We start from the raw sequence: 57,671 nt of genomic DNA, 5'->3' as shown, positions 1-57,671 counted from the left end.
GACACGTTCTCACGCTGTAAGACAGGATCATCCAAAACGACCAGTTACATAATCTTCTGTTCTTTGGTCACTTGGCATGGAAAAGATTTTGCTTGTTTCATCAAATTCGATAATCTCACCGTTTAAGAAGAAGGCTGTTTTATCCGATACCCGTGCCGCCTGTTGCATGTTGTGCGTTACAATGACAATCGTATAGTCCTTTTTCATTGCCGCGATCAATTCTTCAATCTTCAAAGTTGAAATCGGATCTAACGCGGAGGTTGGTTCATCCATTAAAATCACATCCGGCTTCATCGCGATTGCCCGGGCAATACAAACTCTTTGTTGCTGACCACCCGAAAGTCCAAGAGCGGAAGATTTTAACCGATCCTGTACCTCATCCCAAATCGCTGCACCACGAAGACTGTTTTCAACTATTTCATTTAAAATAGCCTTATTTTTAATCCCTTGCATTCGTGGACCATACGCGACATTATCATAAATACTCATTGGAAACAGATTCGGCTTTTGAAAGACCATACCAACCTTCGTGCGCAATTTAATAACATCATTGGATTCATATATGTTTTCATCATCAATAATAATTTTGCCGCTAATTTTTACTCCTTCAATCAAGTCATTCATCCGGTTTAACGTTCGCAAAAACGTTGACTTCCCGCATCCGGATGGACCGATTAATGCCGTTACTTCTTTTTCTTTAATATCAATTGATACATCAAAAAGAGCCTGTTTTTCACCATAAAATAAATTCAAATTCTCTACATGAATTTTTGTTTTCGTTTCAGGTGTTTCTGTTACGGTTGACTTTTCATCTTTTACCATTTTTGGTTCCAGTATTGTTGTATACATACCCCAGTCTCCTTTTTTAATAATCGGCTTTATTCAATTTTTTTGAGATCCATGTGGCGGAAAAATTAAGTATTAAAATAATCGCAATAAGAATAATGCCAATTGCTGCTGCGAGCTCAATATCTCCGGCTTCTTGTGTGACTAAATATGAATGGACAGTAAGCGTCCGTGCTGATGAAAAAATACTTTCCGGCATGGCAGCTACCGTTCCAGCTGTTAAAAAGATGGCGGCAGATTCACCGATTATCCGTCCCATGGAAAGAATAATTCCAGATAAAATTCCCGGCATGGCACTCGGCAAAATTACTTTATATAAAGTTTGCAGTTTTGTTGTTCCTAAAGCCAACGAACCTTCCCGATAGCTTTGCGGCACCGTCTTTAACGATTCTTCTGTCGTTCGGATAATGACCGGTAAAATAATTATGGTTAATGTCAGGGACGCTGCAATAATGGACATTCCTAATTTTAAAGTCGTTACAAAAAACACCGCCCCAAACAAACCATATATAATTGATGGAATTCCAGTTAAGCTCTCGGTCGCAAAACGAATGATTCTGACCATTCTTCCTTGTTTGGCATATTCTTGCAAATAAACAGCTGCGAGTATGCCAATCGGGGTCGCGATAAGTAAGGAAATGACAATTGTGTATATCGTTGTCACCACCATTGGCCAAATTCCACCCCCGCCTGATGGGGAATAATCACCAAAAATAAAATCAAAGCTGATAAGTCCAATTCCTTTGTAAAAAATAAAGCCAACAATGGTTACGAGTACTGCAACTGTAAGGAAAGCGGCAAACCATAATAGCCCCAGTAAAATAAGATCCTTAAGCTTTCTCAAACTTAATTACCACCTTTCGAACTGATTCTTGCCAGCACAAAATTTAATAATAAAATAAAGGAGAATAAGACGATCCCGGTGGCAAACAACATTTCTTGATGGGTCCCAAAGGCATAACCCATTTCTAATGCGATATTCGTTGTTAAAGGCCGGATACTGTCAGTCAAGCTGGTTGGGATAATCAAACTGTTTCCAGCCACTAAAATTACTGCCATTGTCTCACCAATTGCTCTTCCCATTCCTAAAACAACGGCCGTCATAATACCTGATTTTGCTGATGGTACAACAACTTTAAAAATTGTCCCAATCTGGGAAGCACCTAAAGCCAATGAACCTTCCCGGTATGATTTTGGAACAGCCCGGATAGCTGTTTCCGCAACAGTAACAACGGTCGGCAACATCATGATGGCTAAAACGAGAATAACGGCGATTAAACTCTGTCCTTTTATTAAACCGAGCTGATTTTGCAAAAAAGGAACGATAACGGCCAGCCCAAAAACGCCGTATAAAACAGATGGAATACCCGCCAACAGTTGTACTGCCGGCGAAATTATTTTTGCGATACTTTTCGGAGCAATCTCTGCCAAAAAAATCGCGGTAAATAAACCGACCGGAACCCCAATGATAAGGGCACCAATTGTAGCGTAAATGGAAGCAACGATCATAGGAAAAATGCCAAATTGATTTTCACTTGGAACCCAATCGTTGCCGAACAAAAAATCAACGATACTATATCCTTCCCCAATAAACGGCTTGGACCCTTTAAAAAACACAAATCCAATAATAAGTAAAAGGCTAATAACAGAAAGAAGTGCACAAAACAGGAAAACTTTCCCTGATAGTTTCTCCATAAAATACTTTCTTTTATTTGATTTTTCTCTTTTTACAGGTAAGGTTGACATTGTTTACTCCTCCGTGGTTGCTAGTACGAATGTTGCTTTATCTTTTGGTTACATTTTTACAGGGATCGCTCCTGTTTCCCTAACAATTTTTTGACCTTCCGAGCTTAATATAAAATCGATAAATTTTTTCCCTTCATCGGAAAGATTTTCCTCTTTATGAACAAATAAAAATGGACGGGACAGACTGTATTTTTGCCGGAGAACATTTTCTGCTGTTGCCTCGACACCATTAATACTTACTGTGTTTATCGATTCATCAATATATTCAAACGAAATAAATCCAACTGCATGTTTGTTTGTTGCAACGGTTGTTTTAATATTTCCGTTTCCGCTGGCAATAATGGAATTTCTGACCAATTCTCCGGATGAATAACCGACAATTTCTTGGAAAGCGTCACGGGAGCCTGAGCCATCTTCACGGGAAACAACAACAATTTCCAGATCATCTCCTCCAACCTCTTTCCAGTTGGTAATTTTTCCTGTAAAAATATCCTTTACTTGTGTTATTGTTAAATTTTTAACATGATTACTTGGATGGGTGACAACAACAATTCCGTCATAAGCAATCACCGTTTCCTGTAAACTCGCCTTCTCTTCCTCCTTTAAATCGCGGGAAGACATACCGATTTCCGAAACACCATTTACGGCATTGGTAATTCCTGCAGATGAGCCAATCTGGTTAATTTCTATATTTACATTGTTCTTCTCTTTATATTTTTCAGCTAATTTCTCTGCTAGTGGTCCGACTGAAGTAGAACCGGAAATGGAAATTGTAGCAGCATTTCCATTTGTTGTTCCTGATTTTTCTTCATTTTTTCCACAAGCGAATAATATAATTGTTAAAACTAGGGTAATAAGAACCATTCCTTTTCTTTTATCTATCATTTGAAAACCCCCAAGATGCACAAATTGCACAATGCTCATTTATATTCTCTCTAATTTAGAGAATAATTATGTTTTGTAAATGAGCTATTAAGTGAATGTAAAGGTTTTGTAAATTTTATTAATAGATTTGTTTGGAGTGAACAGCTATCGGCAATAATATCCCCGGAACTGTCCGGATCGATAAAGTATTTTAAATTATGTCTTGATGATTAGTTACCCAAGAAAATCCCCTGATAATATCACACAAGATTTGGAAGAACAGAATGTCTAACAAAACAGCTCTATGGAACATTTCGAGTGGAAAAATATGTAAAAATGTCCCATAGAACGGCTCTATGGAACAAAATTAGAAGAAATACAAATCGAAATGTCCCATAGGATTGACCGAATCACATTCTATGGGACAAAATCGTCGGAAATTGGGGCTGAACTGTCTCATAGAACGGCTCTATGGAACAAATTTGCTATTCAAATTAGATGATTTTGGTATGTACTGATTATTTTTAATTCAGGTCGTTAAACTATCCTTATAAGTCAATCATTTATGTTCTTTATAACTTTTAAAGAAAAATTGAAAACAGTCATATAAAGTTTCACCTATATAATCAGGTAATCCGGCTGTATAGGAATTCATATAAATTGCTTGGTTTTCTATCCCTTTTTGTTCCGGATTCGGAATTGTTAAACTGCGAATATCGTCCAATATCGCCACACTGGCCCAATATTTTTCCGGATTGGCCTTCCGCATATAAGCAAACCGACCACACTCGGCACTAAGTCCGCTATCTTCCGGAATAGTAAAATGACTTAACATAAATTGGCATTGTTCTAGTTGCTGATTATCACCGTCTGCAATCATCGCATTCGTAATTAAATGATTTGCATCTTTTTTGTTAATCTCATCATTATGTTGCGGCAAATAATAATCTAAGTGAACCGCTTCACACAAATCCGCCAGCAATTCTAATCCTAGTCGGCCAAAATCATTAAACATCTGACCGCTGCCAAGATACACCTTTGCTTCATGGTGGAAATCAAAATCGTTAACTAAATCTTTAATACGGTGCTTTTCCATAAATTGAGAGAGCATTTGTTGAAAATGATTGAGTTGAATCGACTTTGTCTTCATGGAACTTCTCCTTTTCTTCCTACATTATGTAAAAATCAAAAGTCAATAAATATAGTAACACAATCATCTAGGAAAAAAGTAAATTTTATTTTATTATTCCTTTTTGTCTTTTTTATTTTCAAATGCTTCTTCAATAATAAAGAATACAATCACAACAACAATTTCAGTCATTAGTGGAATGGTTATCGATTCCATTACATCATCTACTGTATGGAGAGCAATCCAGGAAAAGAGACAGTCCAAAATCATCCGGGTAACAAATAAATTAAATTTGTTTGTTATATATGTTGATAGTAAACCAAAAAGCAGAATCGATAGGAAATCTAGAATAAGAGCGACTATAAAATATACAACTGCAAAAAGAATTAGTGACTGAATCGATTCATAATGAACGCCAAAGATGTGAAATAGTCCGGCAAAGCCAAAAAAGAAAATTCCAATTATAAAGGAAAGTGCCAAGACTACAAGAAGGATCAATGATACAATAACTAAAATCTTTTCAAAAGGCTTCAAATCAGAAAAAGAGTCGTTTTCTTTATGTTTATTCATTTATACTATCCCTTCTGTTGTCGTATTATCGTTCTTCACATTGTTCTTCCAAATCGTCTGATCGTTCGTTTAAAACTCGGTCCGCACAATATAATATAACCTTATTAGTTGATATTTTTTAAGGAAAAATACGGTTCATCGGAAGCTAACTAATTTAAAAGTTTTAAATAATTTTATCCTCTCCCTTTATAAAAGTCATTGTTTATGTATATATAACGAAAATACGGATTAAATGTAAGTTGGTTTCACTTTTCCCATAAATTTGTTTAACCGTTAAGGTAGAATAAAAACTTTAAATAACAGTAGAAGGTGTGAATTGCTTGATTATCGGGCGATTTCATATTAGTCAGGCAAGTGTTCGTTTTCATTGGGAACATAAGCCAGAGAGGGACAAATAATTTCTCTAAAATTTGCTTTGATTGAGTTTTCATTTATATGCAAATTCACCTTCCTTTAAAAAGTAATGCATTTCCCTTACAATTGAACTGGAAAGATTTTTCAAAAATGCAAGATGGGGGAAAAATATATGGACAAGCATGAATATATGGCTTTGGACGGGATTGGTCTTGCCCAATTGGTGAAACGAAAGGAAGTATCACCTAAAGAATTAGTTGAAGCCGCCTTTAAACGGTTAGAGGAAGTTAATCCAACGCTAAACGCGGTCATTCGTACACGGAAAGAAAAAGTATTTCAAGAAATAGCTGAACTCCGGATTGGCGAGCAAGAATTTGCCGGGGTTCCGATTGTGTTAAAAGATATATCTCAAGCTGTTAAAGGTGAGCCGTTAACATCCGGTTCCAAACTGTTTCTTGATAATATCGCCAAACGCGACTCCAATTTTGTTGCACGGCTCCGGAAAGCCGGGTTCCTTTTTATCGGTCATACAAACACGCCGGAATTTGGTTTAAAAAATATTACCGAACCGGAAGTCCACGGTCCAACACGGAATCCATGGAATACCGAATATTCTCCAGGAGGATCGAGTGGTGGTTCGGCTGCCAGTATCGCTTCAGGGATTGTTCCGATTGCCGGCGCAAGTGATGGCGGCGGTTCAATTCGGATTCCCGCTTCCTTTACAGGACTATTCGGTTTAAAACCGACAAGGGGAAGAACTCCGGTTGGACCCGGTGTCGGCCGGCAATGGCAAGGGGCCTCGATTGATTTTGCCTTAACAAAATCTGTTCGAGATAGTGCTGCCCTTCTAGATCTTTTGCAAACAGTACAACCGGAAGCAGCCTACCAAACACCGTTATTCCCCGGCAAGTTTAAGGACGTTGTTGAAAAGCCGGAAAAGAGAAAATTCCGGATTGCGTTCACAACGGAGTCACCTGTTGGAACCCCTGTCAGTGAGGAGGCACGTCTAGCCGTGAATAAAACTATCAAATGGCTGGAAGAACAAGGTTATGAAGTAGAAGAAAAAGCAAATAATGTTGATGGAATCCGCTTAATAAAAAATTATTACATCATGAATTGTGGTGAAATGGCCGGAATGGTAGCGTCAATCGAGGAGGCACTCGGAAGGCCAATTACTGTGGGGGATATGGAAATTGTTGCCTGGGTTTTGACCGTCGCAGGAAAATCGGTGACTGCAGCTGATTATACTAGAAGCCTTGATGAATGGGATGTGGCCGCAGCACAAATGGCTGAGTTTCATCGTACATATGATCTTTATTTAACCCCTGCCACAGCAAGCGCAGCACCGAAAGTAGGCGAACTCACCCAGACAGAAAAAGAAATTGCCGAACTAATGAAAGTTGGTGAGCTGACTAAGGTCGAACAGCAAAAACTTGTCTATGATATGTTCGAAGCCAGTCTTACTTACACCCCGTTCACTCAACTGGCGAATCTAACCGGTCAACCGGCAATGAGTGTTCCGGTTCATTTAACTGCTGGCGGACTTCCCCTCGGTGTCCAGTTCATGGCGCCAAAAGGAAAAGAAGACTGGCTCCTACAACTTGCCGCACAAATAGAACAGTCTGAACTATGGATAGGGATGAAAGGGAATCCGTTGCTTTGAAACACCCCGGGGAGGGTCTCTACTTCAAATTTGGATGACAGACCCTCCAAATCTTTTAGTTAAGTGAACTAGCTTTTATCAACCTTATATTTTCCACAAATAAATACATGATTACACACGGACATTTTTCAACTTCAAGCCTATCGCCCATCTCCCCCCAAAAATGAGGGCCACCGCCAAGACAATCATATATAAATATTTTCCAAACGGAAGATATAAGCTTAAATAATGCAAACCAAAGAACGGTAAAATGAGGAGCATGAGGCCAAAAATATACCAAGAATCACTTTCTTTCGCTGCCTCAAATGGTTCAGAAAACGGCATGGTAATTTTTCTGAACAAAAAGCAAATTAAGGTGTACAGACACGATGTTAAAAAGACAATGACCAAATCCGGTATAATACGAACGCCAAATATAGCGGCAAAAATCACGCTTAACAGGACATAGATAGGAACGTACAACCTGACCAGAAACGCCTTTAATGTCCCGCTAATGATCATTTCCATATTTTGGACTGGAATCACTTGAAAAATCCAGGCTCCTTTATATTTGCCGGAAAAACTTAGCATTAGTACAACAGACGGAATGACAATCATTGCAAAATAGATGGAAAGATACAAGTTGCTTGCAGCTGTTTCGGCAAAAGGTTGCGAGGCGATTTGGTTAAAAAATAGGATAAATGGAATAACAATTGAAAACCCAAGCGATGGGTAGACTCTTAACTTAAAATCGCGTTCCGTTTTCATCATGATGCCGGCAAAGCAAAAAGACGCGCGTTCCGTTTGGTCTCGGCAAATCAGTTTCAGCAAACTTTCTCCAATTTTTCCTCGTTTCTTTTCTTTTTGCGCTTGAAGTGCTGACAGTTTTTCCAAGCTTTTTTCAAATGAAGGTATCAACCGAAGATAAAGGAGAAAGGAAGCAATTGGGATCAGTACAGCAAAAACACTGAGAACAACCATTGTCGGACTGAACACGTGATTTAAAAACATTTCATAAGGTGCTGCAAACCAGATTGGCGGAATAAAAAGATGCCACCATTTTGGAATAAAAACAATATCAAGATTAACAAGCTCAAATGAACGCACAACAACTTGATAGCCAACCATAATCGAGAGCGAAAGTATTATTTGTACATAGTTAATTATATCCTTTAGTTTCTCACCGTCGAAAAACTTTAAAATTGCCATATAGATCAGCGCCGTGATGACAACAATAAACATATTTAGTAAAATTAATTCAATTACAGTAATAAGGAAAAAGATCGCGCCGTGCCGAAATAAACCGGCCAGCACCGGAATCCCGACAAGTGCAGCAGTTAATAACAGCAAATAAAACATAACATGAACATTTTTCGCCATATTAATTGTTTTTCGGTCAATTGGTCTTGTGTATAAAATATTTTTATCGCGAATATCCAAAAGCACCGTTGAAAAATCCGATACCATCGTCGTCATCACCATAAACATGATGATCCCGAAAATCAAACTCATTTGAAATAAATAATTCCCGCCTAAAAAAATAAACGGCAGCAAAAATAAACTCATCAATAAGTAGACCCATAACGATTTGATGAATCCATTGCTTTCTTTTTTCACGGTCCCGTCTTTTTTCTTATTTTGGTTGAAGATCGTTGGGACTCTACGCTCATCCATAATCATCTTCACTTGTAAAATTTTCCTCATTACCGAATAATTAACACCCATGCGGTCAAAAAACCATTGCAACTTGTCCAACACTTTTAATCTTTTAAAATCTCTCGTCTCCATTATTACACCTCTTGAACGAGCGAAACGAATCTTCTTCCAATTTCTTCATGGTTATGAAACCCGGTTAATTGATTGAAAATTTCTTCCAGTGTTCCGCCCTGTTTCTTTTGTAACTCGGCAAAAGATCCATCTGCAACAATCTGTCCGTCATTCAGCAAAACAATACGACTGCTGATTTTTTCAACGACATCCATAATATGAGATGAATAAAAAATCGTTTTTCCCTGTGCAGCCAGTTCAGCCAATATTTCCTTAAAGACCATAACACTATTCGCATCTAACCCGTTAATCGGTTCATCCAAAAAAAGCAGCTCCGGATTATGAAGAAGGCTTGAAATAATCAGCAGCTTTTGCCTCATCCCTTTTGAGTAGGAAGCAATTCTCGTATGAAAAACCTCGCCAATGCCAAACAGATCCATTAATCCTTTGGCCTTATATTCGACTAAGTCATGGTTTAGCCCATATAGCTCGCCAACAAATGTTAAATACTCATAACCTGTTAAATTATCATAAACATCGGCCATCTCGGGTACATACCCAATTTTTTTCTTATAGCTAATATCACCATTAGAAATATCACGGCCAAATATTTTTATTTCCCCGGAATAATCCCCTTCCAAACCGAGCAAAATCTTGACCGTCGTACTCTTCCCCGCACCGTTTGGACCGATATATCCGATAATTTGCCCACGGTAAACGTGCAGATCCACCCCTTTCAAAACTTCCTTCTCTCCAAAATTTTTACGCAAATTACGAATTGATAAGACTTCCTCACTCATGAATATCACCTGCTTTTCTTAACTTTATAATTATTTTCGGGATAAGGAAAATAGGCCTTGTCCGTTTATTTTTCATATTATTTGTCGATTTCCTCCGATTAACATATAATTTTGGAAAGCCCTCCTTGTGGCAAAGGAAGCGGAATTTGAAAATTTACATGGCCTCCCTATAATTGGAAACCTCATGAGTTTGAAATCTCCTTACTTATTTCCTGTATAAAACATATCCTTTAGTTTATTTTGGATTAGTACTCTAATCATAACATTGGATTAGTACTCTAATCATAACAAATAATCAGTGTTTATGCGGCTTTTTTATTGCTATTTTTATTTTTAACCACAAATATTTTTAGGTACGAAACTAAGAGTATATTATAATAAATATATCTAGTTTTTTATGAGGAGATTTATTATGAAAAAGAAAATTAAAGTAGTTGCAGGCGTTATAGAAAATGACCAAGGTGAGATTCTTTGTGCATTAAGGTCACCGAAAATGTCAATTTCAAATCATTGGGAATTTCCCGGTGGCAAGGTCGAAGCGGATGAGGATGTTTTTACGGCACTAAAGCGAGAAATAGAAGAAGAATTTAAATGTAAAATTGAGACTTTTGATATTCATAATGAAAACATTCATGAATACGAAACTTTTATTATTCATTTAATTGCAATAAAGGCAAAAATTATTGAAGGAAATCCTGTACCAGTTGAACATTCAAAATTCATTTGGCTAAAAAAGGAAAATCTAAATTCACTTGTTTGGGCACCCGCAGATATCCCAGCAGTAAAATTATTAATGAATGAAAAGTAGTCTTCTCAAATACGAGAAGACTATACCATTTGTGTAAATTCAGTATATAGATTGGCAGGAATTTCATGCTCCAGTTCAAGTTTTACTGTAATTGGCTTTTCTCCTTCATAATGAACCGTATTCCCCTTACCAATGTAAATATACGGTTCTGTTTTTCCATCTATTTCCCGATATTTCCGAGCAAATAAATGAAGATGGATACCCCGCACTTGATTGAAAATAATACTTTGCCCTCTTTCAGAAGATTGTGCCGTGCTATTTGGGGTTTGCCATTGAAAATACCGCCTATCAATAAATTTATCTTTGTAATTAATACTTTCTTTAATATTAGCTTCTTTATGCAAATCAATAAAAAGAAAATATTCATTTCCATTTGTTAAGAGACCGGATCCTCTAAACGAACTGTGTACTTTGCGATAATTTGATAAAAGGGCGACATCCATCATTTGATATTGTTCATATAATTTGAAATGAGGTACACCATAATAATCCCGTTTGAATTCCTTCTCATATCTAAATATGCCATAATGAATGACATCTTTTATATATTTACGATATTGGTCATGTTGAAGGACAAGATAAAACATTTCTGTTCTTGACACTTTACCATTTTTAATTTCAAGAAGTTTGGCACCCCGATTAATTTGTCCTCTATCACAATAATCCTGGTTCAACACTTCAAAAGCATGGCGAATACTATCGTCATCAACCTTTTCAACGTGTTTTAAAATCTCGCTTTTTGCCTCTTTCATCGTAATTTCATGTTGCTCAAGCAAAATTTTAAGAATAACCAACTCATAGATTCGCTTTAAAGGTAGTCTTGCTGACAAATCTTTTAAAGTTCTTTCAAAGGCATCATTCAGTAATAATTTTTTGATTCCTTCTTTCTTCTCAGTTTTTGCAAGGAAGTGTAAATAGGTCTTTTCTCGATTAATAAATTTTACTGGATCGGGTGCGCCATCATATTTTAAATAATCCATTAAAAGATAAGGAATTTTCCTTTGATTCATTTTTTTAAATTCAAAATACTCCTCACGTAAATATTTTAATGAATTAAAATTTTCCCGATCAATTTGTTCGAGAATGCGTTCTTTCGATATTTCATCCATTTGAATATGAGTTGCACCCGGCATATTGGCAAATCCTGTAGACACTGCCACTTTTAAGCTTTCTTTATCGTAATAACGACTTCCATTCAAAGCTATTGCAATTAAGAAAACCTTTGAGTGATTGCCAATAAAATCAAGAACCGTCAAAAATGACTTACTTTCATGCTTTCTTAATCCCCTACCTAACTGCTGAATAAAAACAATAGGAGAACTTGTCGGCCGTAACATGAGGACGGTATTAATTGAGGGAATGTCCACTCCTTCGTTAAAAATATCTACAGAAAAAATAACTTGAAGTTCATCCTTATCATCTTCTAATCGATTAATAAAATAAGTTCTTTCATCAGGGGAATGTTCACCATGTAAATAGACACTAGGATAACCTCGCTTAGTAAACTCATCAGCCATATACTTTGCATGTTCGATACTTGCGCAAAACCCTAAACATTTTCGTTTGTCCCCATCATGACTATAAAAATTCATTCTTTCAATAATGAAATCTACCCGTTTATTTACATTTAACCGCTTTGTTATTTCGGCAATATCGTCAATATCCACATCACTTAAATCTATCCCCTCAATATCTGTAATTCCAAAATAATGGAAAGGGATAATTAAATTTTCTTCTAAAGCCTCATGTAATCGAACTTCAATAGCCACATTATTATTAAATAGTTCAAACACATTCATATTGTCACTACGTTCAGGTGTTGCGGTCATCCCTAGCATAAATTTTGGGATGAAATAATTCATAACAATTTGATAACTGGGACTTGTTGTGTGATGAGCCTCATCGTAAATAATATATTCGAACTCTTCTTTTCCAAATTCGTGATAACATCTAGAAAGAGTTTGAATCGTTGAAAAAATATAATCAGCATTCTTGTCTTTTGTATTTCCTGTTAACAATCCAAAAGTAATATTTTCATTGGGTAATAAAAATTTGAATGTCTCCAGCGCTTTCTTTAAAATTTCTTCCCTATGAACGACAAATAGTAGTTTTTTAGGCTTATAATTTTTCACATCAAAAGCTGACATATATGTTTTTCCTGTTCCAGTCGCAGCAATAACCAACGCTTTCGATTCTCCATAATTTCTCAATCGCTCAAGGCTTTCAATCGCCCTTTTTTGCATTCGATTGGGAACAATATAATTTCTTTCAAATGTTAATTGAGACATTGGCCTTGACTTGTTTATTGTCTTTAGGAAGTTTTGATATTCGTTTAAAAATTCATCAGTTGCTTCTTCACTTATTTTCCACAAATAGTTATATTCTTTTAAAACTTCTTTTATAAAATTCGATTCATTTTTGGAGACAATTTCAACATTCCACTCAATATTACTTTTTAATGCACTTTGCGTAATATTTGCGGATCCAATGATTATTTTAAATGTATCTTGATATTCAAAAATGTAAACTTTTGTATGAAACCCTTTTTCATCAAAATTATGAAATACCTTTAAGTCTATATTATTAAAGGTACGAATTTTCTCTAGCGCCTTGACCTCGGTGAAATTTAAATATGTAGAAGTAATTATTTTTCCTTTTATCTCTCTATACTCCGCTTCTTTTAAGGAATCTAAAAGTAACTGAAGACCACTGAAATTAATAAAGGCCACACTAAAATAGAAAGATTCACACTCATTTAATGATTTGATTAATTCATTTAGTAAATTGCCATTATTAGAATTTACAATTAACCGTTTATCTGTTTCCATTTTAAAACCCCTACAAAGTTATTCAATTATTTTTATTTGATCATCATTTACATTTCCCAATAAATCACAATAAACAATTGTTATATATAATATTAGTGTAATCACTTTCTTGTTGTCGTTCCATACTTTTTTCCAAACATCTGTTACTTCCATTATAATTGAATTTGGCAAATACTAAAGCCATATTTCATTATTCATTTATGAAAACTTAAGCAAAATTTCATAATTTATATATATTTTGACTCACAGATGCAATATTTTGTTCAAATGAAACAGATTAAAATTATATTTAAGAAGCTATGGTGTAAATATTTACATAAACAGAAATTAATTGAAACATTTGTTTGGTTATGATATAATATTTTTGAAAATTCGAATCACGATTATGTTAATATTATACTCTGTAGCGTTTATGTAAAGTTGCCAAAAGAAAAAGAAAGACGGATTAACGATTTAAAAATGCTGTTTGAAGGAATTATCATTGGAGGCGATTCAATATCGCGGGGAAATTTTAAGTCTATTAAAATCATTTACTGATGAAGATTTCATGAAAGCACATGAAGATGCAGACGGAAATCTATTTACTATACATCAATATGTTAACGATTTTATTTGGCATGATCAACATCATATTGGACAGATGAAAAATTTTATAAGCAATTAGTATACGACGGTGCCTGACTGGAGCAGGCAAAGGATTAAGGTGATTAGTAAATTTTACATAGTGGGAATCTCAATATCGAAGGGGAATCAAATTGCATAAAAAACAAATGTTTATGAACCGTTTTACTCATCACCCGCGATTCACTTATTTGATTGCTGTGGTGATTACCATCTTATTAGGACTAGCATCGAGGAAGTACAGTCAGATGCTCCCATTATTTATTGCAGAAAATGCCGGGGATACAATTTGGGCTGGGATGGTGTATTTCGGTTTTCGGTTCCTATTCGTGGGAAGGAGCCGGTTAACAGCTATTATTCTTAGTTTTTTGTTTAGCTATACTATCGAATTTAGTCAACTGTATCAAGCAGTTTGGGTTAATCAGATTCGGGGGACTGTACTGGGCTCATTAATTTTAGGGAAAGGATTTCTTGTTGTGGATTTGTTTCGATATACGGTAGGGATCATTACTGCAGCTCTTGTAGATAGGGTCTGTCTCAACTGTTTCATGTAAGAAGTGGCTAAGGAACTTTGATGAGCGCAGGAGTTATAAGTGCGGTCTTCCTCAACTATTTACATGTACGAAGGGACAGACACCTTTAGCCGGGTCTAGCTTGTACCGTGGGTCAGACCCGTTCCCAAAATCGCCTCTCTGCAATGACAGTAATAAATTCATCTTTAAAGTTCGGATTATTTTTAGCAAATACAACGCCCAATAAATTATTTTCTCCCGATACCGGAAGATATTTCTCAGCATTCGTTGCAACTCCGATTGGTTTATAATGTTTATATACTTCCATGGAAAAATTCATCATCTCTTGGTTGAATTTCTTTTCTCGTTTCGAACTTCCTCCAACAACATAAAGTGCATCATATAAATTCGGGTTTGTTGTTAAAAAAGTTTGGCTGACAGTGATTTTTGTTCCGTCAACTCCAGTTATTGTTCCCAGCTTTTCACTAATAAAATCTATAAAGATGCCGTGTTTCTTGAGTGCATGAATGATATCCCCTACTTCTTCATCGTCAAAATTATGACCTATCAAAATGCCAACTCTTAACGTTATTGGATATTTCGTCGCATTTGCTATACTTAAGGATGGGAAATAAGATGTGACTGAAACTTGGTTACCTCCGCTTGGTGGCTCGACTCCTACATAATCAGCTATCATGGTGGCCATTCCTGCATCCACATGGCTAAGCATTTGTATAGCTTTCTCACGAATTGAGTGACTTTGAACTTTACTGAGTTGAAAACAAAGTGCTTGAATCAAATGCTGTTTTTCAATAAACGATAAACTATTCCAGAAAATTTTTGGCTGAGAAAAGTAATCTTTAAATGAATCAGGGACAGCTTTAACTTTATAGCCCTCGACCTTCTCCGGATAATGCGTATAGCCGCCTTCGCTTGGATGAGATGGAACTGGAAAATTATTGGCCAGAGAATTTTTCTGGTAATTTACTCTGTCAACAGAAATGAATTGCTTCATATATCCCCCTTGCATATAATTATGAACCGGGCAAACCGAACGATTAATCGGGATTTCATTAAAGTTTGGGCTACCCAGTCGATGCATTTGTGTGTCCCTATAGGCAAATAATCTTCCTTGTAAAATCGGATCATCTGAAAAATCTATTCCCGGAATGACATTGGCCGGATTAAATGCCACTTGTTCTACTTCTGAATAATAATTATCTACATTCCGATTTAAAGTCATTTTACCAATAACGCCTACAGGGACAACCTCTTCCGGCCATAGCTTTGTCGGATCTAAAATATCGAAATCAAATTCAGCCGATTCCCCTTCTTCAAGTATCTGCACACCTAGTTCATATTCAGGGAATGCGCCGTATTCAATCGCATCCCACAAATCCCTGCGATGATAGTCGGGATCAATACCGGCAATGATTTGTGCTTCATCTAACAATAAAGAATGGACACCAAGGACAGGTTTCCATTGAAATCTGACATATGTTGATTTCCCACTTTCATTTACAAAACGAAATGTATTTATACTAAACCCCTGCATCATTCGCCAACTTCTTGGAGCCGTTCGATCTGACATTGCCCACATAACGAAATGAGTTGATTCCGGATTGTTCACAACAAAATCCCAAAAATTATCATGTGCAGAGGATGCTTGCGGGATATCATTATGGGGCTCTGGGTTCAGTGCATGAATCGCATCCGCAAACTTATAGGCATCGTGGAGTATGAAGACCGGTACCGAAAACATTAGTAAATCATAATTCCCATCTTCCGTATAAAACTTAGTTGAAAACCCACGTGGCCCTAGTGTTGTATCACTCGACCCTTTATTTCCTTGCAAATTTGAAAACCGGACAAAAACAGGCGTCTTTGCCCCACGTTCTTGAAGAAAACAAGCTTTTGTATATTGCTGCATTGATTTATAACATTCAAACTCGCCATGCGCCCCAAACCCTCTTGCCTGTACAACTCGCTCAGGTATCCTTTCATGGTCGAAATGCATTTGTTTTTCAAAGAAATGGATATCCTCCATTAAATTTGGACCACGAACTCCTGCTTTTAATGTATATTCATTGTTGGAGATCTTTACCCCTTCATTAGACGTTAGCCTCTTTCCTTTATTGGTAACACGGAACTGATTGAGTTGATCTGTTTTACGATTCCCACTCAACTTCTTGAAGTTCTTTGAATCACCCATGGAATCCCCCTCATATTAGTAAATTTCCATTCTCTAAGTATACGTATGCCAATAGGGAAGTCCAATATTCACTTCAGTCCCTCCATTACCACTCCGCAGTTCTCACTTATCAGCCCTTCAAAGATCGCTTCGATAAATGCAACTACCGGGGCAAACAAACATATAAAGACCCGACTTCACAAAACAGAAGCCGGGATAAAACAGGTACATATCAGAGAGAGCAAATCCGATAGTATTTTTCTCAATGTTGTTCTCAAAAGATAATAACCAATAACCCTTCCATCCTTATCACACGAATACCTGACGTTGTTCTCAAAAGATATTTAACTATAAACCAATAACGCTACCCTAGCTTGGGTTGTCCTTTATCGGTCGCATCCACCCTACATATCAAACAAACTCAACTGTTCTGTTTGACCGAGTCGCTCGATGACGACCGGGTCATGGTCTTGGAAGTATGCCCGGTGTAACCATTGCTCCTTCGTCATCACTTGTTTGTTATTATCGTTCGATTCCCTTAACCGGCAGCTGTAGATAATCGGGAAGTAATCTTGTAAAAATTTCCCTTCTGCATGGGCGGTCAACGTAATGATTTGGAAACCTAATTGTTCGGCAACAAAAAAGACCGGACTTAATACGTGATCGCTTGAAGCTTTACCAAACGGGTTGTCCAATATAACGGCCCGATGAAGTTTTGTGTTGGGGCGATTTTGTTTTTTCTTTTCCGCTACATAATTTAAAATCCCTAAAAATAATGTCATATTTTTACTCCATTTTTCCCCGCCGGACCAGACATTACTTTGTTCCCATGAATACGATCTTGTCGTTACCTTGTTTTCATTCGTTACTTTTCGGCAGCTTACTTTCATTGCTTCATTCTTCATAACGTTTTGCAAGAGTTGCTTCGATTGTAACCACATTTCAATATCTTTTCTTATTTTCATATCATCTTGACTGCCATCCGGTTTGACATAGCGTTCTGATTCTAATTGAGTTAGGATCCATTCGATATAATCTCTGATTCGTTTTTTTCCTTCCTCTTCTTCCCATTCCGGAATCGAGAACGAATAAATGGTTTTCCAGTCATCCCCTACTTTGACCTTTGTTTTTCTTGGAATTTCCCGCAGTTCTTCTACAATGGTTGTTAAATGCGTATGAATTTGGTTGATAAATGCCTGAAGAGCGGCATCTTCTTTGCGAATACTTTCGTTGGCATAATTTATTGCTATTTCAATTCGCTTGACCATGTTTCGCTGAAATTCGAGTAATTCGTCATACGTATCTTTAAAATCGACGCCGTTTTCCGCCATTTTTCGCATCTTAAAGTCGGAAATGGTTTGGCAAAACTGTCTGAACGTTTGTTTCCCGTTTCCGACATTTTTATTTTCCCCGTCAACATTTTCTCGGGCCGACTCCAGTTCACGGATTATCGATTGAACAGACGGTTTTCGGTGATAGGTAAACGCCATTCTCTCATCGGCATTTAAAGGAGTCGCTTCAATATTAGGTGCGTCAAAATGATGTTTTTCAATAAAACGGTCCATTTCCCGTTCAGCTTCATTAATCGATTGTATTTCTTTTTGAATACGGCTCAGTTGCGTGTCAATAAATTGTTTCTTTTCGTCCAAATCCCGTTTTTCTTGTGCTAACCGGTCTTTTTCTTCATCGAGAGTGGCTTCAGTAAACTCGACTATTTCCACATCCGGATAATTCCGTTGAAACTGGTCAATCGTCAATTGCCATTTTCCTTTTTGCCCTTCTTTTGCCGCCAATTTTTCTGTTTTCATCTTGTCTAAACGTTTAACTTCTTTGGCTAATTGAACCATTAGCCGGCGTGTGTTTTCCATTAATTGTTCGCCATCACTCGGAAAAACTTGCTCTTCATTGAGTTGTGATTGCTCTTTCCGAAGTTCGTCCATATCTAATTGGACTCGGTTGATATTTTGAATGGCATTCTCCCGTCTTGCTTTCCATTCTCCGTAACTTTTACTGATTTTCTGCAATTTTAATTGAATCGTGTTCATTTTTTCTTGAATGGCCAGTTTACTTTCTCCGGTAAAAATCGGACTATAGGAACGCACAGCTCGATATTCATCAAGATTTTCATAGAATCTTAAACTAGACTCGAGATCCCTTTTTCGTTCTACCAGTGATTTTTCCTGCATTTGATAATCAGTCAACTGCCGGTTCCAACGGGTCATCTTTCTTTGAATATTTTCCAATTCATCAAGTAGTTGTTTTTCCTTTTTCTTCGCCTCTTCTATTTCACGGACGTATTGGAAGTATTCCATCGCCCTTTCCAAATTTCGTTCCAATCCCTGCATTTCTTCTTTGTATTCAGAAATCGTTTCAGTAATTTGTTTTCCTTTTTCTTGGCAGATCGCACTCTTTTCCTCTTCATTCTTGATTTTTCTTGACATTTCATCAATTTTACCAGTATGTTCGGAACGGGATTCATCTAATAGTTGGACTTTTTCAAACGGGTACATGGTAATAAATTGTTGGAAATCTCTTAAGCCTGTCTCCCATTTTTTCAGTTCTTGTTCTTTTGCTTCCCGAGTATCGGTTGCCACTTTTGCCCGCTCCTTGATTTCTGTTTTCCAATGGTCAAAAGCCTCTTCGTTCATTCCTTTTTGCCAATGAAGCGGAATCACCCATGTATGAACGTCATCCGTCATGATATCAACTGTAGCTGCTTCTTCCAACGTCATTACTTGGATTGGAAAATGCAATTGTTCAGCTGACATCTGCAATTTTTCTTGTAAGGCCGGTTTCGATTTATTCGTTGTGATGAGTGTAAGTGACCATAGTGGATAGGAACACTTTTTCTCGTATTCATGTTCATCAAGGGTTTGTAAGTACTCGACACCGGTAAGAAGATAGTCAAATTGGTTTTTCCACGATTTTATGTGAGAATCAATATAGGAATCGCTGAAAAACAGTTGCTGTTTGCCGTAATCGTCTACCAATCGGTATGCAATCCGTTCTTTATATAGCAACTCTTTTTTCTCTTTTGATAAAATATCAATCGACTCCTCAAGTCGAGAGAAAATTGATTTTTCCAGATCATAAATTGACTCAAGAGACGACCACCCGGGGCGGAGCAGACTTAATTTTTCAATAAGTATTCGCTGTTCATAATCAATTCTTTCCCTGTCATTCTCAATAAGGTTTAAAGAATTTTGCACTTGTTCCCGTTCTGTTTTCAGTTCATCAATTATTTTGCTGATTTCTTTTTGCTCATGTTCCAATTGTTTTAATTCTCCGGTTAATCGGATGACTTCTTCGTCTAAAAATTGATAACGGTCTTGCCAAAGTTTATATTCACTTTCCACCTTTTGTTGTTTCGGATTAGCAAGGAGCAATTGTTCCAGTTTTGCTAAATCCGTTTGACGTGTACGAATCTGATTTTCAATCGCAGCTGTTTCTTTTTGTTTTTCCGATTCGAGTTTCCCGGCTTCATCCAATTGTTTTTGAATCACTTCGATTTGTTCCTGAATCGGGTTCAACTCGTATTGAACTTGAGAAATTTCTTTTTTAATCTCGTCCATTGTTTCAACAAAGTAGCCGAGCAATGACCGTTTTGCTTCCTCCAGCTGGATTTCAAGGTCCTCCAATTCTTCTGTTTGGTCCAGCTTTTCGATTTCTTTTTCAATCATGGTTAATTCGTCTTGATAGTTCTTTAACTCCAATTTTAGTTTGGCGAGTTTTAAAGAATAATAGTCCCTGTTAACATTGGCCAACTCCTCTTCCCTTTGGCTAAAATTGGCATAAACTTCTTCATATTCTTTTTCCAGCGCCGTAAATTTCGATTTTTCTATGGCGATTTGGTAGGAAGCTTTTTTAACTTGGTAATGATCATAAGCTGATTGCCACTCTGCTAATGTTTGCATCATTCCATGGTGTTCTTCATTCATATTGCTTTTTTGCATCTGGATTTCTTCCCAAATGCCTTTTGCTCGCTGCTTTGTCTTGTCGTATGCAAGTTTTGCTATATGAAGCTTTTCAAAGGTTGCCACATACTTTTCCAACTCAGCTTGAATGCGTTTATTTTCTTCAATCGTTTCCTTTAATTTTTTATATTGTTTTAAGCTTTCATGTCGCTTTTCAAACATATCGGCAAACATTTTCGGATCATGACCGGCAATCGAGTTTTCCACTGTTGGGATTAACAGCCGGTCGAATAATTGATTCGTACTTTTACAATCATCAAAGAAAGCTTCTACACCGCCTTCTGAGCTATTGATTTTAACAATGCTATCCCATTCTTCGGCAATAATATGGTACTGTTCTTCAATGAATTTTCGATATTCTTTAATTGTGGAGAAGGTTCTTGCTAAAAAATTTCTGTCCCGCATGCCGCTATAGTAATCTTGCATTTCTCCTTTTTCCGCCGGACGTTTTCCATTTTTCCCTTCCCTGACAAACGGCATTTCCTCTATACTGTGAGCGTCACCCGCTCCGTACTCATACACATAGCGCAATGAATCCAGTCCGTCTTTTGTTGTAAACAGGGTAACCGCGGTAACGACGTAGCGTCTCGGTCTTTCATTAATTAACCATTCAATCGCAATATGGGCCGGTGCGTTTTCAAGAACTAATGTGTTTTTTATTTTTCTTTCAGCCAAGTCAGTATGGGGAATGATCGCCTGTAGGACCGTTTGAATAAAAACCGTTTTCCCGCCGCCGTTTTCAAGTAGAATTGCACCATTGTACCCATCAAAGAAAAACAGTTCATCATTATAGCGTTTCTTTCCCTCTTCATACACTACATTTGTTAGTCGGATTTTACTGATAGCCGGCATCTTCATTCTCCTTTTCAAAACCGTAAATAAATTCAAAAATCCCTTTGTTGAATTCGACTTCCATAAAGAACCGCTGAATAATGGTCATCGCCTTTTCAGTCAAAGTCACTTCATTATTACCGATATCTTGGATTAAATCTTGGTCTTTTAAAAATCTTCGTACCGTGTCGATAAAGCTTAATCGACTGATCGTATTTCCGGACTGTCGTTTGGCGGTTTCCTTAATATCATCCATATCATCCCATTTCTCGATGATTACCGTCCAATTATAAGAAAACTCTTTTTCTAGTTCTTTTAGCTCATCGATATCATGAGACTTCAGTTGGTCGATGCGGTCCTGGATAGAATGAACCCAGTCTTCCAATGACAGAAATTGTCTTGTCGGCTCATGGCTTTGATAGGAGTCATAAAAGCTGCCAAATAAGATTAATGTACAAAAATAGAGCAAATAAATGTCTCCGTTCGTTGCGCCAGACCGTAAATAATTTTTCTTAATCCAATCATTGGATACGTGGAATGGAGAAAGCCTTGTTTTTGGTACGAAGAAAAGTTGTTCACTTGTTTTAATGATGACACAATCGACTTCGTAACTAAATAGGTCTAGTAATGCGCGGATATCGTCATCGGCATTGTATAGTTGGACACTATCAACACCAAGTACACCGTCTCGCGCCAATTTTGTATACAGTTGAAAGGCTTGGATTACTTTACTCTCTGAATAGTCCATCGTCTGTCCCCTCCAATTCAAATGTCATATCCTGGATGGAATACCTGTCGACTTTTTGAATAATTATATTTCTTTCCGTTACTATTAACACCCGTCCGTTTAAGCTGGACAGTGCCTCACCAAGCACCGTTTTGCCGCTTGTTTCATCCTCGTTTCCGTTATGAACCGGTGAACGCTGGTGCAAAATCAGCCAGAAGTCGTAAAAGTATCTTTGTTGATAGATCTCCTCCATCCCTTGATTTTCCAAATAGGCAAAAAATCCGGATAATGTTCGAACACCATTGTTTTCATAGGATTGAAGAAACAGTTCCATTAATTCACCGTATTTTTTTGTAAGCCATAAACGATACGGATCATTGGTATTGTCATCGTTTACGTCAAGGAAATGATATTCCACTTTTTCCTCGCGTTCCTCAACCAGGTTTTGTTCCGCCAAAACAGTAAGGGGTGACCATGTCCGATTTTCCTCTACTTTTAAAAACGGATGAAGCAACCCTTTCATTGCGTCCATGGGCAGTGGTGCTGATACGACTCGTGACACTAAATCCTGATCAAAATTGAACGATTGCATGCCTGCATAATAAAGCGATTCCTGCGCTGTCATTAAGGTTGTATTTTTTAAATGAAAAGTCTGGTCAAGTAAGTGGGAATGCTCATAATGCACTTCTTCCAGTTCGCGGTTAATTTTTAAAATATAATTGTACGCATTTCGTTCTTTCTTATGGACATCTTGGGCATATAACCGTTCCCTTGTTTCTTTGACAAAATTACGCAACTCCTTAAATTCCTCGTCTTCCCGTTCGAGCCGGCCGTAAATATCATCGAGAAGCTGTTTGTAACGTTCAAAGGTTTCCTCAGATACTATGCTGCGCTGGATTTCATGTTTTAATTTCTCCATGCGGTCCTCAAGGGTTTCCACATCAATCCGCATTTCATTAATTTGTCTGAGGGCCCCTTTAAACTCGCCCTTTTCCAGCTGTTTTCGTAAAATTAATTGATTGATTGACAATTGAAACTCGCTGTAAAACTCTTTTGTGGCAAAAATCAGTTCCAGTCCGTCGTCATCCAATGTATAATACTGTGCATTTGTTTGCACATCAAAATTGTTTGCTTTTAGTATTGAATATTCGATGACACCCGTTTCCTTTTTTTCCCAATCAAAATATTCATAGCTTCGTTTTTTCCCATGTGTCGGTCTGAACGTTTGAATGATGGTCCGGGCATACTCTTCATATTTCTCGTCACGCAATATATAAACTTGATGGGTCATTTCTTTAAGAAAGGCCGCCAATTGCTTAACACCTGTTTTTGATTCACGAATCAGTTTATTTTCAAAGAAAAATAGTAAAGCTAAAAGACCAAGGCCTTTCATATCAATGTTTTTACCTTCTAAGTCAACTTCCCGTTTCCGTTCCAAATCGTATAACGGGTCAAAGAGGGCAAGCCTTCTCATCCGCTCCATGTAACCGGTCGTTATTTCTTTTAGATCAAGGCTTTCCAATCAGATTCCCTCCAAATCGCTTGCAATTGTTTCGATTTTAGTATTTCTTGCGGATAATAAGTTCCCAGTCGTAATAATTTTTGAATTTTGTCTTGATGGAGTTTAGAAAAATTTGTTAAAAAAGCTTGTAATGCTTCTCGATTTTCTAATTGGTAACCTTTTCCTTTTACCGGTTCTTGGGCTAAACAGGCAATGTAAAACGGCAATGCTAATTTTACCGATTGTCGCTTCGTTAACGAGTACCAAATAGACACACCTTCTCGGTCAAGGTCGCCAAAATAAAAAAACTCATGATTGGCTTCGACCGGATATTGAGCGGGAAATTGTTCAATGCTTTTAATAATTACTTTGCCGCTACCATAAATTAAGGTTGAAAATTCGGTATCCACGAGGGCCGGCAACAATCCTTGATACGTCGTTTTATTTTCAACAATAAGATGGAATTGGTTCTCTCTATGAATTTGTCCCGGATTAACCGCAAACATTAACGGTTCTGAAACCGGAATAATTTGTAACCGTTCATAAAGACCAATCCGTTCTAAAACTTCTTTTCCTCCCTTTTCGACAATCCATTTTTCATCATGTACCAGTTCAAAACTACGCTCAGGTGCCGGAACCGGTTCATTGGGGAAACCAAACGCTTTTAAATAATGATCGATTTTTTCAATAAAGGGAAGGTCTTGTTTCCATACGACCGGATCAATCCGGAAGTATTCATCAAGTAGTATGGCGGGATGCAATTTATTCCGGTATATTTGCAATTCTTGGTGATGGCTTGAGGCCAAAACACTTTTTTGAATACGGTACTGATAGGCGAGGGATGGAGTCCGTGCCGTCCGTCCTTTGGATTTTACCATTTCCAGTATCTGGTCCTTTTCCAATTGCAGAATGACGTCCGCAAACTCCTCATAAGTATGAACGAAGGATTTTGTCAATTCTTCTAAACGGGTTAAATCTATCATACGTTTCGGATAAACAGAGAGGATTCTTTTTAATTCTTCCAAACCTAGCACTCCTTTAAACTCACAACTTTTTCTTTAGGTACTTTTATTTTACTAAGGGATTGCGGAAATGTCATTCGTACCTGACTATATTCAGATAGAAAGTTTTGGATGCTATTCCAAAAAGTTTATGAGGAGAACTCATAAAGAGGAATTTATGAGTTCTCTCCTTATCCGGGCTTCCTGACTTAATTCAGCCATCTGTTTCACCTCATTGGGATTACCTTTTTAACTCATCCTTTAATTCCAAAACCTCAGATTCCGTTAATCCTGTAATCTTAATGATCAAATGAAGGTCTAAACCTTCCATCAACATCATTTTCGCATCTTCCCGTTTGCCTTTTTTTATGCCCTCTTCTATGCCTTCCCCACGAATGGAATTTATGTCCTTCAATGCCTTTTCACGGGCTTCCGCCAACATCCGCGCTTCCCTGTCCATACTTACTGTGCGCAACATATCTACCGCATTTTCTATTATCGGGTCTTGATTTGCCATCTCTTCCCACCTCGCATCATCTTCATTTGTTAAAAAGCGTATCCATTTTGCCATCCGGTCATTCGGATGAATCAGATTTTCTTTGTCTTGCCTGACAAACTTCGGCATTTCAATAAAATGGAGTTGCAGTAAATCCGGGTACGGCTCAAATGTCCGCTTTTCCATTAACCGGTAACAGCTATGATACATATCCGTCGTAAAGTGAGAAAAATCAAGAAAATTAATCGTTACCACTTTTTTTAAGTCACGATATTCATTCCCTTTATCCAGTTGTTCCTCGAATAATTTTGCTCTGTAGTACAATGACCTTTTGTCGATATTTCTTTGATTTACTCTTTGCATTTCAAGATTGACATGGCCAAAACCGGCGACCTTTGCCCGAATATCCAAAATCGCATACTGATCTGTTACGTTTGTTTGAAACGTTAATGGATTAGTAATTTCTACGGTTCCTAAACTCAGTCCTTTTGGTACATTGAAAACATCATTCAATAATGCCAATAGTAACTTATTTGACTGTTTCGTGCCCCGACCAAAAATGAATTTAAAAACAAAATCATTTTTTGGTTTGAGCCAAAAAATCGGAAGTTTATAAACCATACGTAACTTAACTCGTTCCTTTCATTTTTATTATACAAAATTTCATGTATTAAAAAACGAATGATGGAAGTTTTAAATAAATTTTATTTGTAGCAGTGCTTGTAAAAACGGGGATGAACTTACACACTTTTATTGGAGAGGGACATTAAGCTGACATTTTTAGTAATAATTCGACATAGGTAAAAAAAATCCTTCTAAATCAGGAAAAATTTTTATATTGACGGAGTTTCGCAAACTCTGTATGATTATTAGGGATTTTGCATAGAGAAACAGGTTTTTAACTTGAAGGGAGTCTGCCGTTAATGGCTGAAAATAAAATAAGTTTCTGGATTTTAACCGCTTTGGTTGTTGGAAACATGGTTGGTTCGGGGATTTTTATGCTACCAAGGACACTTTCGGAAGCCGCCAGCCCTGCAGGTGTTTTACTCGGATGGGGTGTAACCGGATTTGGTGTTTTGTTCTTGGCTTTGGTTGTTGGAAATTTAGCGATACGAAAGCCCGAGTTACACGGAGGACCGCAAATTTACGCAAAGGAATTGTTTCCGAAAAATTCAAAAACCTCACTTATATCCGGTTTTATGTCCTCATGGGGTTATTGGATTGGAAATTTTGCCGGAAATGCAGCAATTATTACAACCTTTGCAAGCTATTTATCAACATTCTTTCCAATATTGAATAGTAAATTAGTAATAGTTGAAATTGGCCCATTCACACTTTATTCAGGAAATCTATTAACATTTTTTGTCTGTTCAATCCTTTTATGGGGATTGCATATAATCATTTTAAAAGGAATGGATGGTGCGGGAAAACTGAACTTTGTTGCAACCGCAGCAAAAGTGATTGGGTTCTTCCTGTTTATCATTATTGCTTTATTTGCATTTGAAAAAAGTAATTTATTGCCCCTTTACGCCCCAAGATATGAGGAGACAGGTCTATCTCTTGGCTTAGGCGGCCAAGTTTATCACGCAGCAATTTCAACGTTATGGGCATTTTGTGGGGTTGAATCTGCCGTCGTATTTTCCGGACGAGCGAAAAAAAAGCAAGATATTAAAAAGGCAACAATAATCGGTCTCTTGTTGGCATTGGCTATTTATATCGGAATCAGTTTATTAGTAATGGGAATCCTTCCTCAAAATCAATTAGTGCAATCAGAAAAGCCTTTAGTTGATGCGATGGAAATAGTTTTAGGTCCAATTGGTGCTTATTTACTATCCGGCCTGGGCATTATCAGCTTACTCGGCTCGACCATTGGATGGATTTTATTAAGCTCCGAAGTTCCTTATCAAGCAGCAAAACAAGGGATTTTTATTCCGGCCTTTGCAAAAGAGAATAAAAAAGGAATGCCGGTTTTTTCATTAATCCTGACAAACGCATTTACCCAAGTATTTCTTTTTTCAACCATTTCAAACTCGATGGCCAGCGCCTTTGATTTTGTTATCTATATTGCTACCCTTGCCTTTCTTGTTCCTTATTTGATCTCCTCCTTATATCAACTGAAATTAGTTGTGACTGGGGAAACATATTTGGATCATTTTGGCAGGTGGTCGGATGGAATCATCGCCTGTCTTGCCACCCTTTACTCAACATGGGCCATTTTTGCCGGAACCTCTGATTTAAAAACATTTCTTTTTGGAATGATTTTATTGGCAAGCGGTATGTTCTTCTTTCCACTGCTCCGTAAACAAAAAAATGTACCAACTAAGCAATCTGCCGCATAAAGGGGAAGTCAAAAGCGCAGGACCGAAATAGTAGTCTTTACAGATAACAAACACAAAAGAAAAGGAGCTATTCAGTTAGCCCCTTTTTCCCTTTGACTTAACTCTCTTTTTACTGTTGCGGTGCAGAAGGTGTAGAAATACTTTGTAGTGCTTCTCCGGCCTCATTTGCATAAATATTTTCTGTGGCAAGATCACCCAAGGCCACCATTCCGACGATTTGGCCGTTTTCTACAACAGGTAAGCGGCGAATTTGATGCTTAGCCATCAAATCGGCTGCTTCATGTACATCCATATTTGGCGTTCCACTGACAATTTGTTGTGCAGTCATCACTTCTGAAACAAGTGTTTGTGGATGTTCTCCCTGTGCGGTTGTACGAAGCGTGATATCCCGATCTGTAATGATCCCTACAATCTCCCCGTTGTTATTAACGACCGGCAGTGAACCAATATTATACTCACTCATTAATGCTGCGGCTTCTTGAACCGTTTGTGATTCTTTAATCGTTACTACATCTGATGTCATAATTTCATTTAAATTGCGTGCCATATCATGAACCTCCATTAAAAAATATATTATTTTCATTTCTTCAATTTATAACAATCAAAAGTACAAAATGATCCGTCGGCAACTTTTTTTCCAAAAGTAACATTCAGAATCTTTTTCTCAAAAATCATTCCCATGTAAAATAAAAAAATTATGAAGAAAATATTACGATTCCTCTTTTAATTCACGAATTTCCACCACTGTCCGTTCTTCCAAAGGACCTCTCAGATGGACGGTGGCCGTTCTTCCGTCTTCATTCAATTCATCAACCCAGACAGAAACTCCATTATATGTAACTTCTACATCATTTGGAGAAGATAATATTTGCTTTATTCTAGTTTGATCCATCGTTTTCCCCCTTCCTTTTGAAACTACTTATAGAGTTTGCAAATGGTTCATTATTATACAAAAACAATGCAGCGAAATCGTCCGTCCCATTTCACGCATCTTTAGTCCCCATCACTTCATTTCAAAAAAATAAATATCAGCATTTTATCTCAAACTTGTCCTAATCGATATAAAATAATTCCCCTCCTTTTGATTAGTCTTTTTATCATCCGGATACATTGATGTATAATAGAAGCGTGTTTATTTCATTATTTATTGGAAGGTCGGATTGTTATGAAAGAAATGAATGCGATAAAACTTACTTCGTTAACGACAAAAGGCGGTTGCGGTTGTAAGATTGGGCCAAGTGATTTAGAAGAAGTGTTGCGATTATTGCCACCTTCGAAAAAAGATCCCAATTTACTTGTCGGTCTCGATACAAGTGATGATGCTGGTGTATATAAAATTAGCGATGACCTCGCTCTTGTGCAAACGGTGGATTTCTTTACCCCGATCGTTAATGACCCTTATTCATTTGGTCAAGTCGCCGCTGCCAATGCAATTAGTGATATTTATGCAATGGGTGGTAAACCTTTAACAGCTTTAAATATTGTTGCCTTTCCAATTAGTAAATTAGACAAAAGTATCCTCTCCGAAATTTTGCGAGGAGCCCAAGAAAAACTGGAAGAAGCCGGTGTAACGTTGGTTGGTGGGCACTCCATCGATGACCAAGAACCGAAATTCGGTCTTGCTGTAACCGGTTTGATTCATCCGGATCAAGTTAAAACAAATGCAGGAGCTGTTCCCGGTGATAAACTGATTTTAACAAAACCGATCGGCGTTGGAATATTAACGACCGCGATTAAACGAGATTTACTCAATGATGAACAAATTTCACGGGTTACTAAAGTTATGACTACTTTAAATAAAACAGCTGCAGAATTGATGAAAAAGTATGAAGTCCATGCTTGTACCGATGTAACAGGTTTTGGTCTGTTGGGTCATGCAACTGAAATGGCTAAAGGAAGCAGAGTTGGTCTAAAAATTAGAAAAAACCAAGTTCCAATTCTTAAGGGTGCCCGTGAATTGGCGGAACAAGGCGTACTTCCCGGAGGATCAAAAAATAACTACGCTCATGTACAAAATATGGTTACGTTTCCCGATACAATGGATCAAGTCGACCGCCATATATTATGTGATGCCGTTACTTCCGGCGGTTTATTGATGAGTGTAGCTGCAAACGATGCAGAACAATTATTAACGGACCTTAAAAATGCCGGTTTGGAAGCAAACACAATCGGTGAAGTGAGTGTAGAACCTGTTGGACATGTCATAGTTGAATAATATGCAACTTCAAACAGTGGAGGAATCAATATCCCCCACTGATTGTAAAGTTACAATGCAAACGTATAACGGACAACCCCTTTCCAGTTATCGGAAAAATTGAGGAGATTTTTATGTCACTAATAATGTATAGAGTGTTACAACCGCAGAGCAAAACATAAAACGGGCTGAGTTTTTAACTCACTAACAGTAGTGGATAGAAGGGTCCTTTTTGGAGGTAAAGCGAATGTTTACAAATATTACGGTCACAGAATTAATCCCATTAATGGAAAATAAACAGATGACATTAATCGACGTCAGGTCTCCCGTTGAGTTTGAAAATTTCTCCATTCCGACTAGTATCAATATTCCTTTTTTTACGAATGAAGAACGGGCAGAAATCGGTACCATTTACAACCAAGTCAGTGAAACAGCGGCAAGAGATCGCGGCTTGGAAATTATCTCGGCGAAACTGCCTGATTTTATTAAGAAATTCAAGGCAATCAATGGTGAAAAAACGGTCTTTTGTTGGCGGGGCGGGATGCGGAGTCGGACAACAGCAACACTTTTAGATTTAATGAATATTCATGTCCACAGATTGGACGGAGGGATCCGTGCTTACCGAAAATGGGTAATCGAACAGCTGGAGAATATCCAATTACCACCTGTTGCTTATGTTCTTAGCGGTTTAACCGGAACCGGGAAAACGAAAATTTTACAGACTTTACAAAAGGAAGGCTATCCAGTGATTGATCTGGAAGGAATGGCGAATCATAAAGGATCAATTTTTGGCCATATCGGTCAGCGTCCCAACAATCAGAAAACCTTTGATGCTTTGCTCGTCCATCGACTAAGGGAATTACAACATGCACCATTTATTATGTTTGAATCTGAGAGTAGTCGGGTTGGCAAAGTGACCCTTCCGCATTTTTTATTGGATTTAAAAGGGAAAAGTAACTTTTTGATGATTGAATTACCGATAGAAGAACGAATCAACGAAATTTTAGAAGAATATCGGCCATGGGATAACCAATCGGAATGTTTAGCCGCTTTTCTTAAAATAAAATCACGTATTCACACTCCGGTTGCCAATCAAATTGAGCAAGACCTTAAATCTGAAAATTATAAGCAAGCTGTCCGGTTACTTTTGGAATATTACTATGATAAACGCTATAAACAAATCGAGCCACAATATCCTGACTCGGAAAAAATAATAATACATGTAAAAAATATTGATGAGGCCATACAAGTCGTAAAACATGTTATCCCTCGGATAGGCTCGGATCAAATTATCCTTTAAACTTTTATTATTTTGAATCCTCATTAAGGGAATAAAAATCCTTAGATCGAAAACCCTCTTTACAAATAAAGGAAATTTGTGATGAAAGCAGGTTGAAGTTGGGTGAAAAAAAAGCGAATCTTGGTAATTGCTTGCCTGATTGTATTCATATATATTTTCAATCAAAAATTTGATTTTGCGGAAGAAATTAACTTATTAGCCAAGTCACAGGAAGACTCAACAAAAAATGCCACAGATGACATTAAAAAAATTCAAATAGATGTACCACTCATCAATCAAATGGAACATCCCAGCCTATACAATGGGTGTGAAGTAACAAGTCTCGCCATGTTACTAAATTATCACGGTATAGAAGTGACAAAAAATGAATTGGCTGAAAAAATAGCTAAGGTGCCACTTCAATATGACGATGGTCTTTACGGAAATCCAAATGTCGGATTTGTCGGCAATATGGAGGATGGACCAGGGCTTGCTGTATATCACGAACCGATTTACCAGTTAGCTGTTCAATATGCCGGCAAAAAAGTCATAGATTTAACAGGAGAAACATTTGAAAAAGTTATTAAGCAATTACAAAAAGGGTTGCCGGTTTGGGTAATTGTAACAAATACATTTCAACCAGTACATAATTTCCAAACTTGGGACACGCCACAAGGGGAAATACAGATCACCTTCAGCGAACACAGTGTGGTCATAACCGGATTTGATCAAGAATATCTATATTTGAACAACCCTTATGGAACGAAGAATCAAAAAGTGGACAGACAAGCTTTTATCCAAGCTTGGGAGCAGATGGGAAAACAAGCGATTGTGATAACAAAATAAAGGAATCAAGCCTCATCTGTTTGTTTGGGTAGGGTTATTTGTGAATTTTCTGATGACAGGCTATTTCTTTGTGACTAAAAATTGTCCTTTTGGTTCGAGATTAGAACAGTTCTTTTCATACATTCGTTTTTCTTGTGATTTGGGTAGGGCAATTTTCCTTGTCAATTGGAATGTTAATCTATTTTTTAACGTTGATAAATCGGTTTTTCCTGTTTTTTGTTAGGATATTTTTTGCCCATATAACAAAGAATAGAAATATTGCAATAATCTACTCAGAAAGTGGCATAAGTAATTAGGAAAGTTCCGATTTGCTTAAGAATACTGGTTAGATTCATCCATATTTGATATTCAATAGGAGGCTAGACGTGAATACGCCCAATTACTTTTGGTTTTTCGTATTATCAGGAATTAGCCTTATCGTCTTTATCATTACAATCATCAAACATAAAGAGAAAAAAAGATTAGTTCAAACCTATTTTTTTATCAGCGGGTTAGCCTATATTGTCGACTATTTTATATTGATCATCTTCCAGGGCTATGATTATAAACCAAATTTAATTAAGACCTTTTGGTTTGATTCCACTCTTGGGTCAATTGTTTCACAAGGACTTGCCATACCGACAGCTGCCAGCGTAATTGCTGCCTTTCATTATCCATTTGTAATGATTATTCTCACCACCATATCATTTATAGGGATAGAGGAATTATTCATAAAATTTGAACTATATGATCATCATTGGTGGAGGACATGGATTACTTTTTTACTACTACCTATTTGTTTTTATTTAGCAAAGTTCTGGTATGAAAAGCTCAAAAATCCGACAAGAGTCGTGCGATATATTACTATGTACTTGACGATCTCTGTTTATTCCAACACCCTTCAATTCTTGTTGTTAGTCGTTTTTTCTACCCATCTTTATTCAGTTGAATGGTTTTCCGATCCCTATAGAAATACCTTGGCTCTAAATGCTCTAATCATCTTTTTATTCATGTTCCTCATTACATTTGTGGTAATGTTTCAATTTAAATGGTATTGGATTGCCGGAGTGTTATTTTTTAAATGGCTGCTAGATGATTTCTTAGTAAAAAAAGAGCTTTTATTCCTAGCAGAAAATTGGAATCTCTTCTATTTTTCAATATTACATCTTATAACCATTGTCTTGTTTCGATTTATTTATGTTAAATGGTTCACGAATATTCCAAAGCATTATAACCAAATTTACAGATAAAGCTTTATCTTATACTTTAAGAACATAAAGTAAAAAGGGTGCCATCCGTTATTTCAGAATGGCACCTTTTTGCTGAAGAAAAATCATATTTTTCTCAAACGCAAGTAAAAGATTGGATTTGTCGCAAATCAATACCAAAATAAACCCACGTAAACCCGATCCATCGCCAACCTGCTACTGATCTTCTACCTACAAAAATCGGATAAAACCAGAATTGCTGACCATTGTTCAGCCAAACATAGGTGTATCTAAACAAGCAACGACGAATACCACCCGGATCTACCGCAAATACTCCCGCTTGTTGTGTCGGGATAAAAGATGGAGGTGCACCAGTTGGGGGGCCTCCCTGTTCTCCTCCGCCAGGTTGCCCGATTGGAGGCGAAAAGCTTGGTGGACCCTGCTGTGGTCCCAAAATTCCTCCCGGGAAAAAGGGTGGTAGATTAAATTGTCTTTCATCATAGGCGGCCGGAAAATAGTCTGCCATCGAGTACAGCATTGGATGGTAATACTCAGTTCGACTATTTTCATTATACTCATAGTAGGGACTGTAACTTTGATACATAAGCATCTCTCCTCTTCCTTTCCATTCACTTCATCATATTCATTTAGTCATCTCCCTATCAACTTGTACCTAAGAATTGTGTGTTTGCCTATTTCCCGAGATTCTTTCAATGTTCATTCGTAAATTTGTTATGTTGTTTTAGCTAAGATGAATTTTATGAAAAGGACTCACGAAATCCAGTTTCGCTTGAATATGCTTCAATTTCATGTATAATAATTTTTAAGTATATAGGTAAAATTGTTTTCTAGGGTTCCGCAATGATTATGTTGGTCCGGTCCGAGAGAAAACTCACAGTTCTATAGCTGTGCCACGGAGGGATAAAAGCCCGGGAGAAACTGAATTCAATAGTTTTCTCTCAGGGCTTTTTTGTAGCACAAAACTGGAGGTGCGTTTTGATGAATCAACAATGGATGCGAGTCATTATAGCAGCTATTTTGGAAATATTTTGGGTGATTGGTTTAGCCCATGCTGATAGCTTTTGGACTTGGACAGGAACAATAGTGGCTCTAATTCTCAGCAATTACCTAATGATCACAGCTGCACAAGTTCTTCCTGCCGGGACGGTTTACGCAGTTTTTGTCGGATTAGGAACAGTAGGTACGGTGATTTCAGAGATTCTTTTCTTTAGTGAACCATTTAGGTGGGAAAAAATCTTATTAATATTCCTATTATTAATCGGCGTAATTGGCTTGAAATTAGTCACAGATCATCAAGTTGAAGAAGGAGAAAAAATGTGATGGCTTGGTTTTCATTAATTTTGGCAGGCTTATTTGAAGCATTTGGTGTGGCGATGATCAATCAATTGCAGAAAACGAGAAATTGGCAAACGATCGTTTTATTAATTCTTGGATTTGGTTGTAGTCTGCTATGTTTAGGTTATTCATTACGATTTTTACCAATGGGAACAGCTTATGCCATTTGGACAGGAATCGGTGTCGTTTTTGGTACCTTAATCGGAATGTTTATTTATGGAGAGTCGAGAAATTGGAAAAGGGTCCTGTTTATTGCGATTATTTTATGTTCGACTATTGGCTTAAAACTTGTCTCTTAATTAAAAATGCTTCTATTTAAACATGGTCTATCATATTCCTCTGTAATTCATAAATTTTTAAAAATAATTATATCCAATAAATTTCTGATATTTTGGTATAATCTATCAATAACTGCTGTTTGGGTTTAATTTTGGAGGAACATATGAAACAAAAAAACTTAATTAAAAAGTATGATAAGCAAGTAACGATGTATGAAAAAAATCGGGAAAATCCAAACATGGCTGCAAGGAGAAGGAAAATCATAAATTCGGCCTATGGTAACATTCTTGAGGTTGGTATTGGAGTGGGCGCGAATTTTTCCCATTATAACAAAGAGAAAGTTCATATATCCCCCTCCTCTCCTTTATTATGTCCAGAAGAGGGCGGGGCTATTTGTTGGTCATTTTGCTTTTTAAAAACAGGCAGAATGTTGTTTTTAGGTAACAGGACTGTACACTAGTTTTGCTTATAAATAAAAACCAGATTTGGAAAAAACTTTAAAATAATGCAAACCTTCATTTGAAAGGTAAAACTTGTTTGTGCATGGTTAATTTTCCGAATATATTTTGGTCTTTTTTTGAATCCTACTTAATAACGAACTGTGTTTTACTGTATCCTTCCTTCGTTTTATTGACTTCCAGGATCGCAGGGATTGCATTTTTCAGCTCTTGAACATGGGAAATAATCCCAATCATTCGACCGGTTTGTTGTAAGTCGATTAATGTATCAATGGCCTTTGTTAAGGATTCCTCATCCAGTGAACCAAATCCCTCATCAATAAACATCGTATCGATCGACACGCCGCCTTGGTAGCTTTGAATCACGTCTGCCATACCGAGAGCAAGTGACAAGGACGCATTGAACTTTTCACCGCCGGATAATGTTTTTACATCACGTGTTTGTCCCGTGTAGGAATCATATATATCGAGTCCAAGGCCGCTTTGTTTCCCTCTTGCTTCTTGCCGCTCACTGCGAAGTAACACATATTGACCATTTGATAAACGCTTTAGCCGTTCATTGGCAGCAATCAGAATTTGCTCCAGAAATTCAATTTGTAAATAGCGCTCAAAAGAAATCTTTTTATCATTTTGTCCACGAATCACATCATAGAGATCTGCGACAATGTTTTTCCGTCTTTCAAATTCTGTCACACGCTCATTTGCTTCAAAAATGTTTTTCTGCAACTTTCTCACATGCTGTAAATACTGTTCTGATTGTCTTAACTGTTCTTGTGCCTGATCGAAGGCTTGTTTTAATTGATCCAGTTCGGTTTTTAACTCGTTTAAATCAACTTTATGTTTATCTTTTAATGTTTCATGCAAATCTTTCACCAGAAGCTGTAACGAAGCAATATTGTTATAATAAGATTCAATTTCCGCTTTTAACTGTTTTTGGCTTGTTTCTGCCATTTTTTCCTGACGATATGTTTCTTCATTCGAAAACCCGGCTTTATGCAACATTTCAATAAATTGTTGTTCCGCTTTTTCTTTTTTCTTACGGCTTTCATCCAAAGCGAGTTTTGCATTTTCTAAGTTTACCTTTGCTTTGGCGACTTCTTCTTTCGCTGATTGTATTTGTTTTTGTGCCTGTTCCCAAGCTTGTTCCATTGTCTTTTGAATCGCTTCTGTATCAGCGATTTTTGCCTTTAGGACGGATAGTTGTCGTAAATCTTCCGGAATCCGGTTTAATTGTTCTTGATAGACAGCTTTATTTGCTTGATAGGCAGTATTGTGTAATTGGTAGTCTTCCGTCACAGATTCTTGTTGTTTTTCCATCCGACTTAAGTTTGCTTCCAATTTTTCAAGTTGTGTCTTTAAACGAGCCAACTTTTCTTTTTCCGATTGCAATGAATCAACTTCTGCACTTAATTTTTTCCCATCTTCAACCATTTTTTTATAAGTTACTTCAACATTTTGAACATGGAAGCCCAACTGACGAACTTCAATTGCCTTTTCTTCAAGCTCTGCCTTCAAAGTATTATATTTTGCTTTACTATCTCTATAGGCTCCATCAATTTGGTTGAATTCAATTTTTGCAGCATCCAACGCATCTTTTGTTGGTACATCAACATGACCGCCTGCTTTATTCGGATGTTCTGTGCTTCCGCAAACCGGACAAGCTTCACCATCATGTAAATGGGAAGCGAGAATAATTGCTTGACCATTGATCCAAGCGGCTTCCATTGTTTCGTATTTTTGTTTCGCTGTGATATATTGATTCTCTTTCGTCTTTACATCTTTATCCATTTCTGCTTGTTTTCGTTGTAGTTTTAAATAACCTTGTAACACGGTTGCCTGATTCCGTAGTTCAATTAACTTCTGTTGTTTATCCGGTAATGTATCTACTCGAATCTCCAACCCCTTAATTTGATTGTTTAATTTCTGTTTCTTTTCTTTTTGCTCTTGAATTGTGCTGACAATAGAATCCCGATTTTTAGCCAGGTTTTGAACATTTTTTTGTTGTTCCATAAGTTCTTGTTTTTTCATGTCGATCTCTTGGACTAAAGGTAAAAACTCTTTATAACCGTCTAGCTTTTTCCTTATCTCTTCTCGCTCAGCCTTTTTACTTTCCTGTTCCTTATATGAAGCTTCCGCGGTTTGCAAAGTTTGAACGGTACGATGATAAGATTTTTCTATCAATTGAAAGCGAGCAGACTTTTCCTTTTCATCTTTGCGCCATTCATTCACTTGGTTTTCATAGCTTTCAATTTTTCCTGCCCGCTCTGCATTTTCCAACTGAACTTTCTTCTCTTTAAAAATTGGCTCTTTCGCTCTTTCTTCTTTAAGATGATTTTCTTTTTCTTCCAGATTTTTAAATTCCTCATTAATCCCTTCTGCCTTATGGTACTCTTCAAGTTTTTTATGATAGGCTGCTTCAGCTAATTTTTCGTTTTGTTTATTTGCTTCAATGGACTTCTCATAATAAACAGATTCTTCATCTAAGCCGTCTAAAACTTGGTAGGTATTAAAATTTTCTTGTGCAAGAGTTGCAAATAAAGTTGATTCATCCCGTGCCGGCAATAAAGTTTGAATATCGGAAAAATAGCGGTCACGCGTTTGTTTTTCCCGAGTAAAATCATCCTCTGCCTGTTGTTTCTTTTCTTTTAATCGTTGGCTAATAAGTGTATAGCGTTCGGTTTTAAAAATTTTTCGGAGTATTTCCTCTTTATTTTCCGTTTGTGATGTCAGGAGTTTCCGGAACTCGCCTTGTGGAAGCATGACGATTTGAATAAATTGGTCACGCGTTAAACCGACCAATTCTTCTACCTTTTTATTAATCTCGGAAACAATTTGCCGATCCACACACGGAATCTCTTGTTCTCCTATCTTTTCGTAAAATTCGTAAGCCTCGCCAGTTGCTGTTTTGTTTCCTTTTTTCACATGGGAGAGCTGCCTTTTGATTCGATATAAATGACCACGCAATTCAAATTCTAATTCAACAGAAGTATGTACATCATCATCGGCAAAGTCACTACGCAGTCCTTTTACATCACTGCGATCTTCCCCACTGGCCGCTCCGTATAGAACAAAACAAATGGCATCAAAGATCGTTGTTTTCCCGGCACCCGTATTACCGGATATGACAAATATTCGATTTTCATCCAGCTCGGTAAAATCAATGACTTCCCGATCTTTATATGGTCCGAATGCGGTCATGGTCAGTTTAATTGGTCTCATCTTCCTGTCCACCTCTTAGTCTATTGATTTTGACGCCGCAACTTCTTGCGCTGTTCGTTTTAATTCTTCTTGATTTTCTTGTAATATTTCGTTGAGAACTTCCTTGAAAAGCAATTCCGTTTCCTCTGTTACTTCTGTCCCTTTCACTTCTTGATAAAACGCTCGGAATAAAGACAAGTCATCCATTTGATGACGCGCGACTCTTTCTGTTTTTACACTTTGGCGATCCGTTGGCAAAATAATTTTCCGTTCAACATGCATCGCATTTGGATAAACGGAACGAACCTTTTCCATCGGTGATAAAACCGGTGTCTCATCGAGTAGACGGACGAACACATAGTCTTCATTAATTGGATGTTTTAATAGGTCATCCATCGTGGCTTCGACCGTTCTCATGTCACGGATTGGTTTCAACAGTTTTTTCTCTATTGTTACTTGACCATGTCCGTCCATTTCCACAATGTAAAACCCTTTTTTATGATTTTCCTCTGAAATCGAATATTTAAGCGGCGAACCTGAATAACGAATCTTTTCGTCTAGGACAAAATGTGCTTGATGGAGGTGGCCAAGCGCTGTGTAGTGGAAGTTTTTAAAATGGTTGGCATCAACATATTCCGAGCCACCAATGGCAAGCGGGCGTTCCGAATCACTTGTGTTTTCTTGTTCTTCCCCGTGCGGAGTTACAAAGGCATGTCCGACAAAGACATGGCGCGCATCCGGATTCATATTTTTTTCAATGGCTTCAGTAATTTTTCGCATCGCATCATTATGAGAGCGAATCTCATCATCTGAAAATACATGTCGAACCACACTCGGATCCGTATAAGGTACAAGATGAAAGTGAACCTCGCCATATTCATCTCTCAGGATGACAGGTTCAAACGTCTGAGATAGTTGACCGACAATATGGTAACCATTCGCTTTCATAATGTTACTACCGAAATGAAGGCGTGTCGGGCTATCGTGGTTCCCGGCAACAGCCAAGACCGGAGTTTTTAGCTTGATAACGATAGTTTCCAGTACCTCATCCAGTAAGTTCACAGCTTCCGTTGGCGGTACTCCACGGTCATATAGATCACCGGCAATAACGACTGCATCCGGTTTCTCTTCTTCTATCGCTTCAATAAATTGTTGCAAAACATACCGTTGATCCTCGGTCATGTACACACCTTGGACAAGTTTTCCTAAGTGCCAGTCTGCGGTATGGAAAAATTTCATGGAATAATCGCTCCTTCATCCTTTTGCTTTTTCGAATCACAGGTTCATTGCTTTCATTTTTTATTTATGACCGTTACTTCTCGTCCTTTTCAATATACCACGTTACGTTTCACAACAAAATACAAAATGTTTCTTTCTCGCTCATATTTTACTGTTAAATGGGAGGTCGGGGACTGTTGAATTACGGGGTTCTACTGTTGAATTAACTGGGGGCACTGTTGAATTCTGCACTTTTACTATTGAATACTAAACGTGCACTGCTGATTTTTTCCCCTTACTGTTGTACCTCCCGAACTTTTTCGCCCCTTCAACAAAAATACAATTGCCAAATGATTTGAGAAAACATTTATTAGATAAAACTACATACAGTGAGTCATCAGTATTCCCTCAAATGCACATTTACATTTTTTAGGATTTTGTCCATTCCATTTTTCCAATGATGACATACTTTATTAGTGAAATGATATGGGAGGTGAATGTTTGATGAGTGGTGGAGGATCCGGATACGGTGCAGGATTTGCACTGATTGTCGTGCTGTTCATTTTGTTAATTATTGTCGGTACAAACTATGTAGGCTTTGGTTATTAAAATAAGTACCTCACCTCAGGCGATTAGCCGCTGGGGTAGGTAAAAGTTTCCCACAAAGCCTATAAAATCACAATAAGGGAAGGTGTTGCCTCTTTGCAACTGCCTTCCCTTTTGTAAAACTCCAATCAGTGTTTTATTTTAGAGTCCTGAATGACCGGTAAAAGTGATGTAAAAACACCATAATCATTCCTGACTATATTTAGGTAAAACAATGATCGCTTTAAATAAATCGCCATCAATTTGAATGGAAAATTTCCCTCTTTGGATTTCAATTAAGCTTTTGGCAATAGACAATCCTAATCCGCTTCCTTCGCTTGTTCGGGATTCATCCCCTCGTTTAAACCGCTCCATTAGTTCATCCGCTGAGATATTTAATTCTGAGGCGGATATATTTTTAAAAACTAACCGCACATCATTACCTAAATCCTCAATATCAACATAGACTCGGGAACCTTCAAGGGCATATTTAAAGATATTCGATAATACATTCTCGATTGATCTCCACAACAACCGACCATCTGCTGTCACAAAAAGTTTATCTGCAGGAAAATTCAACTTAAATTCCAAATTTCTTGCTAAAATTTTATCGCCCACTTCCCCCAAACCTTGGTTAATTAATGAAATGATATCAATTTTTTCAAGATGGACCGGAATATCGCCGCTGGAAGCCTTTGCTGCTTCAAATAAATTATCTGTTAATACTTTCAATCTCTTTGATTTTTGATCCAATACTCCAACATACTCTTCTATTTTTGTTGGATCCTTTTCATTTTTCAAAAGATCCACATAGGTGATAATGGAAGTTAAAGGCGTCCTTATATCATGGGAAACATTGGTAATCAGTTCTGTTTTTAGCCGTTCACTCTTCAACTCATTGTCTACTGCATTTCTCAACCCATCAGTAATGCTGTTAATATTTTCTGCAAGCCTGGCAAATTCCCCTCGTCCTTTTATATCAATGTGATATTGAAGATTTCCGGCCTTAATTTCCTCAACACCTGCCTGAATTGCATTGAAGGACTTAATTTTTTTCAATGCAAACCATGCGGCAACTCCTAGCGTTACCGGGAATATGAAAAATGTTAAAGCAACCAAAAGCGGGTAGCCCACAGCAAGCAAAACGGTTTTCACGGCAAGGCTTCCGTTTCGATAAACGTCTCCGATAAAATGAGCAAATTGACTAATGAGATTATATAACAATGTATGCTTAATGAGTGTTTTGTTTTTCCCATGCTTAATAAGTGAAAAAATAAGCACGAAACCAATCGCAGCAATCAAAACCGTTATGGGAAGAATCATTTTGTTATTCATTTCAAACAATAGATCTAATAATACGGTATAAAGTGCAATCAAGGAGACACATAACAGAACGTTTATATCATTATATAATTTATCAATTACATTTAAGTGAACCTCTTGATCTCGAAACGATTTTCTGCCGGTCACCAGAGCAAGATAGATAAAAGATAAGATAAATCCCGGCACTAAGTATGTCAATTTATATAAATTTTTTGCAGAAAGGGCACTATTTTCCTTCCATTCCTTTATATTTGTATTTAAAAACTTATCCGGAAACGCCAAATAAATAACCGTATTTTCCGGATCCAGCTCGTTTACTTGATCAGTAATCCAATATAAATAATCATTTTCCCTCGTTTCCTTTGGATAAATTTCTTGGTCATAATGATCAAATATAAAAAATGCAGGATAAGTTTCGAACTCCTGTCTTTCTTTCATCGTCGTATTTGTGTATACATTTGTACCATCACTGGCATAAAACAACGGTGTTTCATAATCATCCATATTTTGTAATAAAAGGTGGTATTCCCTTAAATCTCTTTGAATAAATTTATCCCTCTCGTGAGCAATCTCGTCGGCATATTCCTTTTTAAATTGTTCATAATTTTCCTCTTCACTTAATTTAGGATTATATTTCTTAGAGTTTTGAAATTGAAAGTATAACTCCTCTTCTTTATCCTTTAACTCATCCTCACTGATCGTTCCACCATTTAAAATATTTTCTTCATTCTTAAATTCACCCATTAATTTTGTTAAGTCGCTGATAAGTCCCTGACTCTCTTGAATGTATGCGGCGCTTTCAAAATAACTTTTTTGCAGTACACTATTAAAAGGGATCGTCATTATTTTCACCAGCGTTGTTATCGTTCCGGAAAAGAAGGCAATCATTATGATAAAAACAATGAATTTTGTCAGTTTTGAATGACTATATTTTTTCAACTTTATATCCAACTCCCCATACGACTTTTAAATATTTTGGCTCTCTTGGATTAATTTCGATTTTCTCACGGATTTTTCGAATATGTACGGCAACGGTATTTTCCGGATTAAAGGCCGGTTCATTCCAGACTTTTTCATAAATATCTTCTATCGAAAAAACTCTCCCGGCATTTGCGGTTAATAGTTTCAAAATTTTATACTGGACCGGGGTCAAATGGACTTCTTCGCCATCAACAGTAATGGTTTTCGTTTCATCATCAATCACGAGGCCTCCGCTTTGATATACATTGTTTTTCGTCTCAAGACTCCCTAATTTCGTATATCTTCTTAAGTTTGCCTTAACCCGCGCGATGAGTTCAAGCGGATTAAACGGCTTCGTTATATAGTCGTCGGCGCCCAGATTTAATCCTAATATTTTATCCGTATCCTCCGATTTCGCAGACAGCATAATTAATGGAATATTATTTTGTTCGCGAATTTTCATCGTTGCTTGAATCCCGTCCATTTTCGGCATCATTATATCCATGATGATCAGATGGATTTCATTTTGCTCAATGATCTCAATTGCTTCGATTCCATTAAAAGCTTTGAAAATTTTGTAGCCTTCATTTTCTAAATAAATCCCGATTGCATCGACTATTTCTTTATCATCATCACAAACCAATATGTTCATGAACGTTCACTCCTACTGTTTTCTCTTTCGCGCTAAATGTATCTTACCAATTAAATCTTAACAAATATTGGATTGATTTCTTAAGATTTTCTTATTGTTTTATACAAAAAAATAGCATATATTCGGTCATATCCATTTAAAATTAAGGTTTTCTTAAGATTTTCATTCACCTTATCTTAAGTTTTATACTTTATAGTCTTCTTAAAAGGATTCTTTACATACGATACGAGGGGGAGTAGAGATGGAAGAAAAAAAGATTTATCTGTTACTAACCGATACCGGAACCTTGTTTTCAAGATTAATAAAATGCTATACGAAAAAGCCCTATAATCATGCTTCGATTGCCTTTGACGGAGAATTAGCAACAGTGTATAGTTTTGGCAGGAAAAAGCCAAGAAACCCATTTTTGTGCGGATTTGTACGGGAAGATATGTTATCTGATTGGTTCAGACGGGCAAATTGTGCGATTTATTCGTTAACGGTAACAGATGCACAGATAAATCAAATGAGAAGCTATATTCGAGAGTTGGAAATACAAAAGGAGTTGTATCGCTATAACTTATTAGGGGTTTTTGGCGTGATGTTCAATAAACCGATAGAAAGAAAAAACGCATTCTTCTGTTCACAGTTTGTCGCATCGGTTCTAAAGCATTGTAACGTGATTGATTTTACAAAAGATGTATCCTTAATCAAACCACATGAATTGCCTTATACCGCAGCATTTCAATTGGTTTACGAAGGTAAATTGATGGCGTACGGTATGGGAGACCTTGCTGGTGAAAAAGGGGCACCTTCTGTATTGCAGGGATTTGAAGTACCCACCACTTAAGAATTATCAACCTGAAGTGGGGATTCCTGCAAACAACAGCGCAACCAATTGTTTATTGGTTTTTAGGGTGGGAAATTCAAGTTATACAACTGCTCATGCTATGTTTGAACTAAATTAATTTAAAATGAAACCTCTTTGATAATGCTTTAAAGTATGAACACAGTGGGCCATTGTCAAAATATGATAAAATAGTTAATGATTAAACGGATTTGGAGGATTTATCATGCAACAATTGATAGATATCGGACTAAACCTTACTGATAAACAATTTGCAAAAGACCGAGAAGAAGTGGTTGAACGAGCGTTGAAAAATGGAGTCAGTCAAATGATCCTAACCGGTTCCAATGTGAAAAGCAGTAAGGCAGCCGCAAATTTGGCTAAGGAATGCTCAAATATTCTTTTTGCTACGGCAGGCATCCATCCTCATGACGCCAAAAGCTTTCATCATGATTCGATTCGAGAGTTAAGACGTTTAGCTGAGCGGAAAGAAGTGGTGGCGATTGGTGAATGCGGTCTTGATTTTAACCGGATGTTCTCGCCGCAACCGATTCAGGAACAATGTTTTGAGGCGCAATTAGATTTGGCTGACGAGCTCGAACTGCCACTTTTTTTACACGATAGAGATGCCCATAACCGTTTTTGTGAAATTTTTGCTCATCATGCACACTTAGCTGAAAAAGCAGTGGTTCATTGCTTTACAGGCAGTGTTGCTGAAGTGAAAAAATATATTTCGATGGGGTTCTACATTGGAATAACGGGTTGGATTTGTGATGAAAGACGGGGGCAGGAATTACAGGAGGCTGTCAAGTATATCCCGCTTGATCGTTTATTGATCGAAACCGATGCGCCCTATCTACTTCCGAGAAACTTGAAAAACAAACCGAAAAACCGGCGAAATGAACCGGCCTTCTTACCGCATATTGCCGGTGATATAGCCAAATACATGGGTGTTTCAGCCGAAGAGGTGGCTGAATACTCAACTGAAAACGCAAAACGGCTCTTTCAGTTACCTTGATTTTAGTGCCTGTTCTCCTGCACTTCATAGGACAGGCTTCTTCATCTTTTACAGTCTGTTTTTCGAAAACTAGGGCTTGTTAAGCATTTTCCATTCCAAGCTATGACCTTTTCCGCAAAACTTTTTTAATTATTTGTAGTTTTGTAAGTTGGAATACTATCGTTCGTCAATGGGAATTAAAGACTAGGGCTTGTTACTCGTTGCTTCTTCCTTTTTATGCTATAATGAATTTTTGTTAAGAAATGGGAAATAATGTAAGGGGCTTGTTCCTTAAAAGCTAAGAAATATAGGGAAGCGGTAATATGACAAATGATGTTGTTCTAGCGTTAATCTTAACTTTATTCGCGGGGCTCGCAGCAGGAATTGGCGGTTTACTTGTTCTATTTACAAAAATAACAAATAAAAAATTTCTTTCATTTTCCCTAGGTCTTTCAGCGGGAGTAATGATTTTCGTATCCTTGGCTGATATTTTCCCAGAGGCTAGGGAATCTTTAACCGGTGTTTTCGGGGACAAATTTGGTTATATGGCAGTCATTATCGGCTATTTTTCCGGGATCATTTTTATTGGGCTACTTGATAAAATAACCGAACAAAAGTTGACTGTAAAAACGAAGGATACAAAAGATCCGGAGTTAATGCGCATCGGTATATTCACTGCCATTGCACTGGCAATTCATAATTTCCCGGATGGAGTCGCTACATTCATGTCCACACTCCAAGAACCGTCAATCGGGTTTGCGATTGCTGTCGCGGTATTTATTCATAATATACCTGAGGGGATTGCTGTTGCGATTCCGATTTATTATGCCACCGATAATAAATATCGATCATTTTTATGGGCCTTGTTTTCAGGTTTAGTTGAACCTGTGGGTGCCTTATTAACTTATCTGGTTCTTATGCGTTTTTTAAATACAACCGTACTTGGTGTTGTTTTAGCCGTTGTTGCCGGGATGATGGTATTTATTTCTATATCTGAACTTTTACCAACAGCGAAAAAATATGACGAAGGTGACATATCGATATACGGTTTTGTTTTCGGTATGCTCATCATGGCCATCTCATTATTGTTATTGGGTGAATAAACAGTTATATAGGGACAGGTATAAACCATCTAGTACTATAAAATTTTTTAACCCTCTAGCAAAAACCTATTTTTTTGGCTCAGTTTAATTTAAATGTTAAAAAATACAAGGTTTAAAGGAAACCCTATTAGTCGGGCTTCCCTTATCCTTGTTGAACTAAACTCCCGTGAACCGTATAAATCATTGTTGTTCGCTTCTTCTATTCTTGTTGAACTAGCAACCCCTGTTACAAGGAAAATTTTTAAACAAAAAGCCTTTGAATAAGATAAATCGTTATTACTAAAGTTGATAAAGAACCTAAAATTATTTAAACTACAATTTTTCGTTCTTTTTGCTTTTCTGAAGGTTTATTTAGTTCATAAAATACTGCAATCCACAAAAGAATGGTTGCTAAAGCAAGAATGCTCATTTAAAATTTACTTCCTTCCAGAACTTTTTATTGAATAAGACTGTTGAGGTACTGAATATGATAAAAGCTGCTAATAACGGCCTTTCCGTCAGCAATTTCATTCACTTAACACCTACTTCAAACTCGCAACTCCTTAGTTTGAACTAATTACCATTCTTTCCGTCATTTTCATTATATCTTCCTGAGATAATGAATCAGGTCCTTCGACAATTAATGTGTATCGGAGACCATTTTCATCCCAAGTATAAGAATTGATTTCTTTCATGAATTCGGCGTTTTGCCCGCGAATTTTCAACCCCGTGTCCGAAATAGCCAACTCTTTCTCCTCAGGGGTTGGAAAAACGGACAAGTAAATCAGTGGAATTCCATCGCCTTTGTTATAGGTGATGGTGATTTCTGTTCGGTTGATTTCACCCTTCAGTTCATCAATTGTAACATTATCCATTGTCAAGTTTTCTTCATTTAGTACTAAAAACGGTCTACCCAACTTTTCTACTGCTTCTTCAATTGTTCCATTACTTTGATTCATTTCGTCTTTAAGATGAACGATTTCAACATTATCCGGTAAAGATAAGGTAAACGTATCATCTGAAATTTTTGTTGATGTGTCGACTTCTGTATATGCGAACTCTGTACGGCTGCTTCCCACGATGTTTATGCTTTTGACCGGGAACCATGTTTTTTGGTCAATCCAAATTTCGATTTCGCCAAATATCGAGTCTTTCTCCTTTGGTTCCAGTTTGATGTGATGTGTTTCAAAGCCATTGACCTTTTCCTTACCAATTAGTTTATACTTATGACTATCTTTCAATGTTTCCAAAAATGAAATCACTTGCTCCTTTTGGCTTTGATTAGGTAAGTCAAGTGAGCTCACATCGTCCATTACCATTGCCTTATTTTGTTTTTTATCAAAAGAAATAATTGATTTCCCGTCATTAACAGTTACACCTTCTTCACCGGTCTTTGTATCCTTCATTGTTATTTTTGCTTTTCCATCTTCACTGTGATATTCTTCCGTTGTATAACTTTCCTCAAGCTTGTCATCTTCATAAATCTTTAATTCACCTTTCGCATAGTAAGCTTTTTCATCTTGATCGGCTGCTAACACCTTCGTAATGATTTCATCCGTTGACACACCCGTCACCCCTGAACATCCTGATAAGATTCCGATTGCGATTAAAGAACTTGTAAATACTGCTTTTATTTTCAAAACCTTCCATCCTTTCTTAAGAGACCGGTTTATTGTCCCTGTATATAATAAAATTTTTGACTTCTTTCACAACAACAGGTGGCGAGTTAATCGCTTTGTCATTGTTGGATAACAAGATTTATTTTTTCTTGAATTGACCCAACTTTTTTCAACAGGCTCCTTTATTATTAGGTCTTTATCCGGCTATCCCAGGAAAAAATACTGAACCCCGGTCATTTCCGGAAAACTCGTCCCTTGTCATACCTGAGAAGAGGAATTTATCCCCTGCAGCCAGCATGCAACCAGCGTTCCATAACCTGTTTGTGACCATATTTTTATTTTTCCTCCGTGTTGTTCAATTGCCATTTTTGCAATGCTTAAGCCGAGCCCTGATGTACCGCCTTGTCCCCTTGCCGCTTCCACTTGGACGAAAGGTTCAAATACTTTCTCCAAATCATCTTCCGGAATAGCTTTTCCTTCATTTTGAATCAATAGAATTGTCCCGTTTTCTCGCCAAGCTTCTAATTCTTCAACAAAGGGAGCAAACACCCATTCAGGAAGCGGACTTGTTTGGGAAACTGCGGCAAGCCAAATATTTTTCCCTTTCTCCGTGTAGCGAATTGCATTCATCATTAAATTATCAACAACTCGAACCATTTGCTTTACATTGAGCAAAAAATTACCTGTAACCGCTTGTTCGCTGATAAGATTTATTTCCCGCTTACGGCAAGGGCCTTCATAACCTCCTAAAAGCATTTCAAAAAACTCTGCGCCATCCACTTCAACAAATTCAAGCTTATTCTTCGCAGACTTTAATGTTGTAAATAAAGTTAAGTCATTGATCATTTCTTTCATATAATTTAATTTTTCAAAAATAACCGCCCGATACTCTTCTTTTTCTTGTTCTGTCAAGTCTTGTCGTCCATTTAACGCTTCAAAATATGCATGAATTGCGGTCAACGGTGTCTTTAAATCGTGTGAAAGAGCGGCAACAATATATTCCTTTTCCTGTTGTTGTCTCTCTACTTCCTTATTTGTTGTTTCGATTTGCTCTCTCATTTTCTCAAAATGCGAAATTAAGTCACCCATCTCGTCATTGGAGCGAGGAAGTTCTTTGTGTCCTTTTTTCCCAATGGCAAAAGCGTTCATTTCCTCCCTTAATAACAGAAGTGGACGAGTTAATTTTCGATTTAACAAATTAATTACCCCGAAGTAAATAACAACAAAAGACAGAAATAGGAAACTTGCTAAGATAAGTGTCCGGTGATTGACACCTTCAAGCCAATCATTTCGGGCAATCGTCACCTCGTAAATCCCGATGAGATCATCACCCGAAAAAACGGTCTGTTTATAAGTGTACGTGCGGTGTTCCTTTTTTAGTGTATTTAAATCTTGATAAAGTGAATCCCGTTGTTTCAATGTGTACATCTCGACGCCAGTCTGATCCAGCGTAGAATATAGCTTTAATCCATCCTTGCGGTACAACTTAATATTCATGGACGAATCTGTTAATTCTTGCAATTGTTTATAATTTTCAATCGGTTGTGCTTTGTAGAGGGATGGATTCATCAGCAACGGTTCCAATTGGTCAATTTTTTCCTTCATTTCCATATATTCGACAAAATCACGCTTCTCATCAAACTGCGATAGACTAATATAGAAAAAATATAGAGCGATGATGGGCAAAATCATTACAATTAAGTAACTGGTCATTAACCATGGTTTCAGTCTCATTGTTTCATTTCTCCAATAAAGCGGTAGCCTACTCCCCAGACCGTTTGAATATACTTTGCCGTTTTTGCGTCGTCCTTGAGTTTTGTCCTTAAGCCCTTAACATGAACGGTAACCGTGTTATTTCCATTGAGATCTTCCTGCTGCCAAACATGTTCATATAATTCTGATTTGGAAAATGTTTGGTACGGATTTTTGGCTAAAAGAAATAACAATTCAAGCTCCTTTGCGGTTAGCTGGACGGTTTCGCCATTCACATAAACAAGTTCGTTGTCGAAATCGATTTTCAGCCCGTTATTGTATTCATGAATTTTTGCCTCATCTGTTTGCATATAGCGACGATACCGACGTAAGTGTGAACTAATTCTCGCAGTTAATTCATCTAATCGGAATGGCTTTGTAATATAGTCATCGGCACCTAAGTCCAACCCGCTAATTTTACTGTCGCTTTCGGTTTTGGCACTGACAATTAAAATGGGAATATCACTTTCCAGTCGGATAGTTTTGCAAAGGGTAAAGCCATCCATTTCCGGTAACATAATATCGACAAGTGCCAGATCATACGTATCTGTTTTAAAATCTTCCCACCCCTCTTTACCGGTAGATGCCCAAGTAACAAAGTAGCCCTCCTTTCGTAAATGATCACACACAATACGAGCGATGGAAGCATCGTCTTCAACAATCAAAATTTTTTCTTTATTCCCCATCAAACATCCCTCTTTCACTTTTAATTATAAATCGCTGTAAAAATGAATTAAGAAATCTTTATAATTGCTTAATAATTTTGTGCGGTTCCATTGGAAATAGGTTAAGAGCGCACACAAAAAAACGATCCGAGTAAGATTGACTTGCATATATATAGTAGAATAAACTACGAAACCATCAAAGTATAGTGTTCGTAAAGTAATCGGATTGATATTTTTCCATGTTTTTAGTGGTCTCAAACAGGTTTCTTACAGTTTTAGCTGCTCTATTAAAATAAGGAATAAGAAAGTAGCGATCATGAGAAACAGCCAGAATTGTCCCGGAAAAATCTTCCAATGCTTCTTCCAGTACTTCTCGAGACTCTATATCTAAGTGATTCGTCGGTTCATCTAAAATCAGGAAATTCAACTCTTGATACATCAATTGCGCTAACCGAAGACGCATTTTTTCACCACCGCTTAATTGCTCAATTTTTTTATATACAGATGGGCCAAAGAACAGGAAACGAGATAAAAGGTTACGGGCTTCCCCTTCTGTCACTTTGACAATCTTTCTAAATTCATCAATGACGGTACCTTCCTTCGTATCAGCAAAGACATGTTGGGACAGATAACCAATCTTTACGCTACTTCCAACTTTCACTTCACCAAAATCAGGTGTTACCTCACCTAAGATCATTTTCAGCAATGTTGATTTACCTGTGCCGTTTTCTCCTACGATGGCAACCCGATCCTGATAATAAATGTGCATATTTATATTGGAAAATAAAACTCGATTGTCAAATTTTTTTGAAACCTCGTGAAGGGATACGACTTCCTTGCCACTTCGATTTGCCGCTTCTATGGTTAAATTGATTTTCTTCGGATTCACATTTGGCTTTTTCAGCTTTTCCATCCGTTCCAGAGCTCTTTCCATATTCCTCGCCCGTTTATGAAGTCCTTCATTTGGCGGATTGGCCGCATTTGCCCACTCTTTTAACCGTTTAATGGCTTCTTTCATTTTTTTTATTTTCTTTTGCTGTTCTTCATACGCTTGGAATTCCCGTAATAATTCCGCCTGTTTTTCTTTTATATAACCTGAAAAATTCATTTGATAACTTTTGATTTCGCCATCCTCTAAATCGAGTATCTTCCCAACGACCTCATCAAGAAAATATCGATCATGCGAAATGACTACCACCGTGCCATGATAATTTTCCAGAAACTCACTCAGCCATTCAATTGCCTGTAAATCTAAATGGTTTGTTGGTTCATCGAGAAGCAGGAAATCCGGATGTTTTAATAAATTTACCGCCAACCCAATTTTCGTCTTTTCTCCTCCACTTAGCATGCTAAAAGGCTTCTCTACAAGATGGGCGATATTTAACCCATGGACAACCTTTTCAATCAACGCATCTATTTCATACCCACCATGTAATGAAAAGTAATCCGTTAAATTACCATACTCTGCCATTAATTTTTCAAGCTGTTTTTGATCCGAAACTATACTCATTTCTTTTTCAAGTTGTTTCATTTTTTCTTCCACTTTGATTAGATCGTGGAAGGCTTGTTTCAATAGATCGTTTACGGAAAGATTCGGATCGGCAGAAGGAATTTGTTCGAGAAGGCTAATCTTCGTTTCTTTTTTCCAAGAAATCATACCGGAATCCGGTGTATCCCGACCGGCCAATAGCTGAAATAAGGTCGTCTTCCCGCTCCCGTTTCGACCGACTAAACCAACCTTTTCTCCTTGTTTAATCTCAAATGACACGTTTTCAAAAATAATATTTCCACCATACATTTTTCCAATTTGATTAACACTGCATATGATCATATAATATTCCTCCTTATGAACAGAAAAAAAGCCACAGGAATACAATTCTCCTATGGCTTTTTAAAGATAGGAAAAACTTGCTAAACGGCTAATCGATGATGGATCAAACCAGAAACTAGTTTTCTTATCCGATAGAAAAGTTGAAAATGATAAGCGTTTGAACTTTTCTATTAGCCTAAAAAAGAGAGCATGAAAGCCCTCCTTCTCCTACCTCATTTTAATTTATATGTGAGAAAGATGATTCCACTGTTTTCATTCGCTATTTAATTTGCTAAAAAAGGGCAGACTGATCCCGTTAGCAAAAAAAACAGCAAATTTCGCACGAGCAAAATATAAAAATTTCAAAAAGTTGCTGTGCAATAAAACAGTGTTCTCCACCTTTCTCACCTCCGTTCATAAGAATATAGCTTATTATATGCTATTGCTGTGAAAATTGCAATTCTCATTTTTCCTATTCGCAAACATTCTTAAATTACATTTTTAGCTAATTGCAATTCTCATTTTTCCTATTCGCAAACATTCTTAAATTACATTTTTAGCTTTTGTTTTTTTTGTAATTGTCAAAGTTGGGAAAAAATAAGCAAATCTGGTCATATTGACTATTAATGTGGATAAATTCAACTAGGAATTTTTATAAATTTAGGTAAGCCTTACTTCCACAATACAACCAGAAATAAATAAATATTACTCCTCATGACTGCAAAGTGTGAAAACAACCATGTCATATACTGATACAAAAAGATAGCAAGAATAATAAATGGGCGCTAGTAAATTATAAAATAACTAAAGATGTAGAGGAAACTTGTATTCATACAAAAAGAGAAGTTAATTATTTATATAATAAAATCGGTATCAACTTCTCTTTTTTAAATAGACTTTTTTGACAAGTCCAAGCTGTTTTCTAGCTTACATTTTTATTTATACTCGATCTTTTTTCATAATTATTCTTATATCGTTTTAATAAAATAAATATTCCGACTACAGCAACAAGGGCAATTACTATTACTCCAATAACAATCGATATATTCAATAATAAAACCATTCCTAAACCAACAACAGATACAACAGTTGAAAGTAATGTCCAAGTTCCAAATGTTTCTTTCAGGCTTAATCCGAAATACTCTTTTACCATCCAGAAACCTGCATCGTTTACGTGAGAAGCGATTGAGCTTCCTGCTCCTGTTGCTAGTGTAACTAAAGCTAAGTTTACATCTGAAGTAGCAAGTAATGGTATAACTAATCCTGCAGTTGAAATCGCTGCCACAGTTGCTGAACCTAAAGCAATACGTAAGATTGCAGCTACTACCCATGCTAAAATTATTGGTGAAATATTGGTGTCGGTGAATAGTTTTGCAATATAGTCACCTACGCCACCATCAATTAAAACTTGTTTGAAGGCACCGCCACCACCAATGATTAATAGCATCATACCAATACCTGCAGCTGCAGCTGAACAAGAATTCATTACCGACTTAACTGAAATTTTTCTTGCGATGCCCATTGTATAGAATGCTAATAAAAGAGAAAGAAGCATCGCAACAGCTGGTGTACCAATAAAATCAACAATAGTAATTAAGAAATTTTCGCCCAGTCCCATAACTTCTATAATTAAATCAACGATGGTTTTGAACATCATTAAAATAACAGGAAATGTTGCTGTTACTAAGCTAATTCCAAATTTTGGTGTATCTTCTATATTAAATTCTTTTTGATCACCTTGAGCAGTAAAGTTAACTGTTTTATTAAAGGCATTAGGGACAATTTTTTTAGATAGTTTAGTAAAAAGTGGTCCACCTATCCAAACAGCCGGTATAGCACACATAATTCCATAAAGTAAAACAGTACCAAGATCAGCACCATACTGACCCGCAATAACAGTAGGTCCTGGATGCGGAGGCAAGAATCCATGTGTAGCCAACAGAGCAGCTAACATTGGAATCCCTAAATGCATTGGAGAAACTTTTAATTCTCGAACAATCGAAAAAATAATCGGTATTAATAATACAAGTCCAACTTCAAAGAACAAGGCAATACCAATAATAAAAGAAGCCACCACAACAGCCCACTGAATTTGTTTTTTACCAAACTTATCAATTAACGTAATAGCAATCCGATGGGCACCACCTGCGTCAGCTACTACTCTACCCAACATTGCACCAAGACCGAAAATAATGGCAATACTACTTAATGTAGCCCCTATTCCATTTTGTATCGATGTGACAATGTCTCCAAGAGGCATTCCTAAGAACATTGAGACAGCAAAAGCGGTAATCAATAAGGATACGAATGTGTTCAATTTAAGGACAGAAATCAAAACTAACAATAAAACGACACCTAAAGCAACAGTTAATAATGGCATGTAATCGCCTCCATTTTATGATGAAATTGTATTGGGTTTGTTTATATACGCTTCTCTAATAAATTTTATAGAGAAGCGTATACTTTAAATACAATGGCTCTATTATTCGATGTTTAATTGCTGTTAAATTCTTACTAATTTCTTTTTTTTGCTAAAGCTTTTTTGCCTGCTTCAATGACTGCCAGGATTCTATCGATGTCATAAACACAACCTCTCCAAGTACCACCACTAATAGATTGTAATGCAGCCCATAAACGGGTTTCATCTGGAAGGTCGGCATCAGACTTCATCTTTGGATTAGATTCACGAGCAGCTAATATTTTGGCTCCTTCTTCAGGTGTTACCCGTTTATCTTCCGTTCCAATGAAGTTAATAGATCCTTCTAAGTTATTGCAATCAACAATAATTTCGATAACATCCCCATTTTGAATTTTGCCAAGTGGTCCGCCTGCTAAGGCTTCAGGTCCTACATGGCCAAAACATGCCCCCGTTGAGACACCGGAAAATCGTGCGTCCGTAATTAATGATACATGTTTACCAAAGGATAAATGTTTTAGAGCTGAAGTTAACTGGTATGTTTCTTCCATACCGGTTCCCATTGGTCCTACACCAGCAACAACCATAATATCGCCTGCTTTAATATCCCCATCCTTAATCGCTTTAATCGCGTCCTTTTCGGATGTAAAGACTTTTGCTTGACCAGTGTGACGAAATACTCCATCATCATCAATTACAGATGGGTCAATTGCGGTTGATTTTACAACAGAACCTTCTGGTGCAATGTTTCCAACAGGAAATGTAATTGTAGATGTTAGTCCACGTTTTTTGGCCTGTTCCGGATTCATAATTACTTCATCCACTTGAATATTATCGATTTCAATTAACCGTTCTTGACATTTTTTACGACGCTCAGAAGCTTCCCACCAATCTAAGTTTTCTTTCAATGTATGACCGGTAACTGTCATTACATCTTCATGTAGTAAGCCTAGTTTCCGTAAGTGCAGCATGACTTCAGGAACACCGCCGGCAAGGAATACTCTGGATGTTGGGTGATTTACAGGCCCAACAGGGAGTACACTTACAAGGCGCGGAACTTTCTTATTAATTCTTGCCCAATCTTCTACAGTAGGAATTTTACATCCTGCTGCATGTGCAATTGCCGGGAGATGCAATAATAGATTTGTGGAACCGCCGAATGCGGCATGTACGACCATGGCATTTTCAATGGCTTTATCTGTTAGGATATCCTTTGTTGTAATGCCCTTTTCTTCAAGTTCTAAAACAGCTCTTGCTGCTTGTGCTCCAATTTCTGACCAAATTGCTGATCCAGAAGGTGCCAAAGCTGTATGAGGGAGCGCCATTCCTAATCCTTCTGAGATAACTTGGGAAGTACCAGCTGTACCTAAGAATTGACAACCACCCCCGGCCGAAGCACAGGCGCGGCATCCTTCAATGGCTGCCTGTTCAAGTGTTAATTCGCCTCTTGCATACCGGGCGCCTATCGTTTGAACTGTTCCGTTATCTTCTCCTTTAGTTGCTAAAAGAGTGGAGCCTCCCGGAATGATAACCGTTGGTATATCATGCATAGATGCTAATGCCATCATCATTGCTGGAAGTCCTTTATCACATGCAGCAAAACCAAGGACTGCTTCGGTAGTAGGTTGTGAACGCCACAACCGTTTTAAAACAATCGCAGCATCATTCCGATAAGGAAGAGAATCAAACATTCCTGTTGTACCTTGAGTACGACCATCACATGGGTCTGTAACGTGGGCCGCATAAGGTACTCCACCAACGGATTTGACAAATTCCGCCGCTTTTTCCATCTGAACACCAATTTCAAAGTGCCCCGTATGTAGACCCATAGCAACTGGTGTTCCATCATCTTTACGAATGCCGCCAAGAGTACTCAACATTAAGACTTGTTTTCCCAACACCCCAGAAGGTTTCCATCCCATTCCTACATTTAAGGTCATTCCGAAAATATCACCACTCGGACGATTTTTTAAAATCTCCGGTGTTACAGGTAATTTACCTTTTGGCCCTTCTTTATGGGTATAGATTTCATACAAAGATTCGTTTGCTTCACCGTAAATTTCTTTAATTGACATAATTTCACCTTCCATTTAAAAGATTAATAGTTCTGTTTTTTTACTTAAAGTAATTTGGTAGTACTTTTTGCAAGAAATCTTTTACATAAGCTTTCTTATCATCACTTAATTCTGTAGCAGGAGGTAGAACTTTGGTTGAGATATCAAACCCACGGAAACGCAAACCATCTTTTGCCAAGTTGTAAAAAGGGCTGTCTAATGTATACAAGCTAACTAATTGAGCCAAGATTTGGTGATAATTGGCAGCAGATATAAAATCGTTTTGTTGATAAGCTTGATATAGGCCTACTTGAACTTCAGGAGCAAAATTAGCTGTTAAACCAATTGATCCATCACCACCATTGAGTAAAGTATTTAAAAAGTGGTCATCATAGCCACAAAAAACACTAAAATACGGAACTTCTGATTTAACAATTTGAATAACTTCCCTTGTATGAGCAATTTCTTGAGTAGTATCTTTTAGACCTACAATATTTGGATAGGTTTTAGCAAGTTTAAGTAAAAACGTGGGAGTTAAGTCTTGTCCCGTACATCCCGGAAAGTTATAAAGTATAATTGGTAAATCAACTTTCTCAGCAATCGTTGCATAGTGACTAAACAGGGCAGTATCATTCAGTTTGTAATAATAAGGGTTGATAATAATGACGCCATCTGCACCTGCCTTTTTGGCATGCTGACTTAATGAAATCGTTTCTTTCGTACTTGGTGTACCAGTTCCAATTAAAACGGGAACCCGTTTATTTACATAAGAGATCACAAATTCAGCTATTTCCTTTCTGAAGCTTTCTGTCATATTGGCGAATTCTCCTCCAGATCCTAAGAAGAAGAGCCCGTCAACTTTTGAATCAATTAAAAAATCAATGTGTTTTTTCATTCCATCTTTATCAAGACTGTCATCATCAAGTAACAAAGACGATACTGGTGGAATTACTCCTTTAAATCTTTTACGTTCTTCCAATTTATTTTCCCTCCATTAACCAAAATCCATTTGTTTTATAATATAAAACCGTGTTCTTATTTCTTACTTGCTATGATTTATATCATAGATGAATGTAATGACAAAGTAAACGATTTCTTTATGAACACTTTGTGAATATAATAACAAATAAAAATGATATTTAATGGACAAATGAACATTTGGTTTTTTTATAACGCATATTCCGCATGTAAATTTTTTACATTTTTCATTTTTTTAAAGGATTTTTCCTCTTTTTTGTAGAATTGAATGATTATCTAAACTATGGAGAAAACGAGGGAATTTTCATGTCAGATCAAATTTTAACCTTACATGTGGGACCGTCTCAGCTTTTATCCAAACTGTGTGATGAAATAGAACTCGAAAAGACC

At 37.2% G+C, this 57,671-nt stretch carries 45 protein-coding genes, 1 pseudogene and 1 riboswitch; of the genes and pseudogenes, 16 read left to right on the top strand and 30 right to left on the bottom strand.

From position 1 onward, the window contains the following. Positions 1 to 27: 27 nt before the first annotated feature. The 6 genes from pstB to BT1A1_RS05430 all read right to left on the bottom strand — a co-directional run bounded on the left by pstB (position 28) and on the right by BT1A1_RS05430 (position 5,155). Positions 28 to 822 (bottom strand): phosphate ABC transporter ATP-binding protein PstB, encoded by a 795-nt coding sequence (gene pstB, locus BT1A1_RS05455; protein ID WP_051989026.1) that lies wholly within the window; start codon positions 820 to 822, stop codon positions 28 to 30. Positions 823 to 865: 43 nt separating this feature from the next. Continuing rightward, positions 866 to 1,690 carry a phosphate ABC transporter permease PstA gene (pstA, locus tag BT1A1_RS05450; RefSeq protein ID WP_034768900.1) on the bottom strand — a complete coding sequence of 275 codons (825 nt, stop codon included), beginning with the start codon at positions 1,688 to 1,690 and terminating at the stop codon, positions 866 to 868. 2 nt (positions 1,691 to 1,692) lie between these two features. Continuing rightward, positions 1,693 to 2,592 (bottom strand): phosphate ABC transporter permease subunit PstC, encoded by a 900-nt coding sequence (gene pstC / locus BT1A1_RS05445; RefSeq protein ID WP_034768899.1) that lies wholly within the window; start codon positions 2,590 to 2,592, stop codon positions 1,693 to 1,695. Between the two features lie 48 nt (positions 2,593 to 2,640). Next, positions 2,641 to 3,477, bottom strand: a complete 837-nt coding sequence (locus BT1A1_RS05440; protein WP_034768897.1) for a phosphate ABC transporter substrate-binding protein — start codon at positions 3,475 to 3,477, stop codon at positions 2,641 to 2,643. Positions 3,478 to 4,015: 538 nt separating this feature from the next. Further along, positions 4,016 to 4,606: a nucleoside 2-deoxyribosyltransferase gene (locus BT1A1_RS05435; RefSeq protein ID WP_034768895.1), complete on the bottom strand. Its 591-nt coding sequence runs from the start codon at positions 4,604 to 4,606 to the stop codon at positions 4,016 to 4,018. 93 nt (positions 4,607 to 4,699) lie between these two features. Continuing rightward, complete coding sequence (locus BT1A1_RS05430) at positions 4,700 to 5,155, bottom strand: YrvL family regulatory protein (RefSeq protein WP_034768893.1); 456 nt, start codon at positions 5,153 to 5,155, stop codon at positions 4,700 to 4,702. A gap of 526 nt (positions 5,156 to 5,681) precedes the next feature. Here BT1A1_RS05430 and BT1A1_RS05425 point away from each other — a divergent pair. Then, a complete protein-coding gene (locus BT1A1_RS05425) occupies positions 5,682 to 7,172 on the top strand; it encodes an amidase (protein ID WP_034768891.1) in 1,491 nt (496 codons plus the stop codon). 111 nt (positions 7,173 to 7,283) lie between these two features. Here BT1A1_RS05425 and BT1A1_RS05420 read toward each other — a convergent pair whose 3' ends face one another. Together BT1A1_RS05420 and BT1A1_RS05415 are read right to left on the bottom strand one after the other, a co-directional pair. After that, complete coding sequence (locus BT1A1_RS05420) at positions 7,284 to 8,939, bottom strand: ABC-2 family transporter permease (RefSeq protein ID WP_034768889.1); 1,656 nt, start codon at positions 8,937 to 8,939, stop codon at positions 7,284 to 7,286. A 2-nt stretch (positions 8,940 to 8,941) separates the two neighbouring features. Next, the gene (locus tag BT1A1_RS05415) at positions 8,942 to 9,718 is read right to left on the bottom strand and encodes an ABC transporter ATP-binding protein (protein WP_034768887.1); all 777 of its coding nucleotides are present in this window, start codon (positions 9,716 to 9,718) and stop codon (positions 8,942 to 8,944) included. Between the two features lie 412 nt (positions 9,719 to 10,130). Here BT1A1_RS05415 and BT1A1_RS05410 point away from each other — a divergent pair, with 412 nt between their 5' ends. Then, positions 10,131 to 10,526 carry a (deoxy)nucleoside triphosphate pyrophosphohydrolase gene (locus BT1A1_RS05410; protein ID WP_034768884.1) on the top strand — a complete coding sequence of 132 codons (396 nt, stop codon included), beginning with the start codon at positions 10,131 to 10,133 and terminating at the stop codon, positions 10,524 to 10,526. A gap of 20 nt (positions 10,527 to 10,546) precedes the next feature. On the opposite strand, the gene BT1A1_RS05405 is transcribed toward BT1A1_RS05410, so the two are convergent. Beyond that, positions 10,547 to 13,354, bottom strand: a complete 2,808-nt coding sequence (locus tag BT1A1_RS05405) for a DEAD/DEAH box helicase (protein ID WP_034768882.1) — start codon at positions 13,352 to 13,354, stop codon at positions 10,547 to 10,549. 481 nt (positions 13,355 to 13,835) lie between these two features. On the opposite strand from BT1A1_RS05405, the gene BT1A1_RS05400 reads away from it, so the two are divergent. After that, on the top strand, positions 13,836 to 14,018 hold the full coding sequence (locus tag BT1A1_RS05400) for a DinB family protein (protein WP_051989020.1): 183 nt from the start codon (positions 13,836 to 13,838) through the stop codon (positions 14,016 to 14,018). Positions 14,019 to 14,109: 91 nt separating this feature from the next. After that, entirely contained in the window at positions 14,110 to 14,529 is a 420-nt protein-coding gene (locus BT1A1_RS05395; RefSeq protein ID WP_330939312.1) for a ribosomal maturation YjgA family protein, read from the top strand. Between the two features lie 112 nt (positions 14,530 to 14,641). Here BT1A1_RS05395 and BT1A1_RS05390 read toward each other — a convergent pair whose 3' ends face one another. The 6 genes from BT1A1_RS05390 to BT1A1_RS05365 form a co-directional block, all read right to left on the bottom strand. Further along, on the bottom strand, positions 14,642 to 16,699 hold the full coding sequence (locus tag BT1A1_RS05390) for a catalase (RefSeq protein WP_034768881.1): 2,058 nt from the start codon (positions 16,697 to 16,699) through the stop codon (positions 14,642 to 14,644). Between the two features lie 383 nt (positions 16,700 to 17,082). Then, positions 17,083 to 21,504, bottom strand: a complete 4,422-nt coding sequence (locus BT1A1_RS18185; protein ID WP_034768880.1) for a coiled-coil domain-containing protein — start codon at positions 21,502 to 21,504, stop codon at positions 17,083 to 17,085. Continuing rightward, complete coding sequence (locus BT1A1_RS05380; protein WP_034768879.1) at positions 21,488 to 22,231, bottom strand: DUF6063 family protein; 744 nt, start codon at positions 22,229 to 22,231, stop codon at positions 21,488 to 21,490. The genes BT1A1_RS18185 and BT1A1_RS05380 overlap by 17 nt, the downstream gene beginning before the upstream one ends. Then, positions 22,212 to 23,732, bottom strand: a complete 1,521-nt coding sequence (locus tag BT1A1_RS05375; protein WP_034768878.1) for a hypothetical protein — start codon at positions 23,730 to 23,732, stop codon at positions 22,212 to 22,214. Before BT1A1_RS05375 ends, BT1A1_RS05380 begins: the two co-directional genes overlap by 20 nt. Next, the gene (locus BT1A1_RS05370) at positions 23,714 to 24,745 is read right to left on the bottom strand and encodes a Wadjet anti-phage system protein JetD domain-containing protein (protein WP_375293561.1); all 1,032 of its coding nucleotides are present in this window, start codon (positions 24,743 to 24,745) and stop codon (positions 23,714 to 23,716) included. Before BT1A1_RS05370 ends, BT1A1_RS05375 begins: the two co-directional genes overlap by 19 nt. Positions 24,746 to 24,953: 208 nt before the next feature. Further along, a complete protein-coding gene (locus tag BT1A1_RS05365; RefSeq protein ID WP_034768874.1) occupies positions 24,954 to 25,829 on the bottom strand; it encodes an Rpn family recombination-promoting nuclease/putative transposase in 876 nt (291 codons plus the stop codon). Between the two features lie 302 nt (positions 25,830 to 26,131). Here BT1A1_RS05365 and BT1A1_RS05360 point away from each other — a divergent pair, with 302 nt between their 5' ends. Then, complete coding sequence (locus tag BT1A1_RS05360) at positions 26,132 to 27,547, top strand: amino acid permease (protein WP_034768872.1); 1,416 nt, start codon at positions 26,132 to 26,134, stop codon at positions 27,545 to 27,547. A 109-nt stretch (positions 27,548 to 27,656) separates the two neighbouring features. Here the strand turns inward: BT1A1_RS05360 and BT1A1_RS05355 are convergent, their stop codons facing one another. Together BT1A1_RS05355 and BT1A1_RS05350 are read right to left on the bottom strand one after the other, a co-directional pair. Then, a complete protein-coding gene (locus BT1A1_RS05355) occupies positions 27,657 to 28,094 on the bottom strand; it encodes a CBS domain-containing protein (RefSeq protein WP_034768870.1) in 438 nt (145 codons plus the stop codon). 162 nt (positions 28,095 to 28,256) lie between these two features. Then, positions 28,257 to 28,439: an H-type small acid-soluble spore protein gene (locus tag BT1A1_RS05350; protein ID WP_034768868.1), complete on the bottom strand. Its 183-nt coding sequence runs from the start codon at positions 28,437 to 28,439 to the stop codon at positions 28,257 to 28,259. Positions 28,440 to 28,721: 282 nt separating this feature from the next. Here BT1A1_RS05350 and selD point away from each other — a divergent pair, with 282 nt between their 5' ends. The 4 genes from selD to BT1A1_RS05330 all read left to right on the top strand — a co-directional run bounded on the left by selD (position 28,722) and on the right by BT1A1_RS05330 (position 33,095). Then, a complete protein-coding gene (gene selD, locus BT1A1_RS05345; RefSeq protein ID WP_408912506.1) occupies positions 28,722 to 29,762 on the top strand; it encodes a selenide, water dikinase SelD in 1,041 nt (346 codons plus the stop codon). Positions 29,763 to 29,988: 226 nt separating this feature from the next. Then, on the top strand, positions 29,989 to 31,041 hold the full coding sequence (mnmH, locus tag BT1A1_RS05340; RefSeq protein WP_034768864.1) for a tRNA 2-selenouridine(34) synthase MnmH: 1,053 nt from the start codon (positions 29,989 to 29,991) through the stop codon (positions 31,039 to 31,041). Positions 31,042 to 31,143: 102 nt separating this feature from the next. Further along, entirely contained in the window at positions 31,144 to 31,866 is a 723-nt protein-coding gene (locus tag BT1A1_RS05335) for a C39 family peptidase (protein ID WP_034768862.1), read from the top strand. A gap of 365 nt (positions 31,867 to 32,231) precedes the next feature. Continuing rightward, entirely contained in the window at positions 32,232 to 33,095 is an 864-nt protein-coding gene (locus BT1A1_RS05330) for a hypothetical protein (protein ID WP_034768860.1), read from the top strand. Between the two features lie 94 nt (positions 33,096 to 33,189). Here the strand turns inward: BT1A1_RS05330 and BT1A1_RS19270 are convergent, their stop codons facing one another. Then, positions 33,190 to 33,657 carry a hypothetical protein gene (locus tag BT1A1_RS19270; RefSeq protein ID WP_051989019.1) on the bottom strand — a complete coding sequence of 156 codons (468 nt, stop codon included), beginning with the start codon at positions 33,655 to 33,657 and terminating at the stop codon, positions 33,190 to 33,192. A 233-nt stretch (positions 33,658 to 33,890) separates the two neighbouring features. After that, positions 33,891 to 33,991, top strand: a riboswitch (guanidine-I (ykkC/yxkD leader). 61 nt (positions 33,992 to 34,052) lie between these two features. Between BT1A1_RS19270 and BT1A1_RS05320 the strand changes: the two genes are divergently transcribed. From BT1A1_RS05320 to BT1A1_RS05310, 3 genes are all read left to right on the top strand, one after another. Further along, positions 34,053 to 34,394 carry a DMT family transporter gene (locus BT1A1_RS05320; protein WP_034768858.1) on the top strand — a complete coding sequence of 114 codons (342 nt, stop codon included), beginning with the start codon at positions 34,053 to 34,055 and terminating at the stop codon, positions 34,392 to 34,394. Next, positions 34,394 to 34,708: a DMT family transporter gene (locus tag BT1A1_RS05315; protein WP_034768856.1), complete on the top strand. Its 315-nt coding sequence runs from the start codon at positions 34,394 to 34,396 to the stop codon at positions 34,706 to 34,708. Before BT1A1_RS05320 ends, BT1A1_RS05315 begins: the two co-directional genes overlap by 1 nt. Before the next feature lie 143 nt (positions 34,709 to 34,851). Next, positions 34,852 to 35,148 (top strand): hypothetical protein, encoded by a 297-nt coding sequence (locus tag BT1A1_RS05310; protein ID WP_034768854.1) that lies wholly within the window; start codon positions 34,852 to 34,854, stop codon positions 35,146 to 35,148. 124 nt (positions 35,149 to 35,272) lie between these two features. Here BT1A1_RS05310 and BT1A1_RS05305 read toward each other — a convergent pair whose 3' ends face one another. Then, positions 35,273 to 38,365, bottom strand: coding sequence for an AAA family ATPase (locus BT1A1_RS05305; protein WP_034768852.1), 3,093 nt, complete (start codon positions 38,363 to 38,365; stop codon positions 35,273 to 35,275). A 15-nt stretch (positions 38,366 to 38,380) separates the two neighbouring features. After that, complete coding sequence (locus BT1A1_RS05300; protein WP_034768850.1) at positions 38,381 to 39,583, bottom strand: exonuclease SbcCD subunit D; 1,203 nt, start codon at positions 39,581 to 39,583, stop codon at positions 38,381 to 38,383. A gap of 483 nt (positions 39,584 to 40,066) precedes the next feature. On the opposite strand from BT1A1_RS05300, the gene BT1A1_RS17795 reads away from it, so the two are divergent. Continuing rightward, positions 40,067 to 40,171 (top strand): YjcZ family sporulation protein, encoded by a 105-nt coding sequence (locus tag BT1A1_RS17795; protein WP_072012646.1) that lies wholly within the window; start codon positions 40,067 to 40,069, stop codon positions 40,169 to 40,171. Between the two features lie 183 nt (positions 40,172 to 40,354). Here BT1A1_RS17795 and BT1A1_RS05295 read toward each other — a convergent pair whose 3' ends face one another. Both BT1A1_RS05295 and BT1A1_RS05290 read right to left on the bottom strand, forming a co-directional pair. Beyond that, positions 40,355 to 42,409, bottom strand: a complete 2,055-nt coding sequence (locus BT1A1_RS05295; protein ID WP_197057078.1) for a HAMP domain-containing sensor histidine kinase — start codon at positions 42,407 to 42,409, stop codon at positions 40,355 to 40,357. Beyond that, positions 42,396 to 43,082: a response regulator transcription factor gene (locus tag BT1A1_RS05290; protein WP_034768846.1), complete on the bottom strand. Its 687-nt coding sequence runs from the start codon at positions 43,080 to 43,082 to the stop codon at positions 42,396 to 42,398. Before BT1A1_RS05290 ends, BT1A1_RS05295 begins: the two co-directional genes overlap by 14 nt. Before the next feature lie 241 nt (positions 43,083 to 43,323). Between BT1A1_RS05290 and BT1A1_RS05285 the strand changes: the two genes are divergently transcribed. The 3 genes from BT1A1_RS05285 to zupT all read left to right on the top strand — a co-directional run bounded on the left by BT1A1_RS05285 (position 43,324) and on the right by zupT (position 46,008). Further along, positions 43,324 to 43,911 carry a hypothetical protein gene (locus tag BT1A1_RS05285; RefSeq protein WP_072012645.1) on the top strand — a complete coding sequence of 196 codons (588 nt, stop codon included), beginning with the start codon at positions 43,324 to 43,326 and terminating at the stop codon, positions 43,909 to 43,911. A gap of 223 nt (positions 43,912 to 44,134) precedes the next feature. Continuing rightward, positions 44,135 to 44,926: a TatD family hydrolase gene (locus BT1A1_RS05280; RefSeq protein WP_034768844.1), complete on the top strand. Its 792-nt coding sequence runs from the start codon at positions 44,135 to 44,137 to the stop codon at positions 44,924 to 44,926. Between the two features lie 302 nt (positions 44,927 to 45,228). Then, positions 45,229 to 46,008 carry a zinc transporter ZupT gene (zupT, locus tag BT1A1_RS05275; RefSeq protein WP_034768842.1) on the top strand — a complete coding sequence of 260 codons (780 nt, stop codon included), beginning with the start codon at positions 45,229 to 45,231 and terminating at the stop codon, positions 46,006 to 46,008. A gap of 542 nt (positions 46,009 to 46,550) precedes the next feature. Here the strand turns inward: zupT and BT1A1_RS05270 are convergent. The 8 genes and pseudogenes from BT1A1_RS05270 to BT1A1_RS05240 form a co-directional block, all read right to left on the bottom strand. Beyond that, entirely contained in the window at positions 46,551 to 47,627 is a 1,077-nt protein-coding gene (locus tag BT1A1_RS05270; protein ID WP_034768838.1) for a LolA family protein, read from the bottom strand. 237 nt (positions 47,628 to 47,864) lie between these two features. Continuing rightward, positions 47,865 to 49,340, bottom strand: coding sequence for a HAMP domain-containing sensor histidine kinase (locus tag BT1A1_RS05265; RefSeq protein ID WP_034768836.1), 1,476 nt, complete (start codon positions 49,338 to 49,340; stop codon positions 47,865 to 47,867). Next, on the bottom strand, positions 49,337 to 50,044 hold the full coding sequence (locus BT1A1_RS05260; RefSeq protein ID WP_034768834.1) for a response regulator transcription factor: 708 nt from the start codon (positions 50,042 to 50,044) through the stop codon (positions 49,337 to 49,339). Before BT1A1_RS05260 ends, BT1A1_RS05265 begins: the two co-directional genes overlap by 4 nt. A 262-nt stretch (positions 50,045 to 50,306) precedes the next feature. Next, positions 50,307 to 51,854, bottom strand: a pseudogene (gene abc-f, locus BT1A1_RS05255) (ribosomal protection-like ABC-F family protein); the annotation flags it as partial. 252 nt (positions 51,855 to 52,106) lie between these two features. Further along, positions 52,107 to 52,232, bottom strand: coding sequence for an RAxF-45 family protein (locus BT1A1_RS19575; RefSeq protein ID WP_326973965.1), 126 nt, complete (start codon positions 52,230 to 52,232; stop codon positions 52,107 to 52,109). Positions 52,233 to 52,755: 523 nt separating this feature from the next. Then, positions 52,756 to 54,213, bottom strand: coding sequence for a gluconate:H+ symporter (locus BT1A1_RS05250; RefSeq protein WP_034768832.1), 1,458 nt, complete (start codon positions 54,211 to 54,213; stop codon positions 52,756 to 52,758). 134 nt (positions 54,214 to 54,347) lie between these two features. After that, positions 54,348 to 56,324 carry a YjhG/YagF family D-xylonate dehydratase gene (locus tag BT1A1_RS05245; RefSeq protein WP_034768830.1) on the bottom strand — a complete coding sequence of 659 codons (1,977 nt, stop codon included), beginning with the start codon at positions 56,322 to 56,324 and terminating at the stop codon, positions 54,348 to 54,350. 40 nt (positions 56,325 to 56,364) lie between these two features. Continuing rightward, positions 56,365 to 57,282 (bottom strand): dihydrodipicolinate synthase family protein, encoded by a 918-nt coding sequence (locus tag BT1A1_RS05240; RefSeq protein WP_034768828.1) that lies wholly within the window; start codon positions 57,280 to 57,282, stop codon positions 56,365 to 56,367. Between the last annotated feature and the right edge of the window lie 389 nt (positions 57,283 to 57,671).

It is taken from the genome of Caldibacillus thermoamylovorans, from assembly GCF_000751775.1.
In the GTDB taxonomy this organism is placed as follows: Bacteria; Bacillota; Bacilli; order Bacillales; family Caldibacillaceae; genus Caldifermentibacillus; species Caldifermentibacillus hisashii.
This window is presented reverse-complemented; position numbering and strand designations above follow the sequence as displayed.

Excerpts from the sequence above, each read along its gene's own strand:
- BT1A1_RS05300 (WP_034768850.1), bottom strand. The coding sequence starts at position 39,583 with ATGAAATTTTTCCATACCGCAGACTGGCACTTAGGAAAACTTGTCCAA.
- pstB (WP_051989026.1), bottom strand. The coding sequence starts at position 822 with ATGGTAAAAGATGAAAAGTCAACCGTAACAGAAACACCTGAAACGAAA.
- BT1A1_RS05365 (WP_034768874.1), bottom strand. The coding sequence starts at position 25,829 with ATGGTTTATAAACTTCCGATTTTTTGGCTCAAACCAAAAAATGATTTT.
- BT1A1_RS05280 (WP_034768844.1), top strand. The coding sequence starts at position 44,135 with ATGCAACAATTGATAGATATCGGACTAAACCTTACTGATAAACAATTT.
- BT1A1_RS05435 (WP_034768895.1), bottom strand. The coding sequence starts at position 4,606 with ATGAAGACAAAGTCGATTCAACTCAATCATTTTCAACAAATGCTCTCT.
- zupT (WP_034768842.1), top strand. The coding sequence starts at position 45,229 with ATGACAAATGATGTTGTTCTAGCGTTAATCTTAACTTTATTCGCGGGG.
- BT1A1_RS05360 (WP_034768872.1), top strand. The coding sequence starts at position 26,132 with ATGGCTGAAAATAAAATAAGTTTCTGGATTTTAACCGCTTTGGTTGTT.
- BT1A1_RS19270 (WP_051989019.1), bottom strand. The coding sequence starts at position 33,657 with ATGTATCAAAGTTACAGTCCCTACTATGAGTATAATGAAAATAGTCGA.
- BT1A1_RS05310 (WP_034768854.1), top strand. The coding sequence starts at position 34,852 with ATGAAACAAAAAAACTTAATTAAAAAGTATGATAAGCAAGTAACGATG.
- BT1A1_RS05245 (WP_034768830.1), bottom strand. The coding sequence starts at position 56,324 with ATGTCAATTAAAGAAATTTACGGTGAAGCAAACGAATCTTTGTATGAA.
- BT1A1_RS05250 (WP_034768832.1), bottom strand. The coding sequence starts at position 54,213 with ATGCCATTATTAACTGTTGCTTTAGGTGTCGTTTTATTGTTAGTTTTG.
- BT1A1_RS05260 (WP_034768834.1), bottom strand. The coding sequence starts at position 50,044 with ATGGGGAATAAAGAAAAAATTTTGATTGTTGAAGACGATGCTTCCATC.
- selD (WP_408912506.1), top strand. The coding sequence starts at position 28,722 with ATGAATGCGATAAAACTTACTTCGTTAACGACAAAAGGCGGTTGCGGT.
- BT1A1_RS05440 (WP_034768897.1), bottom strand. The coding sequence starts at position 3,477 with ATGATAGATAAAAGAAAAGGAATGGTTCTTATTACCCTAGTTTTAACA.
- mnmH (WP_034768864.1), top strand. The coding sequence starts at position 29,989 with ATGTTTACAAATATTACGGTCACAGAATTAATCCCATTAATGGAAAAT.
- BT1A1_RS05405 (WP_034768882.1), bottom strand. The coding sequence starts at position 13,354 with ATGGAAACAGATAAACGGTTAATTGTAAATTCTAATAATGGCAATTTA.
- BT1A1_RS05265 (WP_034768836.1), bottom strand. The coding sequence starts at position 49,340 with ATGAGACTGAAACCATGGTTAATGACCAGTTACTTAATTGTAATGATT.
- BT1A1_RS05320 (WP_034768858.1), top strand. The coding sequence starts at position 34,053 with ATGAATCAACAATGGATGCGAGTCATTATAGCAGCTATTTTGGAAATA.
- BT1A1_RS05430 (WP_034768893.1), bottom strand. The coding sequence starts at position 5,155 with ATGAATAAACATAAAGAAAACGACTCTTTTTCTGATTTGAAGCCTTTT.
- BT1A1_RS05415 (WP_034768887.1), bottom strand. The coding sequence starts at position 9,718 with ATGAGTGAGGAAGTCTTATCAATTCGTAATTTGCGTAAAAATTTTGGA.
- BT1A1_RS17795 (WP_072012646.1), top strand. The coding sequence starts at position 40,067 with ATGAGTGGTGGAGGATCCGGATACGGTGCAGGATTTGCACTGATTGTC.
- BT1A1_RS05380 (WP_034768879.1), bottom strand. The coding sequence starts at position 22,231 with ATGGACTATTCAGAGAGTAAAGTAATCCAAGCCTTTCAACTGTATACA.
- pstC (WP_034768899.1), bottom strand. The coding sequence starts at position 2,592 with ATGTCAACCTTACCTGTAAAAAGAGAAAAATCAAATAAAAGAAAGTAT.
- BT1A1_RS05420 (WP_034768889.1), bottom strand. The coding sequence starts at position 8,939 with ATGGAGACGAGAGATTTTAAAAGATTAAAAGTGTTGGACAAGTTGCAA.
- BT1A1_RS05315 (WP_034768856.1), top strand. The coding sequence starts at position 34,394 with ATGGCTTGGTTTTCATTAATTTTGGCAGGCTTATTTGAAGCATTTGGT.
- BT1A1_RS05350 (WP_034768868.1), bottom strand. The coding sequence starts at position 28,439 with ATGGATCAAACTAGAATAAAGCAAATATTATCTTCTCCAAATGATGTA.
- BT1A1_RS05285 (WP_072012645.1), top strand. The coding sequence starts at position 43,324 with ATGGAAGAAAAAAAGATTTATCTGTTACTAACCGATACCGGAACCTTG.
- BT1A1_RS05305 (WP_034768852.1), bottom strand. The coding sequence starts at position 38,365 with ATGAGACCAATTAAACTGACCATGACCGCATTCGGACCATATAAAGAT.
- BT1A1_RS05290 (WP_034768846.1), bottom strand. The coding sequence starts at position 43,082 with ATGAACATATTGGTTTGTGATGATGATAAAGAAATAGTCGATGCAATC.
- BT1A1_RS18185 (WP_034768880.1), bottom strand. The coding sequence starts at position 21,504 with ATGCCGGCTATCAGTAAAATCCGACTAACAAATGTAGTGTATGAAGAG.
- BT1A1_RS05390 (WP_034768881.1), bottom strand. The coding sequence starts at position 16,699 with ATGGGTGATTCAAAGAACTTCAAGAAGTTGAGTGGGAATCGTAAAACA.
- BT1A1_RS05425 (WP_034768891.1), top strand. The coding sequence starts at position 5,682 with ATGGACAAGCATGAATATATGGCTTTGGACGGGATTGGTCTTGCCCAA.
- BT1A1_RS05410 (WP_034768884.1), top strand. The coding sequence starts at position 10,131 with ATGAAAAAGAAAATTAAAGTAGTTGCAGGCGTTATAGAAAATGACCAA.
- BT1A1_RS05355 (WP_034768870.1), bottom strand. The coding sequence starts at position 28,094 with ATGGCACGCAATTTAAATGAAATTATGACATCAGATGTAGTAACGATT.